Here is a 56,380-nt window from a genome sequence, read left to right on the forward strand (position 1 = left end):
CTAACTACTTCTCAGCCGCCGGCTATGAACCGGAATGATCAGATTCTGCTCTAGCGTGCCCACACAGGCGTTCAGCACACCGATCGACGAGCAGAACGACCATTCCCATCTGATCGCGACGCTGCCCGTGTAAACGCCCCGCGTGACCGCGGTGCTGCTCGACAGCTTCACATATACCGGGACGCTGGTCCTCCCGCTGCCGAGCAGGTTCAGCGCGGCGCCGTTGACATAGTAGGTTGCGGTTCCGGGCACGAGCGGGCTGCTGCCATCGGCGGCGGCGGCAAGCTGATAACTCACCGTTTCGGACGACGTGGCCGAGATCAGCTTGTAGACCGACCCGCTTGCGGCCGTCGCCTTCAGTAATGCCGGCAAGAAGCGTATGAGCGACGCGCTCGAGCAGCTGAACCCGCCAAACTTGGATAGATAGGGCGGTGCCCCCGCCTTCAGCGCATTGGATGAGTAGGCGCCAAGATCATCGCTGACCGTGGTGGCGACGCCGCACGCGGCGAAGGCGGGGCCGGACAGAACCAGCCCCGGGCACAGCATCAGCAATCTGAGGAAATGTCGCATCTTCGCCGCCCGCGTTCCATGGGTGACGCGCATGTTGCTGGCGCAGGCTTAAAGCGATGGTTATGGAACCATAACGGGTTGTTCGGGGAGGATGTTGACGCTCCCGTAATAGCGGGATGCCTCAGCTGTCCTCGGCGATCGTGGCGGGCGGATTGATGGGTCCACGCTGCGCGCCGATCCATTCGCGCCACAACAGCATCATCGCCGCCATGATCGCGGGTCCCATCACCAGTCCGATCAGGCCCCACGCCTCCACCCCGCCCAGGATGCCCAGCAGCACCCACAGGAACGGCAGCCGAATCGCACCCTCGATCAGCACGGGGCGGACGAAATGGTCGGCGACGAAGGTGACGGCGAACCCCAGCACCACGATGACGATCGCCGCCACCGTCTTGCCCGTCGCCAGCAGCGCCAGCGCCGCCGCGCCGAACGCGACCGTCGCGCCAAACGGCACCATCGCCAACAGCGCGGTCAACAGCCCGAACAGCGTCGGGTGCGGAACGCCGGCAACCAGATAGGCGATGCCGAGCAGCACACCCTCGCCCAGCCCGACGAATACCAGTCCGTTGACAGTGCCCTGGACCGTATCGACCAATTGCCGCCCGACGCTTTCCCCTGCCGCGCCAAACGCGCGGCGGCTGCCGATCCGCAGCCCGGCCATCACCGAATCGATGTCGCGCAGGAGAAACAGCAGCGTCAGGAGCATGAACCCGGCCAGCATCACCCGGTGGATCAAATTGCCAGCGATCCGCCCGCCCATTCCCGATCCGTTGGCCGCCGCGGCGCGGTGCGCGATCGCCTGAAGCGCGCCGGGCTGCGCCAGTTGCTGCTGCCACAAGGGCACCAGTCTCTCTCCGTAAGGCAGGGTGCCAAGGAATGCCGGCGCGGGAATGCCGGATTGCGCAGTCTGTTGCACCCATATGCCGGCCGCATGCGCATCCTCGACCAATGGGACGGCGATGATGAGCAGGGGGACAACGAACGCCAGCAACACCGCGCCGACGATCACGGTCGGCACCAGGCCGCGGGCATGCCGCGGCCAATGCGCCGCCATCCGCACATACCAAGGCCATAGCGCAATCGCGAAGATCACCGCCCAGCCAAGCGCAGGCAGGAAATCCTTCAGCGTCGCGACGCCTGCGGCGAACAAGACGGCGGCAGCGACCAGGCTGGCGCGGATCTGCGACCGCGACATCGCCACATCCGAGTCGCGCTGCCAGGTACCGGGCGCTTCGATCTGGTCCTGCTCCGACACCTTACGCCCCTTTTGCCATCTCGCCGATGTCGTGCCCCTCGCCACAAGCCGTGGCAAGCCGATGCGTCGATGCTCGGCCATGCGCTCCTCGATCCCAGGACCACACGATCCGGATCAGTAGCGCCATGTGACTGCAAAAACCGGAAGCGGGGGAGAGGGCCTGGCCACTCGATCCCCCGCGCCATCATGAACCCGGTGCCGGTTAGACCGGCGGCTCCGCTCCTGCGATTTTTTATGCCGGGCCACGGCAGCGCGCGTCCTCTGCCAGCAGCGCAGACATAAAAAAAGGCCGGTCAACGACCGGCCCGAAAGTTTTTAGGAGAGGATGCCTGAAAGGCACGCTTTTTGTGCACCGCAACAGACTCTATCGCAATTGCAAAATGAGCCTCTGCGATTGCAAAAGATGCAATCATTGCGCCTTGGCGGATCGTTGGCGAGAAATCATTGCGATAGTGGAACGCGCGCGCCGCTTGGTCATTCATCGCTTGGCAGAATATCGCCGCTCCCGCCGTCGACTCCGTCGATCGAATTCGCTCCAGCAATCGAACAAAGCATCATGATTCAATCGATTTCCCAGCTCGACGCCGTTCGCCGCGATTGCCGCCGCATGGTCACCAATCGCTCGCTTGCGGCAGCGGGGGCCGCGGTCGTGCCGATCCCCGGCGCGGACCTGATCGCCGACATCGGACTGCTCTCGACGATGCTGCCCGCCATCAGCCAGTCCTTCGAACTGGACCATGACAGCGTCGCGAAACTCGATTCCGACATCGCGCAACGTGTCTTCGTGATCGCCGCGAGCATGGGCAACAATGTCATCGGGCGAATGATCACACGCCGGATTGCGGTTCGCCTGTTGCGGCGGGTCGGCGTTCGCATCGCATCGGCATCCGTCGCGAAATATGTGCCGGTCGTCGGATCGGCGATGGCCGCGACGATCGGGTTCGGGGCGATGAAGCTGGCGGGCAACGCGCATGTCGAGGATTGCTACCGCACCGCCCGCGCATTGCTGACGCCTGATCGGTGACGCCCGCACGGACGATCGGCTGCGACAGCTGCGGAGTGGTGCAGGGGATACCCGTCCTGGACGACGGCAAGTCGGCCCGCTGCGTACGGTGCGGATCTGTCCTGGAGCGCCGGCGCGGAACCAGCATCCGTACCGCCATGGTGCTGTCGATCGCGGCGCTGATGATCGTCGGCTGGCTGGCGCTGCGTGCGCTGACCGATCGCCGGATCGACATCGAACTGCTCGTCCCCTCCGCGCAGGGCGTCCGCACCGGTGACACGCATGTCGACTATAAGGGGCTGGAGATCGGCAGCGTGTCCGACATCCGGCCGGCGATCCGGCCGCACAGTCCCGGGCGCTCGGACAAATGATGGCACAGCTTGCCGAGGCCATCGCAGCCAACGCCGGTGTACGCTAGCACGACAGGCTGACAGGAGGCGATATGACCAAGACGGCACTGGTGACGGGCGCAACCTCGGGGATCGGCGAAGCGACGGTCCGGGCGCTGGCGAACGCGGGCTGGCGTGTGGTGGCGACCGGGCGCCGGGCTGACCGGCTCGCGGCCCTGGCGGCATCCGTCGGCGACGCCGTGTATCCCGCCGCCTTCGACATCCGCGATGCCGCTGCGACCGCCGCCGCGATCGACGCGCTGCCCGCGGCGTTCGCCGTCATCGACCTTCTCGTCAACAATGCCGGCCTGGCGCTCGGCACCGCGCCAGCGCAGACGGCCAATCTCGGCGACTGGCGGACGATGATCGACACCAACGTCACCGCGTTGGTCGGCATCACGCACCGGTTGCTGCCGGGGCTGATCGAACGCACGGGCGCGATCGTGAACCTGTCCTCGGTCGCCGCGACCTACCCCTATACCGGCGGCAATGTTTACGGCGGGACGAAGGCGTTCGTGCACCAGTTCACGCTTGGGCTGCGGTCCGATCTCCACGGCACCGGCGTCCGCGTCAGTTCGATCGAGCCGGGCATGGTGGAGACCGAATTCACGCTGGTCCGCACCGGCGGCGATGCGGCGGCATCGGACAAATTATATGGTGGCGCCAACCCGATGACGGCGGAGGATATTGCCGCGACCATCCTTTGGATCGCCACCCTGCCTCCGCATCTGAACGTCAACACGCTGGAGATCATGCCCGTCAGCCAGTCCTTCGCCGGATTTCAGGTCGCCCGTGGAGGCTGAACCCGCCCCGCCGATTATATGCGGGTCTGCGCGGATATTGTGCTATGACGACGCATCACTCGATCGAACCTGGGCGTCCGGTGACCGAAAGCATTTTGCTTTCGCCCGAACGATCGAGACCATTCCATGCCGACCCATTACCGCGCGAACCAGGAACGCCTGCCGTTCTTGCGGTCAAGCGCGCGCATGGTTCGGCACGAAGGCCGCGATCATAGCGATAGGCAAGGAGCCAGCCGATGTCACGAGCGATGAACGTCACCGCGAACAAGACCGAAGTGACCGCGATGTGCGCGAAGCATTCGGCGAATATCAGCGCGATCGAAACCTTGCTGTCGGGCGGCACGCGTGTCGTCCTGGACAATGGCGACGACGCAGACACCATTCGGCACGCCTTTCGGACCAAGATCATCAGCGGTCCGGTCGTCCGGAGCATGTGGGTCCGCAACGGCTGACCCCATCACCACCCCATCCCGGTCCGATCGTCGATGATATCATCGCCGACGCGACGATCGGTCTGGGTTCTACCAAGCGAAGTCAGGAACTTACCATGATTACCGGCACCGTAAAATTCTTCAATTCCGAAAAGGGCTATGGCTTCATCGCGCCGGAAACCGGCGAGGGCGATGCGTTCGTGCACATCAGCGCCGTCGAGCGTGCAGGCATGACGACGCTGAACAAGGACCAGCGCGTCAGCTACGAGCTGGAAACCGATCGCCGCGGGAAGACCTCGGCCGTCAATCTGCAGTCGGCGTAACCGTCGCCGCCGGTCCGGTCGATAACCGCAAGGCTGTTTCGTCGGATCGTCCGAGCGACGCTGATCGCACGTAAAAGATAAAGAAAGACGGTTCGCGATTGTCCGGCAAACGGGCTTCGCGAACCGTCTTTTCCGTGTCCGCAGAAGGCGGACCTACCTAGGACCCCAGGCCGTTCCCCGCGCCGCACATCTGTCATCGGCAATCGATCGGAATCGACGATCGCCTTTATTTCAGTTGCGTTGCAAATTGAATCCCGGTCTAACCCTTTCATTCGCCGATCCGAACCGCAGCGACGGAAGGTTGCGGGCGATCGCCGGCAATTGGTCGATTCGATCCCTGCCGACTCGAGAGGATGCCCAGGCTTGCCGCGGACGACCGCGTGCAAAGGCACGGGCGGTCGCCGCCCGATCGGGGGGACGGGAATGGTCACGCGACGCGGTTTGTTGACGAACATCGGCTTGATTGCCGGCATCGGCCCGATGATGGGCGCGATGCAGGCGCTTGGCATCACCGGTATCGCGCACGCACAGGACTGGACCCCGCTGCCTGCGAACGTCGGGGCCGGGAAGAGCGTTGTCGTGCTCGGCGCGGGGATCGCCGGGCTGACTGCGGCATATGAACTCGAACAGGCCGGTTTCTTCGTCACGCTGCTGGAGGCGCGCAACCGCGTCGGTGGTCGCGCCTGGACACTACGTGACGGCGACAAGGTCGAGATGGACGGCGAGGAGACGCAGACAGCGCACTTCTCCGACGGCATCTACATGAACGCCGGCCCGGCACGAATTCCCAGCTTCCACCAGGGGCTGCTCGGCTATGCCAGGAAATTCGGCGTCCCGATGGAGGTCGAGGTCAATGCCAGCCGGTCCGCCTATGTCATGGCGGCGGACGGGTCGAAGGTGCGGATGCGCAGCGCGATCAACGACACCCGCGGTTATATCGCCGAATTGCTGGCGAAGGCGATCAACCAGGGCGCGCTCGACCAGCAGCTGACGGCGGCGGAAAAGGCGAAGATGCTGCCGTTCCTGAAAGCATATGGCGACCTGCAGGCCGACGGCACGTTCACCGGCACCGAACGATCGGGCTTCGGCACCGCGCCTGGCGCAGGCGTGACCTTCGCTTCGCCGGGCAGCCCGGTGCCGCTCGACCAGCTCCTCGCCAACCAGCAGCTGCCATTATCGCTGTTCGAGGACAATCTGTACATGCAGGCGACGATGTTCGAGCCCGTCGGGGGCATGGATCGTATCCATGCCGGGTTCGACCGCAACCTGCGCCGGCCAGCGCTGCGCGGTGCGGCGGTCACGCGTATCCGCCACACCGCCAAGGGTGTGGAGACGGTGTACAAGGACACCGCGAGCGGCGTGACCGCGACGATCGTGGCGGATTACATGGTCTGCACGATCCCCTTCCCCGTGCTGGCGAAGATCGACACCGATTTCTCGCCCGCGCTGAAACAGGCGATCGCCGCGGTCGAGTATGATTATTCGAACAAGGTCGGGTTCGAGGCTCCGCGCTTCTGGGAACGCGACCAGATCTATGGCGGCATCTCGTTCGTCGGCGCACCGACCGCGCTGGTCTGGTATCCTTCAGCAGGGATCCATTCGGCGCGCGGGATGATTCTCGGCTGCTACAATTCGGGGCAGATGGCGCAGGCCTTCCAGCAGCGGACCGTCGCCGACCAGATCGCCACAGCGCGGGGGATGATCGACAAGCTGCATCCCGGGCACGGTGCCGATCTGGTCAATCCGGTGGCGATCAACTGGCACAAGGTGCCGTACAGCCTTGGCCCGTGGCCCGCGTGGAACGGCGTCGGGCCGGGTCCCGGTCAGGAGGGTAAGATCGATACGCCCGGCTTCCGGCTGCTGCAGAAACCCGATGGCCGCGTGTATTTCGCGACCGCCGCGCTCAGCCAGACACCGGGCTGGCAGGAGGGGGGCATCCAGTCGGCACGGCTGCAGGTGACCGCGATCGCCGCGCGGGCTGCGGCGCAGGCGTTAGTCGCACCCCGCACGCGGCGCTTCGCAGCGGCATGATGCTCGCGGTAGCCGCGCCCGGACTGACCGTCCGCCCCGCGACGACCGCCGACATTCCTGCGCTCGACTCCCTGATCGCCCGTTCCGCACGGCTGCTCGGGCGCGGCTTCTACACCGACGGACAAACCGAGGCGGCGATCGCACATGTCTTCGGTGTCGACAGCGAACTGGTCGCGGACGGCAGCTATCTCGTTGTCGAGGCGGATGGCAGGGTCGCGGGTTGTGGCGGCTGGAGCCGGCGGCCGACCTTGTTCGGCGGCGATCGCTATTCCGCGCGCAGCACGGGCGCGCTCGACCCCGCGCTCGACCCCGCGCGCGACGCCGCCCGCATCCGCGCCTTCTTCGTCTCGCCCGATCACGCACGCCGCGGGGCGGGAACGATGCTGCTGGCGGCGTGCGAAGATGCAGCGCGCGCGCATGGCTTCCGGCGCGCGGCATTGATGGCGACGTTGCCGGGCATCCCGTTCTACCGTGCCCTTGGTTACGTAGCCGGTGCGCCGGTGACGCTCGATCTCGACGGCACGATGGTAGAGTTCGTGCCGATGGATAAGAACCTTGTTGCCGATATACAACAATGATGAGGATCGAACGTCTCGCCGCTAGTCGCTACTTGCATCGCGGGGCGTGTCATGAAAACATCATAATCAGGCGAATCAAATAATGATCGCTTTCAGCATGGTCTTGACAGTAATATTGTCAACCATCTGAATTGAAACGACAATACTTGGGAGGGGCGTCTGGAAAACTAGTTCTTGGTTCAAGGGGGGTTATCATGTTTTCCACCGCTCGTGTTTCGCGTATTGCCTTGGGCATTGCACTCTGTTCCGGTTTTTCATCGGTTGCCGGTGCGCAACAACTTGCCGTTACCGCGACGACGCCGCCCGGCCCGACACCGAAGGAAGGTGCCGAGATCCCGCAGGTCGGCGACGACATCATCGTGACCGGCACGCGCGCGGGCGGCATCACCGCGGCGGAAAGCGCCGCCCCGATCAAGGTGCTCGGTGCCGAGACGCTGAGCCATGTCGGCCAACCCAACCTCAACCAGATCCTCACCCAGCTCGTCCCCAGCTTCACCGCGCAGGCGTTCGGCGGCGATACCGCCAACCTGACGCTGTCGGCGCGGCTGCGCGGGCTGAGCCCCAACCACACGCTGGTACTCATCAACGGCAAACGCCGCCACGGCACGTCGAACCTCGCGGTCCTCGGCGGGCCTTACCAAGGCGCGGCAACCGCCGATCTCGACCTGATCCCGCCCGCCGCGATCGAGCGTATCGAGGTGCTGGAAGATGGCGCCGCCGCGCAATATGGCTCCGACGCGATCGCCGGCGTCATCAACATCATCCTGAAAAGCGACGCCGAACTCGGTGGCGACGCGTCGTTCACCGGCGGATCGAACTACAATACCGGGGGCCAGACCTTTTCCGGCACCGCGCATCTGTCGACGAAGGTCGGCGCGGCGGGCTTTTTCGATCTCACGGCCTTCTACCGCTTCCACGATTTCACGCAGGTCGGCGGCAAGGATCGCCGGGTCACCGACAGCAGCGGCAACCTGCTCGCCTCGCTTTCCGCCGCACAACGCCCGCTATACGCCAACATCACCGAGTTTCCGGAGGTCAACCGGATCAACGGCGATGCGCAGTCGAACCTGACGACGCTGAGCTACAACACCGGCTATGATTTCGGCGGGATCCAGGCCTACAGCTTCGGTACCTACAGCCGCCGCCTCGCCAGCGCATACGAGAATCTGCGCGTGCCCGACCGGGTCATCGCCTCGCCGGTGCTGGGCGTCGCCGGCAGCCTGACGACGCCCGGCGAAATAATCTTCAATCCCAACGGGTTCAATCCGCGCGAAGGCATTCGTGAAAACGACTATGCCTTCACCGGCGGTGCCAAGGGCATGCTTGGCCAGTTCCATTATGACCTGAGCACGACCTACGGCCAGGACAAGAACGACATCTACACCTATGACAGCGCGAACCGGTCGCTGTTCATCGATACGCACGCCACACCGCGCAACTTCTACGACGGCTTCTTCAAGGCGGCCGAGTTCACCGCGAACGCCGATTTCACGCGCGAATTCGATCTGGGGCTGGCGAAGCCGCTGAACCTGGCGTTCGGTGGCGAATATCGTCGTAATCGGTATGAGATTGGCGCGGGCGATGCTGCGTCGACCTACAAGGAAGGTGGCCAATCCTATCCCGGCTTTCGCCAATCCGACGCTGGCGTTCATAGCCGTGAAGCCGAATCGGCCTATCTGGACATAGCGGCGAACCCGATCGACGCATGGAAGATCGATGGCGCGGTTCGCTACGAACATTATTCGGATTTCGGCAGCAAGGTGATCTTCAAGGGAACCACCCGCTATGACTTCACACCCGCCTTCGCGTTGCGCGGCACCGTCTCCACCGGTTTCCGCGCACCGACGCTGGCTGAGTCCTATTACTCGGCGACCAACGTCTCGCCGACATCGGCCTTCGTTCAGTTGCCCGCCAACTCGGCGGCGGCGAAACTGCTGGGCTTCACCAATCTGAAACCCGAACGATCGACCAATTACAGCGTTGGGACGGTCATCCGTCCGGTCGCACGGCTGACGATCACCGTCGATGCCTATCAGGTGGCGATCAAGGACCGCATTCTTGGCACCGGCACGATCTTCAGTTCTGGCGGTGGCACGAACGCGGCCGGCCAATCGCTCAACTTCCCAGGCGTGCAGGCCGCAATCGTCGCGAATGGCAACGTGCTCGATCCGACCGTAACGCAAACGGGGGTCAACATCTTCACGAACGGCGCGGACACCCGCACCCGTGGTGTGGATCTGGTCCTCAGCTACCTCACCGACTTCGGTGACTATGGTAAAGTGAATTGGACGATATCGGGCAACTACAACGAAACGAAGATCACGAAGCTGCAAAGCGCGCCGCCGCTCGTCAACGACAAGGGCCAGACGGTCAGCCAGCCCGTATTTGACAAGGGCGCACAGAGCTTCGTCCAGACCGCCTCGCCGCGCGCCAAGGCCGTCGTATCGGCGTTTTACACGCTCGAGCACTTCTCGGCGACCGTTCGCGGGACGGTTTATGGGACGACGTCGGCAAGCTATACGCCGAATGGCGGCGACTTCTACACGCAGCGCATCGGCTCGGCATTTATCGGCGACGTCGAACTGAACTACAAGGCGACGCACAACATAGAATTCTCGATCGGTGCAAACAACTTCTTCAACAAGAAGCCGCCGAAATTCCAGTGCGTCGTTAGCCCCACGGTCCAAGCACCGTGCTCAACCCTCTCCGGCGTCAATACAGTCGTGAGCGGGGGCAATGTCTATGACGCGCCGTTGGGGTTCAGCCCGTACGGGATCAATGGCGGCTATTATTACGGTCGCATCAACCTGCACTTCTAGGACTATCGGCCGGGCGCTCAGGTGCCCGGCCTATTTGGAGATTGTTCGATGAATTCACGGACCTTCACGACGATTGCCCTCGCCCTCGCCACCTTGGCCGCCGAACCTGCGATGGCGCAGACCATGGTCGTGCGTCATGGGAACACCCCGCCCGGGCTGATCCTGCAGGGCGTGACCGTCATGCCGGGCGCGACGATGCTGTTTCTCAGCGGCATGCTCGCCTCCCCGGTCGATCCGGCCAAGGCGAAGCTGCCGCCCGCACAGATGGCCACTCTTACCATGGCGGATTTCGGCGATACGAAGACGCAGACGATCAGCGCACTGGCGAAGATCAAGGCGAGCCTTGCCGCGCACGGCTTCGCGATGTCGGACATCATCAAGCTGACGGTTTTCGTCGCGGGCGACCCCAAGCTGGGCGGCAAGATGGACTTTGCCGGCATGAACGATGGGTTCAAGACCGCGTTCGGCACCGCGGAGAACCCGGCCACGGTGGCGCGGTCGACGGTACAGGTCGCAGCGCTCGCCGGGCCGAATTTCCTTGTCGAGATCGAGGCGACCGCCGCGAAGTAAGCGCAGGCGTCAGCCGCCGGCGAAGCCGACCTCCAGCAGATGCGACACGCGCAAGTCGCGTGCCGCCGCAGTGCGTTCGCCCAGGACCACCGCGATCAGTCGCTTGCCGTGCCGTTTCGCCGACGCCGCCAGATTATAGCCGGCATCGACGGTATAGCCCGTCTTGATCCCGTCCACCCCGGGCACGCGGCCGAGCAGGTGATTATGGTTGGCGATCGTCCGGTTCGCCCAATGGAACGACCGCGTCGCGAAATAATCGTAACCGCGCGGATGTTCGCGGAGCATCGCCAGCGACAGCAGCGCGATATCGTGCGCGGTCGTGCGGTTGCCGCGGCTGGTCAGCCCGGTCGCATTCGCGAAACGCGTGTGCCGCATGCCGAGCGATCGCGCCCGCGCGGTCATCGCTTCCGCAAACGCGCGTTCATTGCCGCCGAGCCGTTCGGCCAGCGCAACCGCCACATCGTTCGCCGATTCCACCACGACCGCCTCGATCGCGGCTCGCAGCGACAGCGATCGCCCCGGCGACAGGCCGAGCTTGGACGGCTGTTGACCGGCGGCGTGGCGCGACATCGTGATCCGATCGCTCGTGCGAAGCCGCCCCGCCTCGATCGCATCGAACACCAGGAACAGCGTCATCATCTTCGTCAGCGACGCCGGCGCGCGGACGATATCGGCATCGCTGGCATACAGCGTCTCGCCGTCGTCCGCGTCGATCACGAGCGACGACACGGTGCGTGGCGCTTCGGGTCGTGCCGCCGCGTTACCCGCCAGCGCGCAGGCGAGCGTTGCCGCGACACAGTGAAATCCGAACGACCCCTTCGCAATGGTCACGCGGCAAGCCGTTCCTCGGAGCCGATCGACCGGCCGGCGCGCCACCGGTCGATGGAAAGGTCGCGCCGCCATCCCTCAAGAGGATGGCGGGATGCCGCCCTCCCCGCAGCCTTGATCAGCGTTGCCGCCAAGCCCGTGCGGGGATCGATCGCAACATATTGTCCGGGTTCCATATTTACTCCAACCGTCATGGCACCTGAATGCGGCAGGGATGGTTAACGAAGCATTGACGCCGCTCGCCCTGCGGCGATGGGACGAATCGCTGGGCGATCGACATGGTTGCCGACCCCGCGCACCCGGTACGACGCGATGTTCGCAGGCTTGGGGGTAGAGGTGAAAGCCGCGTCGTCGGACGGCGGCTTGCCGCCGCCGGCCGGGCGTTTGCGTCTTGGCAGCAGCGAGGCTGCCGCCGTGCGCATCATGCCGCAAACTGGTTCATCGTATTGTGTGCGCCACTGGCCTTCAACGCCGCCTCGCCCGCGAAATATTCCTTGTGGTCGTCGCCGATGTCCGACCCGGACATGTTCTGGTGCTTCACGCAGGCGATCCCCTCGCGGATTTCCTTGCGCTGGACGCCCTTCACATAGCCGAGCATCCCAGCCCCGCCGAAATACTCCCTGGCCAGATTGTCCGTCGACAATGCCGCCGTATGATAGGTCGGCAGCGTGATGAGGTGGTGGAAAATACCCGCTCGCGCCGCTGCATCCTTCTGGAAGGTGCGAATGCGTTCGTCCGCCTCGTCGCCAAGCGCGGTGCCATCGTAATCGACCGACATCAACCGCGCGCGGTCATAGGCCGACACATCCCTGCCCTCGCCCGCCCAGGCATCGAACACCTGCTGCCGGAAATTGAGCGTCCAGTTGAACGACGGCGAGTTGTTATAGACCAGCTTCGCGTCGGGGATGACCGCGCGGATACGGTCGACCATGCCGGCGATCTGATCGATATGCGGCTTCTCGGTCTCGATCCAGAGCAGGTCGGCACCGTTCTGCAGGCTGGCGATGCAATCCATCACGCAGCGGTCCTCGCCCGATCCGGCGCGGAACTGGAACAGGTTCGACGCCAGCCGCTTGGGCTTCATCAGCTTGCCGTCGCGATTGATGACGACATCGCCGTTGATCGTCGAAAGGTCGGTGACCTCTTCGCAATCGAGATAGCTGTTATATTGGTCGCCGAGATCGCCGGGCGTCGTGCTGACCGCGATCTGCTTGGTCAGCCCGGCGCCAAGCGAGTCGGTGCGCGTGACGATGATCCCGTCCTCGACGCCAAGTTCGAGGAAAGCGTAGCGGCAGGCGCGGACCTTCGCCAGGAAGTCCTCGTGCGGGACGGTGACCTTGCCGTCCTGGTGGCCGCACTGCTTTTCGTCGCTGACCTGATTCTCGATCTGCAAGGCGCAGGCACCCGCCTCGATCATCTTCTTGGCGAGCAGGTACGTCGCCTCGGCATTGCCGAAACCGGCGTCGATGTCGGCGATGACCGGAACGACATGCGTCTGGTAATTGTCGACCGCCTTCAGCAGCCGCTGTTCCTCGATCGCGTTGCCGGCGTCCCGCGCGGCGTCGATCTCGCGGAACATCATGCCGAGTTCGCGCGCATCCGCCTGGCGAAGGAAGGTGTAGAGTTCCTCGATCAGCGCAGGCACGCTCGTCTTCTCGTGCATCGACTGGTCCGGCAGCGGGCCGAACTCGCTGCGGAGCGCGGCAACCATCCAGCCCGACAGATAGAGATAGCGACGCTCGGTCGATCCGAAATGCTTCTTGATCGATATCATCTTCTGCTGCGCGATGAAGCCGTGCCAGCAGCCGAGCGACTGGGTGTAGTTGGCCGGATCGGCGTCATAGGCCGCCATATCGCGGCGCATGATAGCGGCGGTATAGCGTGCGATGTCGAGCCCGGTCCGGAACCGGTTCTGCAGTCGCATCCGCGCGACCGCTTCCGCATCGATCCCGTCCCAGGGACCGCCATGACGCTTCACCAACTGGCTGATCTGGCTCGTTTCGTCCTGGTAGGTCATTGGGCGTCCTCGTGAAAGTGCAGCAGGGGGAGGAAGACCGCCGACGGATTGCCGCCGGCGGTCCCCTTTCCTCCCCAGGAAAACGGGTGCAATCAGCCTAGTCGGCCGAGCCGGTGATAGAGGCTGGAGAAGCGCGCCGAGCGGGGATCGTCGGCGATCCGGCGGACATAATCGGCCAGCGCCTCCTTCATCAGCACGAAATCGTCGGTCGAAAAAACGGCGCGGCTGGGTCGGGGTTGATCGGTCATGATGCACTCCTCTCTGGCGACGTTGCGCCGGATGAGAGCCAGATAGCTCAGGAAATCGCACGAACGAGGATTTCATGACGAAAATCGTGTCGACCGGTCGCAATATCGGGTATCCCAGATGCTACGGAGGCTGTATTGTAAATATCTTCACAAACGGAGCGGCTGATGGCCAGGGAAAAACTGCTCGCCGGTCACGCCGTCCGCCGCCTGCGCCGCCGCACCGCGCTGACCCAGGCAGCGATGGCGGAGATGCTGGACGTGTCGCCAAGCTATCTGAACCTCATCGAGCGCAATCAGCGGGCGCTGCCTGCCGGACTGCTGGTTCGGATGGCCGATATTTTCGATTTCGATCCGCGCGCGCTCGCCGCGGGCGAGCCCGGTGGCGGCGCGGAAGCGATCCGGCGGCGGCTGGGTGATCCGCTATTCGCCGATCTGGAAGTTGATCGTCATGAGGTCGAGGAATGGCTCGCCGCAGCACCCGGCGGTGCGGAGGCGTTCGCGCGCGCGTTCGACCGCGGCGGCGGCGGTCATACCGCGACCGAGGCGACCGACCCGGTCGCGATGACGCGGCGCGAGATCGACCGGTGGCGGAACCATTTCCCCGATCTCGATGCCGCCGCCGAAACGCTTGCCGACGAACTGCGGCTCGTCGGTGCGGACCTTTACGGCGCGCTGGTCGATCGGCTGCGGGTCAGGCACGGGCTGTCGATCCGCATCCTGCCGATCGACACCCTGCCCGACCGGCTGTACCGCCTCGATCTTCACGCACGCCAGTTGCAGCTGAGTGAAACGCTCGGACCATCCGCGCGTGCCTTCACGCTGGCGGTCCAGCTCGGTCATGTCGAAGCACGCGCGGAGATCGACGCGCTCGCACGCGGTGCGGCCTTTTCCGATCGCGCGGCCGAACGGCTGTTCCGCCGCCATCTCGCCGGCTATTTCGCCGCCGCCGTCATGATGCCCTATGCCCGGTTCCTGCGGGCGTGCGAGGCGAGCGGGTACGAGATGGCGACCTTGCAGAACCGGTTCGGCACCAGCTTCGAACAGGTCGCGCACCGGTTGACCACGCTGCAACGCGTCGGCGCGCGCGGGCTTGCGTTCTTCATGATCCGCATCGACCGGGCCGGGCAGTCATCGAAACGCTATGGCGGGTCGAGCGGCGCGGCGCTCGTCGAGGGTGAAGGACGCTGCCCCTTGTGGCGAGTCCACCATGGCTTCGATCGTCCCGGGACGCCTTTCGTACAGCTGGTCGCGCTGGAAGACGGATCGCGCTGGTTCACGCTGTCCTGCGCGGTGCAGGCGCGCGGCGGCGGGATGGGGGACGGCCCGGCCGCGGTGCCCGCGGAGTTCGCAATCGGGCTTGGGGTCGCGGTCGCGCAAGCGACGGGGCTGGCGGCGGCGCGGGGGATCGATCTCGACGGACCGGCGACGCCGATCGGGCTTGGATGTCGATCCTGTCTTCGCAGCGGGTGTCCCCAGCGCTCTGCGCCCCCGGCCGGCCGCGCGCTCGTGGTCGATGACCGCGAACGGGCGCTGTCGCCCTGGCGCTTCGGGGGCGAGTGAGGTTCGCCGGCGGATTTTCCGTCACCGGGTACGAGACTTCCGCGTCATAATCGGTAAAGAGGGCGTTCTCGCGATCGGGCGATCGCTACATTCCAACGGATAGGCGCATGGCAGGCTTCAAGGTTCCCGATTTCAACGAACGCACCGCGGCGGCGCGGGACGCGAAGCAGCGCGCGCTCGACCAGCTGCGCGCGAAACCCGCGCCGGACCCGGCGATCGTCGCCGAACGCCAGGCCGCCCGCGAGGCGCGCGACGCCGCAGCCGCTGAAAAGCGGATCACCAAGCAGAAGGCCGCCGATGACGCGAAGGCCGCGCGCGCGGAAGCCGCGGAAGCCGCGGCGGCCGAAGCAGAAGCCGCCGCCGCGGCGAAGGCGGCCGCCGCCGTCGAGAAGCCAGCGGATCGCCCCCAGCCGACCGCCGAGGAGCTGAAGGCCGCACGCGACGCGAAATACGCCGCACGCAAAGCAAGGAAGCGCTAAACCCGTCGATTGATGCCGACCGGAGCCGTGACGCGCGAGCCGCGAGGGCGCTTCCACTGAAAATATCACCTGCGCACGATCGTTTCGGGAACCCGATCATATAGCGGCCGTTATGCTGGCGAGCCCGGTGCCCGCCATCCCCCCCTCCTGGGCGAGCGGCGACCGGGTTTCCAGTCTTTGCGTCGCTACAGCAGAAACCATCATGACCGATTCGGACGGCATTGGCGAAACGCTTCGCAAGGCGATGGCGGTGCCCATGGATACGATGATCACCCTGGACCTGCCGCTGTTGATCACCAGGTTATCGCGGATTCCCGACAGCCCTGGCGATCCCGGTTCGGAAAACCGCGACGTCCTGCCGGCGACGTCAGTCGATCGGGCGCAGCATTGAACAGGTAGCAAGCGAGGGGTGTGTTCGGCTAGGCATCGGCGATGAGTGTTGAAACCACGCGAAAAAATTCGCAGATGTCGGTACCCGAAATCGCCATGCCGGCCCTTGAGCCGCCGATCGCGGCGGCACCGGCGCTCCGCCCCGAAAAGCCCTATGGACGAAGCGAAGTGCTGCACGGGCTGTTCGACGAGCGGGCCGCAGCGCATCTCGACTCGGTCGCGCTGCAACTGGTGGGCGTCGACGAGGAATATGACCGTCGGACGCACTGGACCTACCGCGAACTGACCCGCCGCAGCCTGGGACTCGCGCACCGACTATGCACGATGGGCATCGGCCGCGGCGACCGCGTGGTCATCTGCCTGCCGCGCGGGCTCGACCAATATATGGCGATCCTGGGCGTGCTTCGAGCCGGTGCAGCCTATGTCCCCGTCGATTGGTCCTATCCGCAGGACCGGATCGATTTCATCGTCGCCGACAGCGGCGCGAAGCTGATGCTGACCGAAACGACGCGCGTAGCGACCATGCCCGGCAATACGCTGGCGATCGACGAACAGCTTGGCGATCTGGCGGCCGAACCGGCGACCGCGATGGCCGATGCAGGGGCCGAGCCGGGCGATCTCGCCTACATCATCTACACCTCGGGCACGACCGGGCGTCCCAAGGGAGTCATGATCAGCCACGCCAACGCCGGCCATCTCGTCCGGTGCGAAAGCGCGGTGCTGGCGCTGGAGCCGAGCGACATCTGCTTCGGCGGGTTCAGCCTGGCGTTCGACATGTCGGTGGAGACGATGTGGACCGCGTTCTTCGTGGGCGCGCGCTTGATCGTGCCGACCGAAGCGCTGAGCGCCGGCGGCCCGGACATCGCGGTGGCGCTGGCGGCGGCGGGCGTGACGATCTGGCACGTCGTCCCGTCGCTGATCGCACTGGTCGAACACCCCGTGCCGAAAATGAGACTCATCAACATGGGTGGCGAGGCGTGCCCCGCCGACCTGCCGCGCAGGCTCGCGCGCCCGGGGCTGAAGCTCCTGAATACCTACGGACCAACCGAAACGACGGTGACCGCGACCTGGACCGAGGTGATGCCGGGCAAGCGGATCACGATCGGCAAGCCGTTGCCCGGCTATACGATGTGGATCGTCGACGAGGCATTGATGCCCGTTCCCGCAGGCGCGGAAGGCGAGTTGGTGATCGGTGGCCCGGGCGTCGGCGTCGGCTACGTCAATCGCCCCGATCTGACCGCGGAAAAATTCACGATGACGCCGTTCAACGCGTTGTCGGGCCGCCCCGAACGAATCTACCGGTCGGGCGACCTCGTCCGGCTGGACGCCGCGGGCGACATCGATTTCGTCGGGCGGATCGACACACAGGTGAAGATCCGCGGCTTCCGCGTCGAACTGGCCGAGATCGAGACGGTGATCGGCGAATGGCCGGGCGTCGCGCAGGCCGTCGTGCAATTGTTCACCGACGACGACGGTGCGGAATTCCTCGCCGCATTCCTAGTGGCGCGGCCCGGCGAGGAGATCGATCTCGCCGGGCTGAAGGGACGTGTCGCGGAACGCCTGCCCAATTACATGCGTCCCGCCGCCTATGAACGGCTGGCGACGGTGCCGCGCCTGCCTGCGTCGGGAAAGATCGACCGCAAGGCGCTGGTGAGGCCGCAAATCGCCGCGACCCCGGACCGGGTCATCGAACCGCCGGCCACCCCCGTCGAGCGCCAGCTTCATGCAGTGTGGGTCGAGGCGTTCGCGCCGCAACCGATCTCGGTCACCGACGATCTGTTCGAGGATCTGGGCGGCCATTCGCTGAAGGCCGCGCGACTCGTCTCCGCCGCGCGCAAGGTGCCGGGGCTCGCCGGGCTGTCGATCCAGGACCTCTACGCCGCCCCCGCCATCCGCGCGCTTGCGCTGCGGGTCGGCGGCACCGCGCCGGTCGCGGTGGCGGACGAGACCAGTTTCCACCGGACCCCGGCCTGGCAGCGACGCCTGTGCGTCGCGGCGCAGACGATCGCGCTGTTCCCGATCTTCGCGCTCGCCGGGTTGCAATGGTTCTTCCCGTATGTCGCCTATACCTGGCTCGCGGGCTATATGGACCGGCTGCACGCGCTGCTGCTGAGCGGCTTCACCTTCGTTCTGATCCCGATCGCGGCGATGCTGGTCTCGGTCGCGGTCAAATGGATCGTCATCGGGCGCTTCAAGGCCGGCGATTATCCCTTATGGGGCAGCTATTATTTCCGCTGGTGGCTGGTTCGCCGCGTGATCTCGGTCACCGGCACGCCGTATCTGGCGGGAACGCCGATGATCCGCGGCTATTACCGAATGCTGGGCGCGAAGATCGGCAAGCGTTGCCATATCGGCACCGGCGTCATCGACACCGCCGACCTGGTCGCGATGGGCGACGACGCGATCGTCAGCGACATGGCGGTGCTGGCGACCAGCGCGGTCGAGCGCGGGATGTTGCGGCTGGGCACGGTGACGCTGGGTGCCGGGTCGTTCGTCGGATCGATGGCGGTCGTCGGGCGCGATGCGTCGCTGGGCGACGGTGCGGTGCTGGAGGACCTGTCGTCGCTACCGGCCGATCTGCACATCCCGGCGGGCGAGCGCTGGAACGGATCGCCCGCAGCGCGCGATGCCGCCGCCCCTCCCCCGCCGGCGGCAGTACCGGCGAAGGACGGGATCGGATCGTCGATCGGCCTGTTCATCGGTGCGCTGCTGCTGCCGCTCGTCGCGATCCTGCCGATCGCGCCCGGACTGATCGCGCTGATCGAGATCGACTGGGCGACGACCGGCTACGCCTATATCCTGCTCTCGCCGTTGCTGGCGGTGACCTATGTCGTCATGATGTGCGTACTGACCGTCGTCGCGAAGCGCGCGATCCTGGGGCGAGTGTCGCCGGGTACCTATTCGCAGCGAAGCTGGTTCTACGTCCGCTACTGGTTCGTGAAGCAGATCAACGACCTGGCGCTGCGTCTGCTGCACCCGATCTTCGCGACCCTGTACGTCATTCCCTGGTACCGCGCGCTTGGCGTGAAGATCGGCCGCCGCGCGGAGATATCGACCGCGACCGCGATCGTGCCCGACCTGGTCGAGATCGGATCGGAGAGCTTCATCGCGGATTCGGTGATCTTCGGCGCGGCGCGGATCGGGCGGGGTACGATCGAACTGGCGCATACGAAGATCGGGCGGCGCAGCTTCATCGGCAATTCCGCGCTGCTGCCCGGCGGCACGCAGGTCGGCGACGAGGTTCTGGTCGGCGTGCTGTCGAAGCCACCGGTCGATCGGGCGCAGGCGACGCAGGCGGGCAGCACCTGGTTCGGGTCGCCGCCGATCCAGCTGCCCGGGCGGCAGGTCAACACGATGTTCGACGAGGGGGCGCGCTTCAATCCGTCGCGGTCGCTGGTCGTCAAGCGGCTGTCGATCGAGGCGATCCGCACCACCTTGTCGCTGACCGCGTTCCTCGTGTTCTTCAGCCTGTTGCTGTCCACCGTCGGGACGCTCAGCGACATGGATCATGGCGGGCTGATCATCGTCGCGACCTTCCCGTTCCTGTATGTCGGCTTCTGCCTGGCGTGCGGCGCGTTCGTGCTGGTGCTGAAATGGGTGGTGGTCGGGCGGTACAAGGTCACGACCGCGCCTTTGTGGAGCGCGTTCGTCTGGCGAACCGAACTGGTGACGGCGACGTACGAGAATCTGGCGGTGTCCAACCTGCTGGAGCCGCTGCAGGGAACACCCTGGCTGCCAATGTACCTGCGGCTGATGGGCGCGCGGATCGGCAAGCGCTGCTACATCGACACCACCGACCTGACCGAACACGACCTGGTCGATATCGGTGACGACGTCGCGCTGAACGACTTTGCGGGCCTCCAGACGCATCTGTTCGAGGACCGGGTCATGAAGGTCGGTGCAATCCGGATCGGCGACCGTGCAACGGTCGGATCGCTGGCGATCGTGCTGTACGATGCCGAGGTTGGCGCGGACGCCCAGCTCGGCGATCTGTCGGTGGTGATGAAGGGGGAGAGCCTGCCCGCGGGGACGAACTGGGAAGGCAGCCCGGCGCGGATCGTCGTGGGATGATGCGGGCGTATCCGTCCTCGGTTCTCCTGCGAATGCGGGAGTCGAGGGTTACAGGCGATATCGCTCGTGGCCCCTGGGCCCCCGCTTTCGCGGGGGAACGGGTACGGTGGCATGACAGGCCGTTGGATGCGCTGATGCCGGAGGATCGCCCAGTCGCGTGGAGCGTGGCGGCGGATAGTCCGGCTGCGATGTCTGCGCCCGCCGGGACGCCGGCGACGCGCGACGATCTGACGGACGCTGCACAGAGCCACGATGGCGGCGGGCGGTTGGCCCGCCGCCGCCTGGCGCGCGCGCTTCTGGCAAGACTGGCGAATGTGCCGGTCGCGGAGGTGCGGTTGTCGCGCACTGCACTCGGTGCCCTGATCGTGGTGTCACCTCCAGGCTGGTATGTCGGCCAGTCCGGACGCGGCGGCGACTGGCTGATCGGCGCGGCGCGGCGCCCGATCGCGGTGGACCGCGAACCGCTGGACGATGCGCCGCCGCTGCGCGACATGCTTTCACCCTCCGAAATCGAAGCGCTCGACCGCCTCGCGCCCGCGGACCGACCGCTCGACTGGCTGCGGCGCTGGACGATCAAGGAAGCGCACGCGAAGCTGATCGGCGACCCGCTGCGTATCCGTCCCGAAACGATCGAGACCCGGCTCGACACCCCCGTCGAGGCGACCGCGACGTTCGAGGGCGTATCGCGGTGCTGGACGCGGACGACGGCGACCGCGATCGAGACCGTGGCGATGTGGACATGACGATCGCGGTCCGCCCCTATGTCGCGGACGACCGCGCGGCAGTGCTCGCGATCTTCGACACCAACCTGCCCGATTATTTCGCGGCCAGCGACCGGACCTGGCTGGCGGAAACGCTGGACGAACTCGACGGTCCTGCCTTGCTCGTTACCGTCCACGGCCTTCCCGCGGCGTTCGGCGGCTATGAAGTGTGGGACGACTACAACAAGGCGCTGCTGTTCTGGGGCATGGCGGCGCGGCGGTATCACGGGGCGGGGCTGGGCAAGCTGTTGCTGTTCGAACGGCTTCTCCACGTTGCGACTTCCGCCGATCCGCCGACACGGTACGTGACGGTCGATACCTCGCCGATGGTGTCGCCCTTCTTCCAGCATTGCGGGTTCGAACTGACGAGCGTGTGGCCGCAAGGGTATCGATCGGGCGGAACGATGCACGAACTCCGCTACGACCTGGCCGCCACGACGCCGGACGCGCTGCGGGTGGTGCGCGATGCGGCGCTGGCGGAGGCGGTGCGGCGGGCGGCTAAAGCCTGAACGCGGTCCCGACGACGAGCACGATCGCGGCGGGCAGATAGGCCAAGACCAGTCGACGGCGCGGTATATGCCGCCATCCGCCCGCCACGAGCATAGTCGCCAGCAGCGCGGCAAGTTCGGTCCACAGATGATAGCGCAGCTCGACCGCGACGCTGAATACCAGATAGCCGCAGCCATAGAGGATGGCGGACACGGCAAGCGGCACGACGAGCCCGGCCTCCTGCCGCCCCCACCCGGCGACCAGCGCCCCCAGTGCGAGCGCGATCCACAGGATCGGCCAGCCGAGCGGCGTATGCGCCGATGCGACCGTCAGCGCGTCGATCGCGTGCAGCACGCGGTTCGGCGTCACGTGATAGCCCCAGTCGTTGGGCGGCGCCTCGACCTGAACCGGCCGTTCCACGCTATCGGCGAGCGGCAAGAGCCGCGTGTTGATCGCGAAATGCGTCAGGCGATGTTCGGCATAGGCGATCGGATGCGCGACGACCGCGCGCAGCCAGAACGGATAGGGCTTCACCCCAGCCGGCGCGACGCGCGTGTTCCAGGCGGTGTAACCAAGCGGACACACGGGATCGACCCAGTCGGAATAGCTGTCCCATTTGTCGGGGCGGTAGCAGCGGTGGTTGACCCGCACCGGATCGGCCACGCCCAGCTGGCGCGGGAACACGTCGCCGCCGCCATGTTCGGTGATGCCGCCAAGGTCGAAGATCACCAGCGACAGTTCGACGCCGCTCGGCTTCGCGCCGATCAGCCGGTTGGCGATCGGCATCGCCGCCATCAGCGCGGCGGTCGCGACGATGCCCGTCAGGACCAGCCGCGGCCAGGTCCGCCGCCAGGCCCGGGGCAGCAGTGCGATCGTCAGCGGCAGACAGGCGCAGAACGCGTTGAAGCGGAGCGTCGCGGCGAACAGTAATAGCACGATGGCGACCACGCTCGCCCATCCCCCGCCGCCGCGCAGCCGGACCGCGAGCAGCCCCGTCGCAACCAGCAACGCCCCCGCCATCAGGCTGTCCTTCAGGATCGCCCCCGTCAGCGCGAGCGCCAGCGGCAGGAACCCGCAGGCCAGCAGTCCCCAGCCGACCTCGGGCCGCCCCGCTCGCCGAACCTGCACGGCCAGCAGCACGAGGCCGCCCCAATACAAGGCGAGTTGCAGCACCAGCATCGGCGCGGGGCCGGGAACGATCTGCGCCAACCGGCCCCAGACCCATTCGACCACCGGCGGGTGCCAATCGTCGATATCCCCGCTCAACCCCTCGCGATATTCGCGCATCGAGTCCCAGGTCATGAGGCCGGGCCAGTAGGCGGCGGCGGTCAGGGCCGCGCCGAGGAGCGCGACGAGCGTCATCGCGAGCGTGGCGCGGTCGGTCGGATGTCGTTCGATCCGCTTCATGCCCGTTTCCTCTCGCACGAGATCGCCAGAGGATTTGCGATCGTTAGAAATCCACCGTCGCCCAGGCCTCGAGCCGGGGCCCTGGGTCAAGCCCGGGGGGACGAAAAAAGGCCCCCGGCCGGGAGGTCGGAGGCCCATTCAAGCACTTAGGAAATTCAGGCCACCGCGGCTTCCGCCGTCTTGCCCAAGTCGAACCGGTCCAGGTTCATGACCTTCGTCCACGCCGCCACGAACGCGTTCACGAACTTGCCCTTCGCGTCGTCGGTCGCATAGGCCTCCGCCAGCGCACGCAGCTGCGAGTTCGATCCGAAGACCAGATCGACGCGAGTCCCGGTCCACTTCTTCTCGCCCGTCCTGCGGTCCCTGGCGACGAACACGCCATCCGCCTCTTCCCACTTCATCGTGAAGCTGGTCTTCAGCAGATTGGCGAAGAAGTCGTTGGTCAGCGTGCCCGGCGCATCGGTGAACACACCGTGATCGGACCCGCCATGATTGGCACCCAGCACGCGCAGGCCGCCGATCAGGACGGTCATCTCGGGCGCGGTCAGCGTCAGCAGATGCGCACGATCGACCAGCATCTCCTCGTCCGAATAGGTCGAGGTCTCACCGACATAGTTGCGGAACGCGTCGATCCGCGGCTCCAGCGGCGCGAAGGAATGCGCGTCCGTCTGCTCCTCCGTGGCGTCGGTACGACCCGGCGTGAACGGCACGGTCACGTCGTGACCCGCCTTCTTCGCCGCATCCTCGATCGCCGCGACGCCACCCAGTATGATCAGGTCAGCCAGCGAGACATACCCGCCGCCGGCGTTGAAATCGCGCTGGATGCCTTCGAACACCGTCAGGGCCCTTGCAAGCTCGGCCGGCTCGTTGACCGCCCAATCCTTCTGCGGCGCCAGGCGGATACGCGCGCCGTTCGCACCGCCCCGCTTGTCCGTCCCGCGGAAGGTCGAGGCGGATGCCCATGCGGTCGAGACCAGCCGCGCGATCGACAGGCCCGATGCCAGGATCGTCGCCTTCAGCTCGGCGATGTGCGCGTCACCGATCGGGGGATGCTCGGCGGCGGGCACCGGATCCTGCCAGATGCGCGGCTCGGCCGGAACTTCCTTGCCGAGCAGCAGCGAATGCGGACCCATGTCGCGGTGGGTCAGCTTGTACCATGCCTCGGCAAACGCCTTGCCGAACGCCGCCTGGTCGTCCTTGAAGCGCCGCGAGATCGGCGCGTAGACGGGGTCGAACCGAAGCGCGAGATCGGTCGTCAGCATGGTCGGGCGACGCTTCTTCGACGGATCATGCGCGTCGGGCACGTCCTCGGCCGCATCCTTGGCGATCCACTGCTTGGCACCAGCGGGGCTGGTCGTCAGTTCCCACTCATGCTCGAACAGGTTCTTGAAATACAGGTTGGTCCACCTGGTCGGCTCCTGCGTCCAGGTGACCTCGAGTCCGCTGGTGATCGTGTCGCCGGCATTGCCGGTGCCGAAGCTGTTCGCCCAGCCGAGCGCCTGCATCTCGATCCCCGCACCCTCCGGCTCCGCCCCCACATACTGGTCGGGCACCGCCGCACCGTGCGTCTTGCCGAAGGTGTGACCGCCGGCGATCAGTGCCACGGTCTCCTCGTCGTTCATCGCCATGCGGCCGAAGGTCTCGCGAATGTCGTGCGCGGATTTCAACGGGTCCGGATTGCCGTTCGGCCCTTCCGGATTGACGTAGATGAGCCCCATCTGCACCGCGGCCAGGGGGTGTGCGAGGTCGCGGTCGCCGCTGTAGCGATTGTCCGCCAGCCACTCGCGCTCCGCGCCCCAGTTGACGTCGGTCGCCGGTTCCCAGACGTCGACCCGGCCGCCCGCGAAGCCCGCAGTCTCGAAGCCCATCGATTCGAGCGCGCAATTGCCCGTCAGCACCAGCAGATCGGCCCAGCTGAGCTTGCGGCCATACTTCTGCTTGATCGGCCAGACGAGCATCCGCGCCTTGTCGAGGTTCGCATTGTCCGGCCAGGAATTGAGCGGCGCGAACCGCTGCTGCCCCGCACCCGCGCCGCCGCGGCCGTCGCCGATGCGATAGGTACCCGCAGCGTGCCACGCCATGCGGATGAACAGCGGGCCGTAATGGCCGAAATCGGCGGGCCACCAATCCTGCGATTCGGTCATCAGCGCGAAGATGTCGGCCTTCACCGCGTCGAGATCGAGGCTCTTGAACTCTTCGGCATAATCGAAGTCCGGGTCCATCGGATCGCCTGCCGGCGGGTTCTGGTGAAGCACCGAGATGTCGAGCTGGTTGGGCCACCACAAACGGTTCGTCATTTCGAAGAGGACGGCGGCACCATCGAGTTTGCCGCCATTCATCGGGCACTGGCTTTCGGCGTTCATGCGGATTCTCCAAGATATGGCTCGACATATCGGTGCCATGTGAAATGCTGCGACGCAGGAAACCGGCGATCGGCCCCATGTACCGAGGGGGAGTAATGCGGCGATCGGCCGGTTTCCTGCTGGACTCCGCGATGCAACGGCGCGATAAATCAATCCAATGAGTTAACATGATTTCTGTGATTGGAATATCCGATTACAACGCACATGCCCTCACTGCGACAATTGTCCTATCTGATCGCGCTGCACGACCTTCACCATTTTGGGCGCGCCGCGACCGCCTGCTTCGTGACGCAATCGACGTTGTCCGTCGGGATCGCCGAGCTCGAACGGCTGCTGGGCGCGGTGTTGGTCGAACGATCGAAACGCAGCGTCCGCTTCACGAACGTCGGCGAGGAAGTGGTGGCCCGCGCCCGCGGGATCGTCCGGGCGGCGGAGGATCTGTGCACCGCGGCGCAAGGGTCGCGCGCGCCACTGACCGGGGCGGTGCGCCTTGCCGCGATCCCGACCGTCGCACCGTTCCTCCTGCCGCAGATACTTCCTGCGATCGCGGATGCCTGGCCGAACCTGCGATTGTTCGTACGCGAGATGTTGACGGGGCCGGCGTGCGAGGCGCTGCAGGCGGGGACGATCGACTGCGTACTGCTAGCGCTGCCAGTCGAGTGCGGCGATGTCGAAGCCTACGAGATCGGCGTCGACCGGTTGCTACTCGCGGTCTGCGCGACGGAGGATGCGTCGAACGTCGCGATCCCGCTCGACGATATCGACGCGACCCGGCTGCTGCTGCTGGAGGACGGGCACTGCCTGAAGGACCATGCGCTGGCGGCCTGCGCGCTGCAGCCACCCAATACCGAGGCGCGACTGGTGGCATCGACGCTGCACACGCTGGTCCAGCTGGTCGATGCCGGGCTTGGCATCACGCTGCTGCCGGAGATGGCGATTTCGGCCGGCATCCTGTCGGGCACGCGAGTCACCAGCCACGCGGTCGAGGGGCTGAGCGCTGAACGGCGGATCGCGCTGGTCTGGCGCAGGGGCAATGCGCGCGCCGCCGACCTGCGGCTGCTCAGCGATACGATTCGCGATGCGGTGATGGGTGGGGAGCTTCTGTTGCCCGGCGCTCCCCGTGCCGCGTCACTAACCGCTGTTTAGGCGGCGAGTGCCTGTGCCATTACTGGCTCGTTGTCGTTCGCATTTAGCGAGCTTGCCGGCATAACGGGCCGACCTAACGAATCGCGTCCTTCACCTCGTCTGCCCCGTCGAACCCATTTCGGCCCCGTCGGGACCGCCGTCGGACAAGCCATCGGCGGTCATGGTGGAGCCGGCGGGTATTGAACCCGCGTCCGAAACGAACTCAGATCGTCCGAATTACGATCATGCGAGAGTAGATAGGCTCGGGAGCGATAGAGCGCAATCACGTGGAATCGCACCGGCCGGGGTGGCACATGGCCAGGCACAGGCCTAACTGACGGTATCCGAACGAAAGAAAGCGATCGCATGACCGACACTCGCGACCTGCCGCATTCCCCGGGGCCGGCGGGCGGCTGGGGATCGCTCAAGGGGATCGCCAGCGTCTTCGGCGAAACCTGGAACGGACCGGCATCGCTCGCGACGCTCGGCAAGCTCAACAAGCCCAGGGGCGTGATGTGCGTATCCTGCGCCTGGCCCAAGCCCGCCAATTATTCGGCGTTCGAATTCTGCGAAAACGGCGCGAAGGCGACGTTGTGGGAATTGACCGGCACGCGGTGCAAGCCTGAATTCTGGGCGCATCCCGCGCACAGCGTCACCGCGCTTCGCGCCTGGAAAGACCATGACCTGGAGATGACGGGGCGGCTGACGCGCCCGATGCGCTACGACGCGGCGACCGATCGCTATGTCGAGGTCAGCTGGGACGAGGCGTTCGCGGGGATCGCCGCGGCGCTGAAGCCGCTGCATCCGGACGAGGCGGTGTTCTACGCATCGGGTCATGCCGCGCTGGAGGCGTCCTATCTCTATGCGCTGCTCGCACGGGCGTTCGGGACGAACAACCTGCCGCAAAGTTCGAACATGTGCCACGAGACGACCTCGGTCGGGCTGACCAAGGTGATCGGATCGCCGGTCGGCACCATTGTCTGGGCTGATCTGGAACAGGCCGATGCGTTCTTCTTCTTCGGGCAGAACCCGGGCACGAACAGCCCGCGCTTCCTGCATCCGCTGAAGGAGGCGAAGGATCGCGGTGCGAAGATCATCACATTCAACCCGATCCTCGAACAGGGGCTCGTGTCCTTCGTCGATCCGCAGAGCCCGGTCGGGATGCTGACGGGCAAGGAGACCAAGATCTCCGACCAATATCACCAGCTGCAGGCGGGCGGCGACATCGCGGCGATGCTCGGCATGTGCAAATGCGTGGTCGAGGCGGACGACGCGGCGCGCGCGGCGGGCAAGGCCGAGGTCATCGATCACCCGTTCGTGAAGCAGCACACCACCGGGTTCGACGAATTCATCGCTTCCTGCCGCGCCGCCCGCTGGTCCGACATCGAGCGCGAGAGCGGCCTCAGCGAAGCGGCGATCCGCGACGCCGCGGCGGTCTATATCGCCGCGGAGAAGGTGATCGGCGTCTACGGCATGGGGCTGACCCAGCACGCGCACGGATCGGTCAACATCGCGATGCTGGTCAACCTGCTGCTGCTGCGCGGGAATATCGGCAAGCCCGGTGCGGGGTGCTGCCCGGTCCGCGGCCACAGCAACGTGCAGGGACAGCGTACCGTCGGGATCGCCGAGAAGGCGCATCTGGTGCCGCTCGACACGATCGACGAACTGTTCGGGATCACTGCGCCGCGTGACGACGGCTACAACATCGTCGAGGCGACCGAGGCGTTGTTCGCGGGGAAGGTCCGCGCGTTCATCTGCCTGGGCGGCAACCTGCTGCGCGCGATTCCGGATCAGGCGAAGCTGGAGGCGGCGTGGGCGACGCAGGACCTGACGGTGATGGTATCGACCAAGGTCAACCGCAGCCACCTGTTCCCCGGCAAGCAGGCCTATATCCTGCCGTGCACCGGCCGGTACGAGACCGACCAGCAGGCGGGCGGCATCCAGACCGTGACGACCGAGGACAGCTTCTCGATGATCAACGGATCGATCGGCCACCGCAAGCCGGTGTCGCCCGAGGCGAGGAGCGAACTGGCGATCGTGACGGGGATCGCCAAGGCGACGCTCGCGCCCAACCCCAGGCTGAAATGGGACGAATGGATTGCCGATTACGGCCTGGTCCGCGACCTGATCGAGCAGACATACCCCGAGGATTTCCACGACTACAACAAGCGCATGTACCAGGCGGGCGGCTTCCATCGCGGCAACGGCGCGCACCAGCGGATCTGGAAGACGGAGTCCGGCAAGGCGGTCTTCACGACGACCGACGCGCTGAACGCAACCGGGTTTGCGGACGCGCCGGGGCGGTTCCGGCTGATCACGATGCGGTCGAACGATCAGTTCAACACCACGATCTACGGCTATTCGGACCGGTTCCGCGGGATCGAGGGGACGCGCGACGTGCTGCTGATGAACCCCGACGACATCGCGGCGGCGGGGTTCGTGAACGGCCAGACGGTCCGGCTGGTCGGCGATGCGGAGGACGGCGTCGATCGCCAGCTGGGCGGGCTGACGCTGACCGCCTACGCCATCCCCGCGGGCACGGTCGCGGGATATTATCCGGAGTGCAACGTGCTGATCGCGATCGGCCACCATGATGAATTGTCGAAGACGCCGGCGTCGAAATCGGTGCCGGTGCGGGTGGTGGGGGACGATTTGGTGAGCGCTTAGCCTTTTCTGCTCCCCTCCCGTTTACGGGAGGGGTCGGGGGTGGGCACTCGCCCTCCCCCCGCGACGAGGCTCGTTGACAGCGACCGCCCACCCCCCAACCCCCTCCCGCTCGCGGGAGGGGGAGAAGTTACACGAAACCCAGATTCCAGCTCGACGGGTTGTAGTTCCCCATGTTCGGCAGCACCGTCGTCATGTCGCTGGCCGACACCCCGAACCAGCTGGCCAGCGTCGATGCATATTGGTCCACCGAGATCGACGGCAGCAGCCGTCCCTGCCCGACATCGTCGCCGGTCCCGTTGCCGATCGCGGGCGGGGTGCCGTAGATCTTCTGTCCCTTCACCGCGCCGCCCATGACGAAGTGCATCGACCCCCAGCCATGATCCGCACCGCTGGTGTTCGACACCAAAGTCCGCCCGAAATCGCTGGCGGTGAAGGCGGTGACCTTGTCCGCCACGCCAAGATTATTGGTGGTGTCGTAGAACGCCCGCATCGCGTCAGCGACCAGCCCGATCTGCACCGGATGCGCCGCTGCCAGGTTCTCGTGCATGTCGAAGCCGCCAAGCGCGACGAAGAACACCTGCCGCTTGGCGCTCAGCGCCTGTGATACGGAAATCATCTGCGCCACGATCCTGAGCTGTGCCGCCAGCGGATTGGCCGCGGAAAACAACGGGAAGTTCGCCGCCGGCGCGCCCGCCAGCGCACCCGACACCTGCGAATAGAGGTTGAGCGCCCGCGCGCTGACCTTGCCATGTTCGTCGGCAAAGAGGTTGCCGGACGGCGCGGTCATCAGTGATCGCAGCGTCGACGCCGCGGTGGACGAGCCGTACAAGGTCGTCGCGTTGTTGATCAGCGCGGTCGGACCACCGGTGCCGATCGCATATTGGATCGCCTGTTTTCCCGCCAGGTACACCGCGTTGCCGCTGGCATTGATGCACGTCAGCGTCGCGGTGCCATTGCCGCTTTCGAACAGATCGCCGATCCGGCCGCCCCAGCCCGATGTCGCGCCCTCCGGGCTGGACGCCTGGAAATAGCTTTGCTGGTCGTTGTGGCTGAACAGCTTCGGCGGCAGCGGCACCGAATTTGCGCCATATTGCGCCTTGGTGGTCGGCTGGACGAGCGTGCCGACGTTCAGCACCGCGGCCATCTTGCCCGCATTGAAGACCGGCATCAGCGACGCCATCGCCGGGGCCAGCGCATATTGCCGGCCACCCAGGCTGTTCGTGGGGGACAGCGCCGTCGCCGCCAGCGCGTCGCGGCTCAGCGCGATGTTCGATCGCTGCGCCTGGTACAGATTGTAGCTCGCCTGGTCGTAGGGCGGCAGCGTGTTCGCATAGTCGTTGCCGCCGTACAGGAAGATGCAGACCAGCGCCTTGTAGTCGCTCGCGGTGGCCGCCGCGGCTTCGCCGATCGCGCCAAGGCTGGTCACGAACGGTGCGGCGACCCCCGCCAGCCCCAGTTGCGCGGACCGGCGGAGGAAGGCGCGGCGCGACTGGTCGTTGTCGAAGCGGCTCATATCACTTCACCGTCAGATAATCGGGCGACGCGAGCGTCAGGAGGATCGCGACCTGCACCCGCGATGCAGGCCCCGTGGTCGCGGTGGCGGAAATGCTGTCGACCGCGGCCTTGATCGACGCGACGGTCGCCGCGGACAATTGCCCCGCGGCGAGCACGGTATTGACCTCGTCCACCAGCGACGCGCTGTCCGCGGCCTTCGTCAGGATGTCGGTATAGTCGGCCTTCACGTCGCCGATGCCGTTCGCCACCAGTCCTTGCATGAAATTGACATAGGCGACGACGGATTGTTCGTTGGTGATCTGGAATTCGGGTGCGACGAGTCCGGCGGCGGCGATCGCGGTGTCCGGCGGCGTGTAGCCGGGCCTGAACCAGTTGAAGACCGTCTGGCTTCGTCCCATCGACTGCCCGAGCCGGGACGTGGTGCTCGACGTGTCGCCGATCGCCCAGGCGGCGGACGGCGAGGCGACGTTGTAGGCACGCGCCCAGTTGGTCAGCCGCAGGACCGGTTCGCGCAGCTTGCCGGACGAGGTGGCGGCAAGCGATGCGTCGCCGGTCGCCTCGGTATCCAGCAGGATCGCGCGGACCACCGCCTGCATGTCGCCGCGAACGCCCTTGCCGTTATTGGCGAACACTGCCGCCACGCGGCCGATATAGGCTGCGGACGGGTTGCTGGTGACCATCCGCTGGATGAGCTGCTTCGAAACGAAGGGCGGCAGGTCGGCATGCGCAAAGATCGCATCAAGCGCCGAATTGACCGCCGCCATCCCGCCCCCGGTCACCGTCGTGCCGAGAAAGCCGGCGCTGCCCGTCTCGTTGATCGACGCGTTCACGACGAGCGGTGCCCGGTAGACATCGGGTGTCGTCGTACCGCCCGCGGCGAGCGACAGTCCGGTGAACACGCGCGCCAGTCCCGAGACATCCGCCTGCGAATAGGTGGCCACCGGCGTGCCGCCGGACATAACCTGACTGCCGTCCATGTTGAGCTGGTACAGCCCCAGCGTGAACAGCTGCATCAGCTCGCGCGCGTAATTCTCGTCGGGCTGCGATCCGGTCGCGGCATTCGCCTTGCGGTTGTTCAGAAAGGTCAGGAACGACCCCATCGCCGCATTGGTCGTGATCGCGCCCATGATCTGGCGGTAGTTGGTGAACGCATTGTCGAGCAGCACGTCAACATAGGCGGCGGCGGCGAACGCCCGCCAGTTCGTGTTCACCCCATCGATCCCGACGACGAGCATGTCGAGCAGCGCCATCCCGACGCGCTGGCGGAGTTGATCGGGATCCGAGATCATGCCGCGCCACATCGTCGCGTCGAAGCCGGCCTCGCTGTTGACGTTCGCGGCGGCGTTATAGCCGTTCGCGACCAGCCAGTCCCAATGCGTCGTGGTGCGCGCGGTCGCGAACTGCGCCGTGATCCACGCGTCGTAGCCGGTGGAGACGACGCTGTTCACCATCGCGCGGGTGCCGCCCATCGTCGAATGGCCGAGGAAGCGGCCGGCTTGCGCGGGAGTGAGCGCGACCGTGGTCACGACCGTGACGGGCGCGCCCGCCGCCGGCGCGGCATCGCCGCCACCACAGGCAGCCAGTGCCAGCGCGGGCGACAGCGCGCCGATTGTCTTCAGCGCCGCGAGGCCGTCGGGACCGACCGATTCGGGGTCGAATGCCGGTTCTATGTCGAACCCATCATCGCGTGCCGCCATCGTACCGATACGATCAATCATCGCGCGCCCCCCCGTTACGGGTACAATGCCGATAAGGCTGACGGCTGTAAAGCATTCGCGACCAATAGAATATCGTTTGCGCCGAGTGGAATAGCGACAATATGGTTACGCAGGCCTCAAGCTTAGTCTGGCTTGCCACCCGCCCTATTTCCGTTCCGCCAGCCCGCCCCCGTCGCGAACACTGGCTTTCGCAACGCGCGGACATCGACAAGCAGATCGGCATCGACCGCGACGATGTCACCATAGCGGCGGGGCGAAGATCGCCAGCGGATCGGGCCTCACAGGATCCGCAGGCCGGTTCCGGTCCGCCCGATATCGGTGCTGTTGCGCTTGACACCCTATCCCCCGCCGATAGTCTTGCATCAGCGTTCGTCGGGGGCGACCTGCGTATCCGGATCCTCGCCACGGAAAGTTCGTCCGACGTGTCTTCAGTCCCCATCCAAAGGGCGGTTCTCTCGATCGCCGCCATCCTGCTCCTCGCAAACGGCGCGCATGCCGAGCTTGGCGGCCCCGTCTCCAGCGTTAAGGTCGATGGCGGCAGGATGGGGGCCCGAATGGCCTCGCTGTCGATGCGTGGCTATGCGCGGCACGACCTGACGCGCGGTAATGGCGGGCTTGTCCACGAATTCTCCAATGCGTCGGGTCAGGTGTTCGCCGTGACCTGGTCGGGACCAGGCAAGCCCGATCTGCGCACCGTGCTCGGCAAATATTTTGGCCCGTATCAGGCATCCGCCGGTGGCGGGATCGGTCGCGCGCGCCATGCGCTGCGCCGTCCCGCCCAGGTCGATCAGGCCGATCTCCAGATCCAGACCGCGGGTCATATGGGCTGGTTCCACGGCGTCGCCTACATCCCGTCGCTCGCCCCCGCCGGCTTCTCGACCGCCGACCTCCCGGTGCAGCCATGAACTGCCGCCCCCTGGCTGCGTTGCTGGTCGTGCTCGCGCTCGTCGGCTGCGGCGGCGATTCGTCGAGCACGCCTGTCGCCGTCGTCGCGACAACACCGACGCCCACGCCCACGCCCACGCCCACGCCCACTCCCACGCCGACCCCGGTTGCGCCGACCAACATCGCAACGATAGTGTTCGACGCGGGCCCCGCCGCGCTTCAGGTTGGCACCAACGGGTATAGCGCGTTCAACGAACCCTATGTCACGATCACGATCTGCGCGCCGGGATCGACCGCCAATTGCCAGACGATCGACCATATCATCCTCGATACCGGATCCGTCGGCTTGCGGCTGATCCAGCCGGCGCTGAACCCGAGCCTGCTCGCCGCGCTGCCGACCGAGACCGACCCGGCGGCGAACCCGGTTGGCGAATGCTATCAATACGTCAATTCCTACGCGTTCGGGTCGGTCCGCAAGGCCGATTTCTCGATCGCCGGTGAAAATGTCGCCAACATGCCGTTCCAGGCGATCGGCGACGCGGGTACCTTCGCGACCGCCCCGGCCAGTTGCTCGTCGGGCGGCGGTTCCGTGATCTCCTCGGTGCAGGATTTCGGCGCGAACGGGATCATCGGGATCGGCACGACGACCACCGATTGCGGCTCCTTCTGCACGGTCGCAGGAGGATCGTCGGGCGCGATTTATTATGATTGCCCGGCCAGCGGCTGCAGTAGCATCATCGCGCGCGCCGCGCTGGCCGCCGGCGCGTTCGAGCAACTGCCCAATCCGGTCGCCGCGTTCGCGGCAGACAATAACGGGACGATCCTGTCGCTACCCGCGGTCCCGCAAGCCGGGGTCGCGACGCTGACGGGTACGGTGACGTTCGGGATCGGCACGCAGACGAACAACATGCTCGGCGCTGCCAATCTGTTGCCGCTGACGACATCGGCCAGTCGCCTGGGTGCCGGCCTTCTCACCGCGACGTACAACGGGAAGGCGCTGACGCAGAGCTTTCTCGACAGCGGCAGCAACGATTATTATTTCATCGACACGACGCTCAATCCCTGCACGCGCACCGACCTGATCGCCTATTATTGTCCGCCTTCCCCGATGCTGTTGTCGCCGGTGCTGACCGCGACCAGCGGCGCGACGGCGAGCGGTGCGTTCACGCTGTACACGCCGCTGACCCTGCTCGCATCGGTCAACGTCGCGCCCGGGCTCGGCGTCAACCCGACGCTCGTGAAACCGCCATTGCCCTTTGCCAACAGTTTTGATTTCGGGGTGCCGTTCTTCTTCGGCAAGACCGTCTATACCGCGATCGAGGGGCGAACCACCGGCACCACCGTGGGGCCGTACGTCGCGTTCTAGCCGGACGTTACGCCCCGGATTTTGCCGGATCCCGATCGCTGTCCGGCGGTCGGTCGGCCTCCGGCGTCGTCGCTTCGCGGACCTGACGCCCGGAGAGGATCGTCTCCGCCGAAAACGCCGTCAATGCCAGCATCGCGCAGCCGAGCGCCGCGCCGAAAAACGCGAACAGCCACGCCCCCGTTGCGGAATCCCGGAGCGCACCGAAGAACAGTGTCAGCGCCGCCGCGCACGTTAGCCCGCCGGACAACGCGGCGAACAGCACCGCCCCGTCCAGGATGCGCGAGCGAAGCCGGAGCCGATCCAGTTGCCGACGGTCCGATCCCGCCGCTTCGTTCAAACGGTCTACCCGATCCGCCACGCGCCCGAGCCGCGTCGTGAAGACGTTCAGCAGCGAGGCGAGTCCCGTCAGCAGAAAGATCGGGGTCAGCGCCAGTTGCACGACATGCGCGGCGCTGCCCAGATCGGTGACGGGCGGCATCAGCGACCGGCCCCGGTCATCTGGGCGGGGCCGGTCGCCCGGATCAATGCCCCGCCTGCCGCTGCTCCGCAGCCCGCTGCCGCGCCGCGACCTTCGCGCGGTGATGACCGATCGCACAGCCCGCCGCCGCACCAAGCACGGCGTGGTGATGCGCATAATGACCGGCGACTCCGCCGATGGCCGCACCCTTCAGACACCCCTTCGCGTCGGCTTGCGCACCCATCAGCATCGCCGCGGCAACGCCCGCCGTCATCACATATCCGCGCATCAAGATCTCCTGTTCGCCGGCTCATTCGCTCGGTGAGGTGTCATATATCGCTAACACGCCATTACGCCAGTCCTGATCACGGGATAACAACGATTTCATTCGGTGGCGTCGGCACCGCCGGGCAGCATCCGCTTGAGCTCACGATCGCCGTCGATCCACTCGTGCTTGACCACCGCGCCGACATGTAGCGCAAACAGCGCGCAGATCACCCAGGCCAGATAGCTGTGCGCGGCGCCGAACCCGTCATGCACGCGGTCGCGCGTCGCCGGGTCGAGATGCATCACCGCAGCGATCCGCGGCCATTGGAACAGCCCGAACCAGTACATCGGATGGCTCGCCGCATCCTTGTACGCCGAATCCATGATCCACCCGGTCAGTGGCATCGCGAAGATCAGGACGTAGAACGCCCAATGCACCCCGTGCGCCGCCTTGCGCTCGACGGGCGTATAGTTGGCGGGAAGGGGCGGCGGCCGGTGCGTCGAGCGCCAGATAAGCCGCATGACCGCAAGCCCGAGGATGGTGACCCCGATCGACTTGTGCGTATCGATCGCCGGTCGCACCGACGTGTCGCCCAGATACGGCCAGGTGCAGGCAAGCGCGACGTTGGCGACGATACCGACGGCGATCAGCCAGTGGAACAGCATAGCCGTTCGGGTATACCGCGTCACCATCATAGCCGATCTCCCTTGAATCCGGCACCGCGTTACGCGATTTGCTTGCCCTAACCTAGATCGGCAATTTCACGCATGACATCCCTGAACGCGGTCCTGATCACAGCATCGCCGCGCTATTCGCCGCGGCCGATCCCGATGGCCAGCCGTCTCATCGGCCTCGCTGCACCGCTCACGTTCATCCTGTTGTTCGCACAGGCGTTCAATCGCCAAGGCGTCGCGATCTGGTCGATCGGGATCGCCTATATCCTCTACGATACCGTCCTGCTGGTCTTCACCGCGCTTCAGATTCGTGACCTGGAACACGCCCCCGCCCGCCCCCTGGCTGCCGACGCGACACCGGCCACGTTGGGCGTCATCGTCGCCGCCTTCAACGAGGCGGAGGTATTGGAGATGACGATCGATCGGCTCCAGTCGCAGCAGACCCCGCCCGACACGATCCTGATCGCCGACGACGGATCGACCGATGGCACCGCGAACCTGATGCTCGGCCGTTATGGCCTGGCCTTGCCCGCGGACGGGGCCGTCAGCGCACCCGCGCCTGGCCATCCGACGCTTCGCTGGCTGCGGCTGGCGCACCGGGGCAAGGCGCATGCGCTGAACGATGCGTTGCTGGCGATGGATGACGAGGTTGTGCTGACGGTCGATGCCGACACGTTGCTGAGACCCGATGCGATCGCCGCGATGCGCGCGGCGTTCGCGGCGGAACCCGAACTGGTGGCGGCCACCGGCGTTCTCGCGCCCGTCTGCGGCCCGAGCCTGTCGGCGCGGTTGTTCGAATGGTTCCAGAGCTACGAATATGTCCGCAATTTCCTGTCGCGCCATGCCTGGGAACAGGCGCACAGCCTGCTCCTGGTTTCCGGCGCGTTCGCCGCATTCCGGCGCGACGCGGTGACCGCGGTCGGCGGCTTCGACGCGGATTGCATGGTCGAGGATTACGAGCTGATCCACCGTCTCCACCGCCACGCCGCGGACCAAGGGCTCGATTGGCGCGTGCGTGTCGTCGGCGGTGCGCTGGCCTATACCGATGCCCCCGCCAGCCCGCTGGCATTCCTGCGCCAGCGGCGGCGCTGGTTCGGCGGGTTTCTGCAGACGCAACACTGGAACCGCGACATGGTCGGCAACCGCCGCTACGGGCGGCTCGGCACCGCGATGCTGCCGGTCAAGGCGCTCGATACGTTCCAGCCGATCTACGGGCTTGGCGCATTCGCCATACTGATTGCGCTGGTGGCAACGGGGCGTTTCAGGCTGGCGTTGCCGATCCTGCTCATCATGCTCGCGAAGATCGCGATCGACCTCGGTTTCCATCTATGGTCGCTCCACATCTACAAACGCTGGACGGGGCAGGAAAAGGGGCTGCGCATCGGCCCCGCGATCATCGCCGCGATCGCCGAACCGTTCACCTTCCAGTTGCTGCGCCACGCGGGTGCGATCTGGGGCTGGATCGCGTTCCTGCGCGGCAGCGAGACATGGACTCCGCAATCGCGCACCGCCTTCACTGGCAATTCGGCCGATACCGGATCATGAACCAGCGAAATCCAAAGACATGACGGAGATCGGTCGATGAAGCGTTTTACCCTGCTGGTGGCGACCGCACTCGCCGCCCCCGCCACGCCGGCGCTGGCGGCGGACAACCCGTTCGCCATGCGCAGCACATTGCCGTTCGAAGCCCCGCCGTTCGACCGGATCACGGACGCGGATTACCAGCCCGGGTTCGAGCAGGGCATGGCGCAGCAGATCACCGAAATCCGCGGCATCGCCGACAATCCCGCGCCGCCGACCTTCGACAACACCATCGCAGCGATGGAACGATCCGGTGCGATGCTGCGGCGCGTGTCGGCGGCGTTCGGTGCGGTCAATCAGGCGGACACCAACCCCGCCCGCCAGGCGGTGCAGAAGGCGGAAGCGCGTGCGCTCGCCGCGCATGGCGACGCGATCTATCTCGACCCGGCGCTCTTCGCGCGCGTCGAGAAGCTTTGGGATACGCGCGCAACGCTCGGGCTGAACCCGGACCAGACGCAGTTGCTGACCATCGTCCACCAGCGTTTCATCCGCGCCGGTGCCAAGCTGTCCGACACCGACAAGGCGGCGCTGCGCGACCTCAATGCGCAGCTGTCGACGCTGCAGACCGCGTTCGTCCAGAAGCTGCTCGCGGGCACCAGGGCGGGCGGGCTGGTGGTGGACGATCCGGCCGCACTCGCCGGGCTTGGTGAGGGCGGGATCGCCGCGGCGGCGGAAGCGGCCAAGACGCGCGGGCTGACCGGCAAATGGGTCGTACCGCTTCAGAACACGACGCAGCAGCCCGCGCTGCAGTCGATGACCGACCGGGCGACGCGCGCGAAACTGTTCGACGCGAGCTGGACGCGAAGCGAAAAGGGCGATGCCAACGACACCCGCGACATCGCCGCATCGATCGCGCAGCTTCGCGCGAAAAAGGCGGCGCTGCTCGGCTTCCCGAGCTGGGCCGACTATGTCCTGGTCGATCAGATGGCGAAGACCCCCGGAACCGCAGAGGCTTTCATGGCGAAACTGATCCCCGCCACCGCGGCGGAGGAACGGCGCGAGGCGGGGGAGATCGACGCGCTGATCAAGGCGCAGGGCGGCGGCTTCGCGGTAAGGCCATCGGACTGGGACCTGTATGCCGAACAGGTCCGCAAGGCGCGCTTCGACCTCGATCCCGCAGAAGTAAAACCATATTTCGAACTGAACACCGTGCTGCAAAAGGGCGTCTTCTTCGCCGCCAGCCAGCTTTACGGCATCAGCTTCAAGGAACGCCACGACATCCCTGTCTACAACCCGGACGTACGCGTATTCGAAGTGTTCGACCGTGACGGCAAGCATCTGGCCTTGTGGTATTGCGATTATTTCAAGCGCGACAACAAGCAGGGCGGTGCCTGGAACAGCAGCTTCCTCGGCCAGTCCGCGCTGCTCGGCACGTCGCCCGTCATCTACAACGTCGCCAATCTGCCGAAGCCCGCGCCCGGCCAGCCCGCGCTCATCAGCTTCGACGACGTGACGACGATGTTCCATGAATTCGGCCATGCGCTGCACGGCTTCTTCTCGCAGATCGCCTATCCGTCGCTTGGTGCATCGGCGCGCGATTTCGTCGAATTCCCGTCGCAGTTCAATGAACATTGGGCGCTCGATCCGAAGGTGCTGGCGAATTACGCGGTCCATTACAAGACCGGCGCGCCGATGCCGCAGGCGCTGGTCGACAAGATCCGGAAGGCGCAGAAATTCAACCAGGGCTATGCGCTGGGCGAATTGATCGCAGCGGCGGAACTGGACATGCAATGGCACGCTTTGCCAGCCAGCGCACCGAAGCGGGATGTCGATGCGTTCGAGACCGCGGCGCTGGCGAAGACCGGACTCGACGTCGCGCATGTCCCGCCGCGCTACCGGTCGAGCTATTTCCAGCACATCTGGTCGGGCGGCTACGCGGCGGGCTATTACGGCTATCTGTGGACGCAGATGCTGGAGAACGACGCCTTTGCGTGGTTCGAGGCGCATGGCGGGCTGACCCGCGCGAACGGCGACCGGTTCCGGGACCTCGTCCTGTCGCGAGGGCATAGCCAGGATTACGACACGATATTCCGGTCGTTCTACGGCAAGGACCCGGAGATCGAACCGATGCTGAAGGACCGGGGGTTGGCGGCGGCCGGAGGGTAGACGCGGCCGTCGATGACCCCGCTCTTAGCCGTCACACCCTGTGATGCGCTGCGACCAGGTAATGTTCTGAATCTTCCAAACACCGCCTGTCCGGACCAGATCGAAATGATCGACGCCGCAGTGATGGACCTTGCCGTCGATCAGGAACACATAGGGACTCCACAGCACCGCGATATCGCCGTCGATCTCGATCGCGGGGTCTGCCAGCCGTTCCTGATAGCGCTCCGGACCGGGTTTGATCCCCGCGGCAAATTGCGTCCAGCTTAGATGGTGGACGCTGCGCGACCCATCGGGCTTCTCCTGCGCCACGGTCGCGCCACCGTCAGGGCTGACCTGCGCGAGGATTGCCTGTGCGTCCCGGGCCGCAAGCCCGGCGAACAGCGCGTCGATCGGGACCATGACCGCCGTCTGCTCGGTCGTTGCGGGCGGCAGGCCGGTGCCCTTCACGATCGGCTGAACGGGCGTGATCTGCGCGAGCAGCATCGCGAGAATCATCACTGCACCACGCGTTCGGGCGCGCCGATCAGTTCGCGGCCGATCAGCATCCGGCGGATCTCGTTCGTCCCGGCGCCGATATCGAGCAGCTTGGCATCGCGCATATACCGTTCCACCGGCCAGTCCTTCGTGTAACCGGCTCCGCCCAGCGCCTGCACCGCCTCGTTAGCCACCCGCACCGCGTTCTCGCTCGCCAGCAGGATCGCACCCGCCGCATCGAACCGCGTCGTCTTGCCCGCGTCGCAACTCCGCGCGACCGCATAGACATAGGCGCGCGCGGAATTCAACGCGACGTACATGTCCGCGATCTTCGCCTGCATGAGCTGGAACGACCCGATCGGCTGACCGAACTGAGTCCGTTCGCGGACATAGGGAATGACGACGTCGAGGCACGCCTGCATGATGCCCAGCTGGATTCCCGCCAGCACCGCGCGCTCGTAATCGAGCCCGCTCATCAGCACGCCGACACCGCCGTGCAACGCGCCCATGACGTTCGCCGCCGGCACGAAGCAATCGTCGAACACCAGCTCCGCGGTCGGTGACCCGCGCATCCCGACCTTGTCGATCTTCTGTCCTATCGCAAAACCGGGCATGTCGCGCCCGATCAGGAACGCCGTGATGCCGCGGCTGCCCTCGCCCGTCTTGGCATAGACGACCAGCGTGTGCGCATAGGTTGCGTTGGTGATCCAGAATTTGGTCCCGTTCAGCCGGAACCCGCCATCCGCGGCATCCGCGCGCAGCTTCATCGACACCACGTCCGACCCGGCCCCGGCTTCCGACATGGCGAGGCTGCCGACATGCTCGCCCGATATCAGTTTCGGCAGATACTTCGCCTTCTGCTGGGGGCTGCCCCAGCGGCTGATCTGGTTGACGCAAAGATTGGAATGCGCGCCGTAGCTGAGGCCCACCGAAGCCGACGCGCGGCTGACCTCCTCCACAGCGAGCACATGCTCGAGATAGCCCAGGCCAAGCCCGCCGTCCGCCTCACCCACGGTGATACCGTGCAGGCCGAGCGCGCCCATTTCGGGCCACAGATCGCGCGGGAACCAGTCTTCCGAGTCGATCCGAACCGCGAGCGGCGCGATCCGATCCGCGGCGAAGCGCCGCGTCGTATCGCGGATCATCTCCGCATCCTCGCCGAGCGCGAAGTCGAAATCCGGGGTCATGCTCTCTCCGATTTGTTCTTCGCGCTCCCATAGCAGTACACGCACAAACGAAAAGGGAGGCCGGCTTTCGCCGACCTCCCCTTGTCGCATCCGACGGACAGGTAAGGCTAGTTGCCCGAACCCGGTCCGTAGGTGACTTCCACGCGACGGTTCTGGACCTCGCGCACACCGTCCGCCGTCTGAACGCGCAGATGGGCGGGGTCTTCGCCGTAAGCCTGAGTCGTCACGACACCTTCGGGGATCGCATGCGACGTCAGATACGCCTTCACCGCATTCGCGCGACGCTGCGAGAGGCCGATATTGTACTTCGGCGTACCCGACGTGTCGGTGAAGCCGGCCAGCATGACCTGCGCGGTACCGCAGCTCTGATACTGGGTGACGGCGTTGTCGAGGATCGACCCGGCCTCCGGCGTGATGTCCGACTTGTTCCATTCGAAGAACACGATGAACGGCCCAGGCGAACACACCGGCGGCGGGGGCGGCGGCGGGGGCGGAGGAGGTGGCGGGGGCGGAGGTGGCGGCGGCGGCGGGGGCGGCGGGGCCGCGGGCTCGCCGAAGTTGTACGTCACGCCGCCCAGGATGCTGTGCGAACGATAACGGAACTTCTCGGTGTTGTTGGCGACATCGACCAGGCGGACGTTGTCGACGTCGAAGAAGCGATACTTCAGCGTCGCGTCGATATGGCTGGTCAGCGGAGCGCGGACACCGGCCAGACCCTGATAGGCGAAACGCGTGTCCGAGTCGTTCAGGAAGTTACCCGAACGGCTGAGGCCGAGTGTTTCCTTAACGCGAGCGACACCGACGCCGCCGCCGACGAAGCCCTGGATGCCATCATCCGGACCGAAGTCCAGCAGGCCGTTCAGCATGAAGCTGAGCGCCGAGGTCTTGCCACCAGCATTGGGGTAGTAGCCGGCCGGTGCGTTGAAGCGAGCGCCCGCGGTGGTGAAGGCCGGGGTCGTCGTCGTGTTCGTGTAGGCATCGATCGTGGCCGAGCGATACCCGACCTCGGTCTCGACGCGGAACGCGCCGAAATCATAACCGACCGTACCGTCGACGTCATATCCATAGTTATGATCGGTCTTGGCCGCGCTCTTCAGCGCGCCGATGTCATAATGGATGTCTTCGACGATCATCGCACCACCTTCGACACCGACGTACCACGACTTGTCGCGGGCGAAGGCGGGCGAAGCGAGTGCGGTGGAGGCCAGTGCCAGAATTACGGCAAGCTTCCGCATAATATTCCCCTTTCCATGAGTGTCACTACGGACAGCGCAAACTCACTATCCGACCCATGGTTGCCGCGCAAGCGAACAAAAGGCGGAGTGTTGCTTAAAGGCCTCACCTTTTTCTAGGATGCGGCGATCAGGCCATGTCCGGCCATTGCAGCGAGGATCGCGGCGATCGCGTCGCGTGCCTCGTTGTCGATGACGGAGCCGCCGGACGGCCCGGCGATGGCGGCACGCCGCGCGCCGATCACGGGAAGTCCGGCGACCATCACGCGTGCCGCGGCAACGTCGCCAACCACCCAGTTGCCGCGGGAAAAGCGTACGGGCAACGCGTCGGCGACGCTCCAGGCAAGCATCCCCTCGACGGCGGCAACGAAGCGCCAGCCGCCGCTCGTCCACGCCGCGATCGCGTTACCCTGACCGGCCCAATCGCCCGATGGCGACGGGCCGACGATCCACTGGTCACCCGCCGCGGGCGCGGCCGGCGGGATGGCCGTCCCAACCGCACGAACGCTTGGCTGCAGCGCAGCATCCATGAGGGCAAGTGACTCGTTATGGGTCATTTCCTTTTGCGATTGACCGGGATCGATCAACGGCAGCGCGAAACGCGCGGTCTGGTCGGTCATGCATGGGCTCCTTATCATTCGACGACGATGCAACGATGCGACGGCGAGCGTGTCATGCCAGGACGATGGTCGCGGCGTCCGATGCGCCGAAATCGCCGCGCTGGCAGACCGTCACGCGAACGGGCCGTGGCCCGATATCCGCCGCCGCGACGACGATCATCGACCGGTCGGTATCGATCGTGCGGACCGCACCGGCGGCATCGGTCAGCGTCGACCGATACGCCTCGGCTTCCTCCCCGACCGGAGCGTCGACGCCATCGATCCAACGCCAGCCGGCGCGACTCCGCCGGACCCAGGCGATCGTCGTGGTGCCATCCGCGCCGATCGTCGTGGTCAGATGGACCGGGGCGGGCGGCAGGATCGATCGGCCGGTCAGGATCGTCGTCGCGACGACGCCGTCGCCGTCCCCGACCCCGGTCGCCATCACCCGCACCGCGCCGCCGATCCGGGCGAGCGGCAGGTCGATCGTCCGAATGCCGCTCGCGGTCAGCAGGACGAACGGATCGCCCACGACCTGCGTACCGATCGCCGCCTCGGTGCCCCGCCGACCGCGCGACAGCCGCGACAGTCGCCAGCGATCGTCGCCCAGCGGCTCGGCCGTGCCGAACTGAAGCAGTTCCACGCCCGCCAGCGCCAGATTGGCCCCACGATCGAGGGCCGGACCGTCCGCATCCGCCAACACCGCGCCGTCGCTGGCCAGCCGGACGATCAGGCTGCCCCAACGATCGAACAGCGTCGCCGGCGCGGCAGCGGGTACGGTTTCCAGCGTCCCGATGATCGCCGGGGCCGCGGTCGATCCGGCGTCGATCCAGCTGGTCCCGTCATCGATGCTGTAGGCGATCGGCGCGCCCCGCCAGCCGGTCCCGGCCCCTGCTGCAGCGATGCTGATCCGCGGTTGCGTCAGGATCGCATCGTCGAGCGCCGGCGTCTCGAACACCGCCAGCGTCGTCCGGCCGACCATCCTGTCGGCGGCGGCGCTTGCCCGCCCGCTCGACGCGGCCGACGAACGCGGGGCGATAGCGACCGGCACCAGGTCCAGCTTCGTCACCATCGCCTCGACCGTGGAGGTCGCGATCCGCCAGATGCCGTCCTCGCCGGCGATCGTCACCGGATCGCCGGGGCCGAGGACCATCGCATCGTGCCGGGCGGTGACGGTACGCTTCGTACGCGCCGTCTCCGCCCGCGCCAGGATCGCCGTCGCCATCGCCTTCGCGTCCGCCGCGGCCAGCACCGCAGGCATCTCGACCCGGTCGTCGCGCGCGCCCGCCCCGGGCCGCGCCGCGCGCTGTACCCCGGTCTGGTAATCGCGCGCGGGGTCGTAATGCGACAGGGTCACGGTCCGCGGCACCGTCTCGATCGCGGCGACCTGCCGCGCGCGCCGTTCTCCCCTCGCGGTCGCGGCATAGCCCGCATCGGCGACGGGGACCGGATCGGCGGCCGCGTCGCGCATCGTCAGCCGCGCGCCATCGGCGGCGAACCATGCGCCGCCCGCGGTGCCGAGCGTCTCCAGCACCGCGCGGACGCTGCCGCCCGACGCCGCGAAACCGACCAACGGCAGCCCCGCCCCGCCCACGATCTCCGGCGCGATGGCGGCGGCGATCGTCCCGGTACCAACGGGTACTGCGTCCGCCACGATCTCGAACGTCAGCGACGGAATGCGGTTGCCGTAATCGCCGAGCGCCAACCCCTCGAACACCGCATAGGCATAACCTCTGTAAGCCGGAGTCAGGCCGTCCTCCGCCGACGCGATCAGCGGGTCCGCCGCCTGGTCCTCGCCGCCCGGATGCAGGCGGAACCCCGTCGCGACCTTGAAATCGCCCGCGGCCCCGCGCAGCAGATTGCCATCCGCCCAGATCCGCCCGACCGACAGGATCGGCCGCGCCGACAGCAGCACCGCGAACGACGCCGAATAGCTGTAGGTCGTGACGCTCGGCTGCCCCTTGGCATGGCTGGTGGCGCTGCTTTCGATCAGGTCGGTGGACCAGATGACGGTGCCGGCGACCCGCATCGTCCCGAACAGCTTGGGGATCTGCGTGCCGTAGGACGATGTCTGCAACGCCAGTTCGGTCAGCCGCGGCCCCTGCCGCGACGGCTGGCGGAAGATCAGCGCGTTGTCCGCATATTGTCCCGCCAGCGCACCGATCGCCGCGCCGAACGGCCCGGCGATCGCGCCGCCGACTGCGGTGAGTAGCAACGTCGCCATGTCAATCCTCCCCCAATCGCCATGCGCCGATGACCGGCCAGGCGGGCGGTCCCGGCCGAAGCACCACCCGGCGGAGTCCGGCGTCCGCATGGACCATGCCGCCGGCGACGATCACCCCCAGATGCAGCTGTGCGGGTCCGCTTCGCATCAGCACGATATCGCCCGGACGCGCCCCGTCCGCCGCCGCCAACACCGTGTCGAACCGCGCGGCGAGGGCGGCGGGATCGCCGCCGCGAATCGCGTATCCGCTCGGTACCGATCCGCGAAATCCGCCCGCCCGCACGGCGAGCGCGGCGACCCCGACGCAATCCAGACCGCTCGCGGGATCGCGCCCGTGCAGCCGGAACCGCGCGCCCACCGCCGCCAGCGCCGCCGCCGCGCCCGCCGCGCCGCTCATCCGCCCGGATATCGCGTCAACAGATCGACGCCGGGCAGATACGGCTCCCCGCGGAAATTGGCGACGTTGGCGAAGCGTGCGTCACAGGTCGCGAGACTCTTGTCGCATCCCTCGATCACTTCGACGAGCACCCCCGCCGCCGCCGCAAAGCGTGGCGGCAAGCGCAACGTCACGGTCGCGCCGTCGGACACCGCGATCGCATCCTCCAGCCCGGCATTCGCCCCGCCGAACCAGCGCAACAGACCCTGCCCGTACGCGCCCGCCACCGGCTCGACCGAGTCCAGCGTCAGCACCTGTCCCGCCACGCAAACCACCCGCGCGAACCGCCGCCGCCCCGCCATCGCCACCCGGCACCGCGCATCGCCGAGCGAGGCACGGCATTCGGCGGACGTCTCCTCCGCCACCGGCCGGTCGAGCGCCGCCGTCGCCCCCGCCAGTTCCGCGGTGAACGCGCCGTCCTTCGTCTCGACCGCACCGATCGTTCCCTCGCCGAGCGCCGCGATCAGCGTGCCGTCGCTCCAGTCGACGGCGGACAGTGCCACCCGCGCGCCGTCCCAGCGACCGGCGATCAGATCGTCCTCGCCGATCGCATCCGACGTGAACGCGCCCTCGACCGCCATCGTGTCGGCATCCAGCCCGTCCGACCGGACGATCGCCGACGGTGTCATGCCGGGCGCGGCGCGGTGGATCAGGCCGTCCAGCACGATATCGCGGTCGTGGCCGGTCAGCCCGATCGCCACCCCGTCGCGCCGCTCGATCCGCCAGCAGAACGCGATCGTCGCCAGCGTGTCGGTCATGATTCGTGCACTTCGATCAACGGCACGCTGGTTGCGGCGCCGGCCAGGAAGGTCGACCGGCTGACGCTCAACCTGTCCTCGGCGAAGCGCACCGGCACGTCGAAGGTGAAGCTTGCCCTCACGACCACACCCACCGCCGGCGCGATGTCGAGCACGATTTGCCCGCCCGCCTGCAACGCGAACCCTTGCGTCGGCGCCCCGTCCAGCGCCACCGTCACGCTCCCCGGAACCGGTCGGGTGATCGGGCGGACCGCGTCGCCGTATCGCCGCACCAGCGCAAACGCCCGGTTCGCGCCGTCGCCGGTCCCGAGCACCTCGCCCAGCCCCTGCGCGTCGAACGGATCGCGCAACCGGAACGCGCGCGCCGGGCCGAGCCGCGCGCGGAAGAACGCCAGCAGCGCGGCGACATCCGCCTCCGACCGGATACCGGGGCCGACATCATACGAGGTCCGCGCCGCTGCCCAGGCCGCGCTGCGCGCCTCCGCCCCGCTCGCGCTCGTCACGATCGCGGTCGAGAATTCGGGGGCCACTTCCGCCTCGCGGCCAAGCGCCAGCGGGAACACGACATCGTCATACGCCTGCATCTCATCCTCCGGGGTGTCGAAATGGATAAAGCCGTCGCGCATCACCTGCGGCAGCGCCCACAGGAACGTCGCCCCGATACCGCGCGCCCGCGCCGTCTCCGCCGCGGCATCGATCTGCGTCCATTCCGCCGCCTGTTCGGGACGAAGCACGAAACCCGACAGATAATGCTGCCGCGCGGGCGGATAGCCGAGCCGCGCCTGCGCGGTCGCGATCCCGGCGGCGGTCGCGGCGGTGTCGCCCGCCGCTGCCCAGTCGTAATCCTCGATCTGGAGGATATCGAACGCCGGACTGGCCCAACCCACCGGCAAATTCGCGCGCCGGATTTCGGGCGCGGCTGGATCGAGCACGCTCGGCAGATAGCTCAGCAGATGCACCACGCATCCCGCAGCCGCGTCCCTCGCCGCATTGGCCAGCAGATGCGTCGAGGCGGCGAGGCACGCCCCCGCGCGGTCCAGCGTCGCACGCTGGTCCGTTGTCATAGCGCCCTTCACCGTTGCGATCGGCACCGGCGCGAACGCCGCGACGGCGTTCGCGTCGTACAGGCACGGCCGCCCGTCGGGCATGACCCACCACCACGGCTCGCCGATCTGGAATTTCGGCGGCAGTCCCGCCGCGACGGCGATACCCATGAACGCCTGCGCCACGACGCGCAGATAATACATCGCGCCGTCATGCGCGGGCGACAACAGGGTCGATGGCGGCACCCAGCCGGTCTGCGCCGGCGAGCCGTCCGCGGCGCGCTGCTTCCAGTCGTTCCAGCAATGCGCGTCGAGGATTTCGTAGCTCAGAGACCAGATGATTCCAGTTCCCGACGCCTTCGCGCGGGCCGCGAAATCACGGTGCCAAGCCACGCACGCAGCGTTCAGCGTGCCGCCGGTCAGCCCCGGATAATAGCCGCCATAGAGCGCATCGAGCCGGAAATAATGGCTCATCCCGACATAATGGACGATGTCGCCCCGGTATCCGAGCTGCAGCATGTTGCGCAGCAATCGCGCCGGCGTGACATTGTAGCTGTCGTCATAGCCGCTTGCGATCTGCAAGCCGTGCGCCGGCACCACGACGTCGCCGACCGCCAGCACCGATCCCGGACCGTCGCAGGTCATGGCGGTCAGTTCGATCCACCCCTCTATCGCGGTGGGGAACGGCGTATCGCTGCCGTCATAGCCCGGCGGCACCAGCGACACGAACATCCGGTCGATATCCCCGGCCCACACCGGGTCCGCCTCGCCGGGCAAGAGGAACCCGCCGTCCAGCGCGGCGAAGTCGATCGATATCGCGGCATCCTCGGGCGTACCGGCCGCGTAATTCCACAACCGGACATACCAGGCGCGCGCCGCGCCGCCCGCATCGCGCCCCTCGATCGTCAGCGTCGGCCCGTTGACCGCATCGAGCGGCATTACCCCCGACGATCGCCAGCGGAACGCCAGCCGGCAGTCCCGGAAATCGCGGTCCGTCTCGTACCGCAACAGCACATGGTCGATCGTGTCCGCGGCGTCCCAGATCAGCCCGGCAAGGTCGCCCTTGCGATAGAAGACGGTGTCGATGCGAAGCGCGTCGGGTGCGGTCGTCGTGACCGCCGCCATCATCGGCCGCGGGAAATTGACCGTCCAGAACCGCGGATCGAACCGGGTAACGACGCCAGCATGCTGCACCGTCCGGGTAGGGCAAAGCCAATGGGGCATGAGATTTCTCCTAATTCCCTCCCCCTCTGGGAGAGGGATTAATTCCCCAACGCCGCCTTCACCGCCCGCGCGACCTGCCGGCTCGACTGCTGCAGCGCCGCCGGTGCTTCCCCCGCGCGCGCATTGACCGCGATCGAGACGTTGACGGAACGCGCACCACCACCACCACCACCGGCATTCACTTGCCCAGCCGCGGTCGGCACGAACAGTTCGGGCCCGCGCTCGCCGACCATATAGGCCCGACCCGGCGATACCGGGCCGCCCGTCGCGCGCCCCGGTTGCCCGCCGACCAGACCCGATAGCCCCGACAGCAACCCGCCCGCCGATCCGCCCGACCCGGATCCGGTGCCGACGATCGCGGCCAGCCCGCTCTTCAGTGCGCTCGACGCGATCGAATCCAGCGCGGACAGTGCCGTCTTCTCCAGATCTGCGAAACCGAGCTTGCCGGTCTGCACCGCGCGCAGCAGATTGGCCCCGATCGCGCGGCTCGCCTTGTCCGCCCCCGCCGTCAGTGGTCCTTCCAGCTGCGCGCGCATCGCCGCGACATCGCGCGCGAAGCCGGCGGTGTCGGCGCGGACGCCGACGACCATGTCCTGCACGTCATCCATCGGGATGCACCTCCTTCAGCCTGGCGATCGTCGCGGGATCGGGCGGCGTCGCTTCGCCGGTCGCCGGCTGCAACGCCGCAACCACCGCCGCCAGGTCGGCCGGCGTCGCCCGCCAGAACGCATCGGGCGACCAGCCGAGCCGAAGCCCGGCAAGCCCGGCCAGCCGCACCGCTACCGCGGCGAAGCGCGCCGCGTTCATCGCCCGGCCACGATCTGGCCGAGCAATGTCCGGAGCACCGGCATCGCCGCGGACAATCCCGCCTCGACGATCGCCTCGGCGAAGGCCGCACGCGTCAGCCCCTCGGGCGGGACGCGAAGGCAATGCCAGAACAGCCCGACGATCTCGGCCAGCGCGACCCCGCCGTCCGCCGCGCGTTCGACCAGCCCGAACAACGGCCCAAGCTCGCCCTCCGCGGCGACCAGCGCCTGGAAGGTCGGACGGAGCGCGATATCGACCCCGCCGATCCGCACGCTCGCTTCGCCCCTTGCCGCATTGACGGTCGCCGGGCCGGCGGGGATCGCGGCGGCTACCGCATCGGTCGCCGCGCTCATGCCGCCACCACCGGGCCGGAGCTTTCCAGGCTCATGGTGTAGGACCGTTCGCCGTTGAAATCGCCGGCATAATCCAGCCGCGACACCAGGAACCGCCCGGTCATCGTCTCGCCGCTTTCGAAGCTCAGCCGGTAATCGTCGATCGTCCCCGACAGCGCATTGCCCTTGATCCGGACCTCCGCGACGGAGCCGGTGAAGACCCCCGCCCCCGCTACCGTCACGCTGCGCACCCCCGCGCCCGACAGCAGGTCGCGCCAGCCGCCCGAATCCTTGCTGGTCACGACCACGGTCTCGCCGTTCACCGTCAACTGCGTGGTGCGCAGCCCCGCGACCGTCGCGAAAGCAGGCGGCGTATCGCCGTCGCCGACCTTAAGCAGGAACGCACTTCCCCGTTCGACACTCATGATGTTTCTCCGTTGTTTAGGTGTTTGAATTGGTAAGGAAAACACTTCCGTCACCCCGGCCTCGGGCCGGGGTCCATCGTGCAGCAGAGCGAGGTGCTTGAGACTCGAAACGCATCGTGCGCGGCACCATGGACCCCGGCGCCAGGCCGGGGTGACGCTTGGAATGGTCGGCTCTCTTAAGAATCCTCCCGCACCACCCGCACCTGGAACTCCACCGTGCCGGTCCACCGGTCGGTCGCGATGCAGGCCATTCGGCTGCGCACGAAGCTCAGCCGCACGATCCGCCAGCCCTCGGCGAGCGGCGGCGGGTCGGCGAGCGCCGCCTCCACCGCGTCGCACACACCGCGAAGCCGCACCGGCCGCTCGCCGCCATCATACAGCAGCACGATCAGTCGCCCCTCGCGCCCCGCCCAGGTCTTGGTGCTCCAGTCGGTCAGCACCGGCTCGTCGACCACCGCGAACGGGCCGCCGATCCGTCCCGGCGGTGCGTCGAGCACGCGGACGCCGGTCAGGGTGGCGGACAGCCGCGCGGCGATCGCCGCCTGCAACAGCGTACGCACGCCGCTCATCGCATCACCGCCGCGCCGATCCCCATCCGCCGGAACGGCCGCCACAATGCCGCTACCGCGGCTGGCGGTTGCGCATCGCTCGCCCGCGCCTCGAACAGATGCGCGGCGAGTGCGGCGACGCCTTGCGCTACCGCTGCCGGCACGTCCGCCCATGTCGTCGCCAGCCCGGCGACATAGGCGACCGCCACTCGCTCCACGCCGATCGTGACGGGAAACCGGATCCATCCGTCGCCATCACCGTCGATGTCGATTGCATAGGCATCGACCGGCAGCACATGGGGTGCCGCGCCCGCCGGCAGCGCCGTGACGCCGGTGACCGCCTGCACCGGTTTTGCGTCCAGCAACCGCCAGTCCGGGCCGGGACGGATGACATCCCCGAATCCCCGCGTCACGATTGCGGTGCCCAGATACGCCTCGCCGAGCGCAAGCGCGGTGGCGGTCGCGCGCGTCAGCACGTCGTCCGCCTCCCCTTGCGTCAGGCGCAGATATGCTCCCGCCGCCGCGACCGCATCCGCGATCACGGCCGCCGGGATTGCCGATGCGGTCATGATGTTCTCCCCGATGGTTCGAGATGGCGGGGCGGCCGACAAACGGCCGCCCCGTCCGCGCGTCGGTTACGAAGCCGCGAACTTCAGCAGCTTGATCGCCTCCGAATTCGACACGCAGCCGCCGACGCGCTTGGTCGCGTAGAAATTGACGTACGGCTTGTTCGAATAGGGATCGCGCAGGATCTGCGTTTCGGTCCGTTCGGCGATCAGATAGCCCGCACGGAAATTGCCGAACGCGACCGAGACGCTGTTCGCCTCGATATCGGGCATGTCCGCGGCCTCGACGACGGGATAGCCTAGCAACGTTGCCGGCGTGCTCGCATCCAGGCTCGGTGCCCAGAGGAACGCCCCGTTCGCGGTCTTCAGCTTGCGGATCCGCGCCAGCGTGCCGGCGTTCATCACGAAGCTCGCGCCCTGGCGGTAGGGCGAACGCAGGCTCTGGACCAGGTCGATCAGCCGCTCGTCGGGATGATCGCCGAAATCGCCCGTGGTCCCCGTCGCCAGATATTGCAGCGTACCGAACGCCCGCGCCCCGTCCAGCGCGGCGGCGACCGGCGATTGCAGGAACCCGCGCGGGCGATTGACCCCGGAACCGGCGACGAACGCCGCCCCTTCCGCCCGCGCGAATTCGGTCGCGATCTCGTCGGCCAGCCACGCCTCGACATCGAACGCCGCATCGTCGAGCATCGTCTGGCTCGCCGCGGGATTGGCATAGAGTTCGCCCATCGGCGGCGCGATCTCGGCGAAGACCGGGGTCGCGGTCTGCCCCGGCGCATCGGTTTCCGCCGCCCAGCCCGATGGCGTACCGCCCGTCGTCACCAGCTTGCGATACCCCGCCGAGCCGACCTTCACGACGTTCGCGATCCCGCGGATCGGCGAGATCGAGGCGAGCGTGCGGTCGATCACCGCATCGATCTCGGTCGGCACCGCGAAGCCGCCCGAGTCCCCGGTCACGCCGGTGAACGCCTTCATCTCCATCGTCGCGCCGTTCCGCACGAAGCCCTCGAACGCCGCCCCATGCGCCCTTGCCGAATCCTGGCGCGCGCCTTCCAGCACCGGCCGCACGACCGCGCCGCCCGTCATCTCGTTTTCCGTTTCCATGACTTTCTCCTCAGGTGAAAAACTGCGCGACCCGCGCCAGCGACTGCATCGGGATCGCAACCAGGCTGACCTCGACCAGATCGACCGCGGTCAGTTCGCGGTTCGCGCCCTGGCGGACCGCGCGCGGGCGGTAACCGACCGACAATCCTGCGACCGCGCCGCCGCGCACCGCTGCGGCCAGCGCCGGATCGTCGATGATCCCGTCGACCGCCAATCCTCGCCTATCCTCGTGCACCGAAGCGCGGCCGACGGGTTCGCCGCGATGCTGCCACAGCAAAGGCACCGTCCGCGGTTCGCCGAAGGCCCCGGCACGGATCACGTCGCCCGCCCGGTCGACCCGGTCGAACAAGGCGGCGTACCCGGTGAACCGCCCGCTCACTTGACGCCCGCTCACTTGACCAGCGCCCCGAACCCCAGCTTCAGCGCCAGCGCGGCGAGCACCGCCGCGCACGCCCAGCCAATGATCGCCTTCCACGCCGACCGCTTCGCATCGCGCCACGCCCCCAGCAGCTCGCGAAGTTCCGCGACGTCGCGTTCCGCCCGCTCGTCGGCGAGGCCGAGCCGGGTCAGCGCTCGCGTCGCGCCAAGCTCGCCCGCTTCCTCCGCGATGGCGCGCAGCGTCACCAGGTCAGCGCCGCGCTCCGCCCCCTGCTTCATCAGCTGCGCCAGCACATGCCCTGTAAAAAGGGGGGCGGTCACGACAGCCCGACCTTCGCGCGCTTCTCTTCTTCGGTGAGGAAATCCGCCTTGCCGACCATGTCCCACAGGCTGGCGCGGTCCTCGGCGATCGCCGCGACCCGGTCGAGATCGACCGACAGCGCGGCGTCGGGGAACCACCCCCGCAGCCCCTGCGCCAGCGCGTCGAGGATGGTCCCCGCCATCGGCAGAACCGACAGCCGGAAGAACGCGCGGTTCGCCTCGCGGTAATTGGCGTAGGTGCTGTCGCCGGGCAGCCCGAGCATCATCGGCGGCACCCCAAAGGCCAACGCGATCTCGCGCGCCGCCGCCGCCCTGGTGCCGACGAAGTCCAGCTCGGCGGGCGTCAGGCTGATCGCCTGCCAGCGCAAGCCACCCTCCAGCAGCATCGGCCGGCCGGCATTCGCCGCGCCGGAAAACCCCTCCTCCATCTCGCGGCGCAGCCGGTCGAACTGGTCGCGCGACAGCACCGATCCGTCCGCCGCCTCGTGCACCAGCGCGCCGGACGGCCGCGCGGCATTGTCGAGCAGCGCCTTGTTCCAGCGCGCGGCCGCATTGTGCACCGCGACCGCGCCCGACGCCGCGCCCAGGCAGCCAAGCCCGTAATGGTCGTCGAGCGGGTTATACGCCTTGATATGCACCACCTGCGGCCGCACCGGGTCCGCGGACAGCCGCGTGACGTTGCCGCCGACCCGGTAGGCATAGGCCGCGGGCCAGCCGCCCGCATCGGGTTCGACGGTCACCCGCTCGGGCCGAAGCGCATAGAGTTCGGCGATCCTGCCATCCGCATCGCGCAGCAGCTGGACATAGGCGTTGCCGTGCAACAGCAATTGCGCCGCGACATCGCCGAGCAGGGTCTGACCGCCCGACCGCATGGTGACCAGCGCGACGAGCGCCGGGTCCGAAGCGGTCAGGGGTGCGTCGCCCACGCTTTCCGCCATCAGCCGCACCGCACGCTGCCCGACCGCGTTGTCGCGGTAGCCGCTGCGCACCTGCGCCTCATACCCTTGCGGCCAGTCGCCCGAAAACGCGGTGACGCCCGCACGCGACAATGCCGGCCGCGCGCCGTCGCGCGGGGCCTTCCACCCGAAGAGTTTCATGTGGTTTTCCTTTGAACGTGGGCGAGGGATCGACATCCGTCACCGCCGCGAAACGTCGTCATGCCGGGCTTGTCCCGGCATCCGGCATCACGAACACGGTCGCTTGTGGCTCTGGATGCCGGGACGAGCCCGGCATGGCGGAAATGATGCTACCCCAGCCCCCGCACCCGCGCCGGCCCGCCCGTCCCCAGCATCAGCGCGGTCACCGCCCATACCAGTGCATCCGCACGGTCCGGCGATCGCCCCGGTCCTTCATACCCACCGCCGGCGACCAGCCCGCACAGCTCGTCCTCCAGCGCGGGGAACGCGCCGACATGCCGCACCTTCCCCCGCTCGTAGAGGGCGGCCACCGGCTCGGCGCGCAGCACCTTGCCGCGCGTCGCATGGACCGTCTTGATCGGCAGGTCGGCCGCCGCCCCGCGCAGGACGCTCGTCACCATCGCGCCCCCCTGGTTGACCTCGGCGATCACCCGGTCCGCGCCATGCCGTTCGACGCAGGCCGCGACCGCGCGCGCCCAGCCTTCGGGCGACGCACCCACGACGCTCGCATCCTCCAGCACATAGCCGGTGCCACCGGCATCCAGCCCGACCGCGACGATCCCGCACGCGTCGCCGCCGATCCCGGCGGGCGGATCGACCCCCACGACCACGCGCACCGGATCGGGCGACGAACCGGTCCGGCACGCCTCGATCATCGCCCGCGTCCAAAGCGCGCCGACCACATCCTCGATCATCTCGCCCCCCAGTTCCTGCCGACCGAGCCTGGTCGCACCATATTGCGCCGCCATCGCCGCCACGAACGACACCGGCAGATGCGGGTTGTCGATCGTCCGCCCGACCGTCTCGACCAGCCCCGGCATCGCCAGCAACCGCCGCATCAGCGGCACCGGCCGCGGCGTCGTCGTCACCACCACGCGCCCCTCGCCCAGCCGCAGCCCCATCATGAGGTTGTCCCATGCCACGTCGCCGCAGCGCCATTTCGCCAGCTCGTCGCACCATGCCGCATGATGCTCCGGCCCGCGCAAGGCCTCGGGCGCTTCGGCCGAATAGACGAACGCACGCGCGCCGGAGGGAAAGACGAACTCGCCCTTCCCCATCCGCCAGACCACCTGCTCCTCCGCCCAGGCGACCGAGCGCAAACCGCTGGCCCCCTCGATCATGACGCGCTGTGCGTCGGCGATCGTCGCGCCGACCAGCGCGATCCGCGCGTTCGGGTTGGCGCGTGCCACCGCGCTCACCCATTCGGCGCCTGCGCGCGTCTTCCCGAACCCGCGACCGGAACGGATCAGCCAGACCCGCCAGTCGCCCTCCGGGGGCAGCTGCCCGTGATGCGCCCACCCTTCCCAACGCGTGAGCAGTTCGCGCTTGTGCGGCCCGGATAGGGACGCCACGATTTCCGACTGCTCGTCTGGGTTCAGCAGCCGCATCCGTTCGAACGGCGGAACCGCGCCCCGTGCCCCGCTCAAGCCCCGGTCTTCCGCGCCGCGATCACCGCCAGCTTGGCAAGGATCAACGCATCGGTTTCGGCCGCCGTCGCGCGTCGCGGCCGTGCGCCACTCCGCAACCGGGCGCCGGTTCGTCTGGTGTCGCGCTCCTTCAGCAATCGCAGCGCCTGATCGACGTCGATCGCTACCGCCTCGCCGAGCGCTTCCACCGGATCGCCTCGCCCCGACCCGGCCAAGGCATGTCCGATCAGCCGCATCTCGATCGTCGCATATCCGGCCTCGATCGCGGCTTCCCATGCGTCGGCGAATTCGGCGTCGCGCGCGCGCATGCGATGCACCGAACACGGGGCCATGCCGACCGCCGCGGCGGCCTGGGAAATGTTGCCGGCGATCGACAGATGGTCGAAGAACGCCGCCTTCTTCGCCGGCGTCC

Annotated in this window: 53 protein-coding genes, 1 other RNA gene and 1 pseudogene (1 of these 55 cut by a window edge); 21 read left to right on the forward strand and 34 right to left on the reverse strand. The window is 67.0% G+C overall.

Annotated features, from left to right (window positions below; all coding sequences use genetic code 11):
* From ACFE7D_RS01395 to ACFE7D_RS01405, 3 genes are all read right to left on the reverse strand, one after another.
* The gene (locus tag ACFE7D_RS01395) at window positions 1-570 is read right to left on the reverse strand and encodes a spore coat protein U domain-containing protein (protein ID WP_375393639.1); all 570 of its coding nucleotides are present in this window, start codon (window positions 568-570) and stop codon (window positions 1-3) included.
* Between the two features lie 121 nt (window positions 571-691).
* Window positions 692-1,825 carry an AI-2E family transporter gene (locus tag ACFE7D_RS01400; RefSeq protein WP_375393640.1) on the reverse strand — a complete coding sequence of 378 codons (1,134 nt, stop codon included), beginning with the start codon at window positions 1,823-1,825 and terminating at the stop codon, window positions 692-694.
* A 293-nt stretch (window positions 1,826-2,118) separates the two neighbouring features.
* Window positions 2,119-2,307: a hypothetical protein gene (locus ACFE7D_RS01405; protein ID WP_375393641.1), complete on the reverse strand. Its 189-nt coding sequence runs from the start codon at window positions 2,305-2,307 to the stop codon at window positions 2,119-2,121.
* 125 nt (window positions 2,308-2,432) lie between these two features.
* On the opposite strand from ACFE7D_RS01405, the gene ACFE7D_RS01410 reads away from it, so the two are divergent.
* From ACFE7D_RS01410 to ACFE7D_RS01450, 9 genes are all read left to right on the forward strand, one after another.
* Complete coding sequence (locus ACFE7D_RS01410; protein ID WP_375393642.1) at window positions 2,433-2,849, forward strand: hypothetical protein; 417 nt, start codon at window positions 2,433-2,435, stop codon at window positions 2,847-2,849.
* The gene (locus tag ACFE7D_RS01415) at window positions 2,846-3,199 is read left to right on the forward strand and encodes a hypothetical protein (RefSeq protein WP_375393643.1); all 354 of its coding nucleotides are present in this window, start codon (window positions 2,846-2,848) and stop codon (window positions 3,197-3,199) included. Before ACFE7D_RS01410 ends, ACFE7D_RS01415 begins: the two co-directional genes overlap by 4 nt.
* A gap of 71 nt (window positions 3,200-3,270) precedes the next feature.
* The gene (locus ACFE7D_RS01420; protein ID WP_375393644.1) at window positions 3,271-4,020 is read left to right on the forward strand and encodes an SDR family NAD(P)-dependent oxidoreductase; all 750 of its coding nucleotides are present in this window, start codon (window positions 3,271-3,273) and stop codon (window positions 4,018-4,020) included.
* 236 nt (window positions 4,021-4,256) lie between these two features.
* Window positions 4,257-4,472 (forward strand): hypothetical protein, encoded by a 216-nt coding sequence (locus ACFE7D_RS01425; protein WP_375393645.1) that lies wholly within the window; start codon window positions 4,257-4,259, stop codon window positions 4,470-4,472.
* A 95-nt stretch (window positions 4,473-4,567) separates the two neighbouring features.
* On the forward strand, window positions 4,568-4,774 hold the full coding sequence (locus ACFE7D_RS01430; protein WP_174286430.1) for a cold-shock protein: 207 nt from the start codon (window positions 4,568-4,570) through the stop codon (window positions 4,772-4,774).
* Between the two features lie 444 nt (window positions 4,775-5,218).
* Window positions 5,219-6,805: a flavin monoamine oxidase family protein gene (locus ACFE7D_RS01435; protein WP_375393646.1), complete on the forward strand. Its 1,587-nt coding sequence runs from the start codon at window positions 5,219-5,221 to the stop codon at window positions 6,803-6,805.
* Entirely contained in the window at window positions 6,802-7,383 is a 582-nt protein-coding gene (locus ACFE7D_RS01440; protein ID WP_375393647.1) for a GNAT family N-acetyltransferase, read from the forward strand. Before ACFE7D_RS01435 ends, ACFE7D_RS01440 begins: the two co-directional genes overlap by 4 nt.
* A gap of 227 nt (window positions 7,384-7,610) precedes the next feature.
* Entirely contained in the window at window positions 7,611-10,202 is a 2,592-nt protein-coding gene (locus ACFE7D_RS01445; RefSeq protein ID WP_375393648.1) for a TonB-dependent receptor plug domain-containing protein, read from the forward strand.
* Window positions 10,203-10,250: 48 nt separating this feature from the next.
* Entirely contained in the window at window positions 10,251-10,772 is a 522-nt protein-coding gene (locus ACFE7D_RS01450) for a Rid family hydrolase (protein ID WP_375393649.1), read from the forward strand.
* 9 nt (window positions 10,773-10,781) lie between these two features.
* Here ACFE7D_RS01450 and ACFE7D_RS01455 read toward each other — a convergent pair whose 3' ends face one another.
* From ACFE7D_RS01455 to ACFE7D_RS01465, 3 genes are all read right to left on the reverse strand, one after another.
* Complete coding sequence (locus tag ACFE7D_RS01455) at window positions 10,782-11,603, reverse strand: D-alanyl-D-alanine carboxypeptidase family protein (RefSeq protein WP_375393650.1); 822 nt, start codon at window positions 11,601-11,603, stop codon at window positions 10,782-10,784.
* Between the two features lie 418 nt (window positions 11,604-12,021).
* A complete protein-coding gene (locus ACFE7D_RS01460; protein WP_375393651.1) occupies window positions 12,022-13,617 on the reverse strand; it encodes an isocitrate lyase in 1,596 nt (531 codons plus the stop codon).
* Window positions 13,618-13,709: 92 nt separating this feature from the next.
* The gene (locus ACFE7D_RS01465) at window positions 13,710-13,865 is read right to left on the reverse strand and encodes a hypothetical protein (RefSeq protein WP_375393652.1); all 156 of its coding nucleotides are present in this window, start codon (window positions 13,863-13,865) and stop codon (window positions 13,710-13,712) included.
* A gap of 165 nt (window positions 13,866-14,030) precedes the next feature.
* On the opposite strand from ACFE7D_RS01465, the gene ACFE7D_RS01470 reads away from it, so the two are divergent.
* The 6 genes from ACFE7D_RS01470 to ACFE7D_RS01495 all read left to right on the forward strand — a co-directional run bounded on the left by ACFE7D_RS01470 (window position 14,031) and on the right by ACFE7D_RS01495 (window position 21,635).
* Window positions 14,031-15,425 carry a short-chain fatty acyl-CoA regulator family protein gene (locus ACFE7D_RS01470; RefSeq protein ID WP_375393653.1) on the forward strand — a complete coding sequence of 465 codons (1,395 nt, stop codon included), beginning with the start codon at window positions 14,031-14,033 and terminating at the stop codon, window positions 15,423-15,425.
* A 107-nt stretch (window positions 15,426-15,532) separates the two neighbouring features.
* Window positions 15,533-15,904, forward strand: a complete 372-nt coding sequence (locus ACFE7D_RS01475) for a DUF6481 family protein (RefSeq protein ID WP_375393654.1) — start codon at window positions 15,533-15,535, stop codon at window positions 15,902-15,904.
* 202 nt (window positions 15,905-16,106) lie between these two features.
* Complete coding sequence (locus ACFE7D_RS01480) at window positions 16,107-16,295, forward strand: hypothetical protein (RefSeq protein ID WP_375393655.1); 189 nt, start codon at window positions 16,107-16,109, stop codon at window positions 16,293-16,295.
* 95 nt (window positions 16,296-16,390) lie between these two features.
* Window positions 16,391-20,365: a Pls/PosA family non-ribosomal peptide synthetase gene (locus ACFE7D_RS01485; protein ID WP_375393656.1), complete on the forward strand. Its 3,975-nt coding sequence runs from the start codon at window positions 16,391-16,393 to the stop codon at window positions 20,363-20,365.
* Between the two features lie 134 nt (window positions 20,366-20,499).
* On the forward strand, window positions 20,500-21,108 hold the full coding sequence (locus ACFE7D_RS01490) for a 4'-phosphopantetheinyl transferase superfamily protein (RefSeq protein ID WP_375393657.1): 609 nt from the start codon (window positions 20,500-20,502) through the stop codon (window positions 21,106-21,108).
* Complete coding sequence (locus ACFE7D_RS01495) at window positions 21,105-21,635, forward strand: GNAT family N-acetyltransferase (protein ID WP_375393658.1); 531 nt, start codon at window positions 21,105-21,107, stop codon at window positions 21,633-21,635. The genes ACFE7D_RS01490 and ACFE7D_RS01495 overlap by 4 nt, the downstream gene beginning before the upstream one ends.
* Here ACFE7D_RS01495 and ACFE7D_RS01500 read toward each other — a convergent pair.
* Both ACFE7D_RS01500 and katG read right to left on the reverse strand, forming a co-directional pair.
* On the reverse strand, window positions 21,625-23,022 hold the full coding sequence (locus tag ACFE7D_RS01500; protein ID WP_375393659.1) for a hypothetical protein: 1,398 nt from the start codon (window positions 23,020-23,022) through the stop codon (window positions 21,625-21,627). The two genes, ACFE7D_RS01495 and ACFE7D_RS01500, sit on opposite strands and share 11 nt — an antisense overlap.
* 155 nt (window positions 23,023-23,177) lie before the next feature.
* Window positions 23,178-25,385: a catalase/peroxidase HPI gene (katG, locus tag ACFE7D_RS01505; RefSeq protein WP_375393660.1), complete on the reverse strand. Its 2,208-nt coding sequence runs from the start codon at window positions 25,383-25,385 to the stop codon at window positions 23,178-23,180.
* A gap of 204 nt (window positions 25,386-25,589) precedes the next feature.
* Between katG and ACFE7D_RS01510 the strand changes: the two are divergent.
* Window positions 25,590-26,408 (forward strand): annotated as a pseudogene (locus tag ACFE7D_RS01510) (LysR substrate-binding domain-containing protein); the annotation flags it as partial.
* 66 nt (window positions 26,409-26,474) lie between these two features.
* Here the strand turns inward: ACFE7D_RS01510 and ssrA are convergent.
* Window positions 26,475-26,797: a transfer-messenger RNA gene (gene ssrA / locus ACFE7D_RS01515) on the reverse strand.
* Between the two features lie 79 nt (window positions 26,798-26,876).
* Between ssrA and ACFE7D_RS01520 the strand changes: the two genes are divergently transcribed.
* Entirely contained in the window at window positions 26,877-29,177 is a 2,301-nt protein-coding gene (locus ACFE7D_RS01520; protein WP_375393661.1) for an FdhF/YdeP family oxidoreductase, read from the forward strand.
* Window positions 29,178-29,304: 127 nt separating this feature from the next.
* On the opposite strand, the gene ACFE7D_RS01525 is transcribed toward ACFE7D_RS01520, so the two are convergent.
* Together ACFE7D_RS01525 and ACFE7D_RS01530 are read right to left on the reverse strand one after the other, a co-directional pair.
* Window positions 29,305-30,690 (reverse strand): DUF1501 domain-containing protein, encoded by a 1,386-nt coding sequence (locus tag ACFE7D_RS01525; RefSeq protein WP_375393662.1) that lies wholly within the window; start codon window positions 30,688-30,690, stop codon window positions 29,305-29,307.
* A 1-nt stretch (window position 30,691) separates the two neighbouring features.
* On the reverse strand, window positions 30,692-32,410 hold the full coding sequence (locus ACFE7D_RS01530) for a DUF1800 family protein (protein WP_375393663.1): 1,719 nt from the start codon (window positions 32,408-32,410) through the stop codon (window positions 30,692-30,694).
* Window positions 32,411-32,832: 422 nt separating this feature from the next.
* Here ACFE7D_RS01530 and ACFE7D_RS01535 point away from each other — a divergent pair, with 422 nt between their 5' ends.
* Complete coding sequence (locus ACFE7D_RS01535) at window positions 32,833-33,315, forward strand: DUF2844 domain-containing protein (RefSeq protein ID WP_375393664.1); 483 nt, start codon at window positions 32,833-32,835, stop codon at window positions 33,313-33,315.
* The gene (locus ACFE7D_RS01540) at window positions 33,312-34,661 is read left to right on the forward strand and encodes a DUF3443 family protein (protein WP_375393665.1); all 1,350 of its coding nucleotides are present in this window, start codon (window positions 33,312-33,314) and stop codon (window positions 34,659-34,661) included. The genes ACFE7D_RS01535 and ACFE7D_RS01540 overlap by 4 nt, the downstream gene beginning before the upstream one ends.
* 7 nt (window positions 34,662-34,668) lie before the next feature.
* Here the strand turns inward: ACFE7D_RS01540 and ACFE7D_RS01545 are convergent, their stop codons facing one another.
* From ACFE7D_RS01545 to ACFE7D_RS01555, 3 genes are all read right to left on the reverse strand, one after another.
* On the reverse strand, window positions 34,669-35,139 hold the full coding sequence (locus tag ACFE7D_RS01545) for a DUF2721 domain-containing protein (protein ID WP_375393666.1): 471 nt from the start codon (window positions 35,137-35,139) through the stop codon (window positions 34,669-34,671).
* Between the two features lie 43 nt (window positions 35,140-35,182).
* Entirely contained in the window at window positions 35,183-35,407 is a 225-nt protein-coding gene (locus ACFE7D_RS01550; protein ID WP_375393667.1) for a hypothetical protein, read from the reverse strand.
* Between the two features lie 95 nt (window positions 35,408-35,502).
* Window positions 35,503-36,081 carry a cytochrome b gene (locus ACFE7D_RS01555; RefSeq protein WP_375393668.1) on the reverse strand — a complete coding sequence of 193 codons (579 nt, stop codon included), beginning with the start codon at window positions 36,079-36,081 and terminating at the stop codon, window positions 35,503-35,505.
* 72 nt (window positions 36,082-36,153) lie between these two features.
* Between ACFE7D_RS01555 and ACFE7D_RS01560 the strand changes: the two genes are divergently transcribed.
* A complete protein-coding gene (locus ACFE7D_RS01560; protein WP_375393669.1) occupies window positions 36,154-37,605 on the forward strand; it encodes a glycosyltransferase in 1,452 nt (483 codons plus the stop codon).
* Between the two features lie 36 nt (window positions 37,606-37,641).
* Window positions 37,642-39,747: a M3 family metallopeptidase gene (locus ACFE7D_RS01565; protein ID WP_375393670.1), complete on the forward strand. Its 2,106-nt coding sequence runs from the start codon at window positions 37,642-37,644 to the stop codon at window positions 39,745-39,747.
* A gap of 24 nt (window positions 39,748-39,771) precedes the next feature.
* Here ACFE7D_RS01565 and ACFE7D_RS01570 read toward each other — a convergent pair whose 3' ends face one another.
* The 20 genes from ACFE7D_RS01570 to ACFE7D_RS01665 all read right to left on the reverse strand — a co-directional run.
* The gene (locus tag ACFE7D_RS01570; RefSeq protein WP_375393671.1) at window positions 39,772-40,242 is read right to left on the reverse strand and encodes a hypothetical protein; all 471 of its coding nucleotides are present in this window, start codon (window positions 40,240-40,242) and stop codon (window positions 39,772-39,774) included.
* Window positions 40,242-41,408, reverse strand: coding sequence for an acyl-CoA dehydrogenase family protein (locus ACFE7D_RS01575; RefSeq protein WP_375393672.1), 1,167 nt, complete (start codon window positions 41,406-41,408; stop codon window positions 40,242-40,244). The genes ACFE7D_RS01570 and ACFE7D_RS01575 overlap by 1 nt, the downstream gene beginning before the upstream one ends.
* Window positions 41,409-41,515: 107 nt before the next feature.
* On the reverse strand, window positions 41,516-42,643 hold the full coding sequence (locus ACFE7D_RS01580) for an OmpA family protein (protein WP_375393673.1): 1,128 nt from the start codon (window positions 42,641-42,643) through the stop codon (window positions 41,516-41,518).
* A gap of 113 nt (window positions 42,644-42,756) precedes the next feature.
* Complete coding sequence (locus ACFE7D_RS01585; protein ID WP_375393674.1) at window positions 42,757-43,260, reverse strand: DUF2793 domain-containing protein; 504 nt, start codon at window positions 43,258-43,260, stop codon at window positions 42,757-42,759.
* Between the two features lie 52 nt (window positions 43,261-43,312).
* Window positions 43,313-45,463, reverse strand: a complete 2,151-nt coding sequence (locus tag ACFE7D_RS01590) for a phage tail protein (protein ID WP_375393675.1) — start codon at window positions 45,461-45,463, stop codon at window positions 43,313-43,315.
* A gap of 1 nt (window position 45,464) precedes the next feature.
* Entirely contained in the window at window positions 45,465-45,860 is a 396-nt protein-coding gene (locus tag ACFE7D_RS01595) for a peptidoglycan endopeptidase (protein ID WP_375393676.1), read from the reverse strand.
* Window positions 45,857-46,657 (reverse strand): DUF2163 domain-containing protein, encoded by an 801-nt coding sequence (locus tag ACFE7D_RS01600; protein WP_375393677.1) that lies wholly within the window; start codon window positions 46,655-46,657, stop codon window positions 45,857-45,859. The genes ACFE7D_RS01595 and ACFE7D_RS01600 overlap by 4 nt, the downstream gene beginning before the upstream one ends.
* A complete protein-coding gene (locus ACFE7D_RS01605; protein WP_375393678.1) occupies window positions 46,654-48,924 on the reverse strand; it encodes a TIGR02217 family protein in 2,271 nt (756 codons plus the stop codon). The genes ACFE7D_RS01600 and ACFE7D_RS01605 overlap by 4 nt, the downstream gene beginning before the upstream one ends.
* 38 nt (window positions 48,925-48,962) lie before the next feature.
* Complete coding sequence (locus tag ACFE7D_RS01610) at window positions 48,963-49,532, reverse strand: tail tape measure protein (RefSeq protein ID WP_375393679.1); 570 nt, start codon at window positions 49,530-49,532, stop codon at window positions 48,963-48,965.
* On the reverse strand, window positions 49,525-49,731 hold the full coding sequence (locus ACFE7D_RS01615; protein ID WP_375393680.1) for a phage tail assembly chaperone: 207 nt from the start codon (window positions 49,729-49,731) through the stop codon (window positions 49,525-49,527). The genes ACFE7D_RS01610 and ACFE7D_RS01615 overlap by 8 nt, the downstream gene beginning before the upstream one ends.
* A complete protein-coding gene (locus ACFE7D_RS01620; RefSeq protein WP_375393681.1) occupies window positions 49,728-50,084 on the reverse strand; it encodes a gene transfer agent family protein in 357 nt (118 codons plus the stop codon). Before ACFE7D_RS01620 ends, ACFE7D_RS01615 begins: the two co-directional genes overlap by 4 nt.
* Entirely contained in the window at window positions 50,081-50,488 is a 408-nt protein-coding gene (locus tag ACFE7D_RS01625) for a phage major tail protein, TP901-1 family (protein ID WP_375393682.1), read from the reverse strand. The genes ACFE7D_RS01620 and ACFE7D_RS01625 overlap by 4 nt, the downstream gene beginning before the upstream one ends.
* A gap of 176 nt (window positions 50,489-50,664) precedes the next feature.
* Complete coding sequence (locus ACFE7D_RS01630; RefSeq protein ID WP_375393683.1) at window positions 50,665-51,057, reverse strand: DUF3168 domain-containing protein; 393 nt, start codon at window positions 51,055-51,057, stop codon at window positions 50,665-50,667.
* A complete protein-coding gene (locus tag ACFE7D_RS01635; protein WP_375393684.1) occupies window positions 51,054-51,605 on the reverse strand; it encodes a hypothetical protein in 552 nt (183 codons plus the stop codon). The genes ACFE7D_RS01630 and ACFE7D_RS01635 overlap by 4 nt, the downstream gene beginning before the upstream one ends.
* A gap of 66 nt (window positions 51,606-51,671) precedes the next feature.
* Window positions 51,672-52,706: a phage major capsid protein gene (locus ACFE7D_RS01640; protein WP_375393685.1), complete on the reverse strand. Its 1,035-nt coding sequence runs from the start codon at window positions 52,704-52,706 to the stop codon at window positions 51,672-51,674.
* A 10-nt stretch (window positions 52,707-52,716) separates the two neighbouring features.
* Window positions 52,717-53,100: an HK97 family phage prohead protease gene (locus tag ACFE7D_RS01645; protein ID WP_375393686.1), complete on the reverse strand. Its 384-nt coding sequence runs from the start codon at window positions 53,098-53,100 to the stop codon at window positions 52,717-52,719.
* Window positions 53,097-53,363 carry a DUF6127 family protein gene (locus ACFE7D_RS01650; RefSeq protein WP_174286399.1) on the reverse strand — a complete coding sequence of 89 codons (267 nt, stop codon included), beginning with the start codon at window positions 53,361-53,363 and terminating at the stop codon, window positions 53,097-53,099. Before ACFE7D_RS01650 ends, ACFE7D_RS01645 begins: the two co-directional genes overlap by 4 nt.
* 38 nt (window positions 53,364-53,401) lie before the next feature.
* Complete coding sequence (locus tag ACFE7D_RS01655) at window positions 53,402-54,502, reverse strand: phage portal protein (RefSeq protein ID WP_375393687.1); 1,101 nt, start codon at window positions 54,500-54,502, stop codon at window positions 53,402-53,404.
* Between the two features lie 149 nt (window positions 54,503-54,651).
* The gene (locus tag ACFE7D_RS01660; RefSeq protein ID WP_375393712.1) at window positions 54,652-55,929 is read right to left on the reverse strand and encodes a DNA-packaging protein; all 1,278 of its coding nucleotides are present in this window, start codon (window positions 55,927-55,929) and stop codon (window positions 54,652-54,654) included.
* A gap of 35 nt (window positions 55,930-55,964) precedes the next feature.
* A protein-coding gene (locus ACFE7D_RS01665) for a hypothetical protein (protein ID WP_375393688.1) crosses the window boundary here: on the reverse strand, window positions 55,965-56,380 show its 3' portion. Its footprint extends 61 nt past the window's final position; 416 of the gene's 477 nt are visible here — the last part of the coding sequence; its start codon lies off the right edge, out of view; the stop codon is at window positions 55,965-55,967.

Origin of the sequence: uncultured Sphingomonas sp. (assembly GCF_964244235.1) — a bacterium.
GTDB lineage: Bacteria > Pseudomonadota > Alphaproteobacteria > Sphingomonadales > Sphingomonadaceae > Sphingomonas.

Excerpts from the sequence above, each read along its gene's own strand:
- ACFE7D_RS01395 (WP_375393639.1), bottom strand. The coding sequence starts at position 570 with ATGCGACATTTCCTCAGATTGCTGATGCTGTGCCCGGGGCTGGTTCTG.
- ACFE7D_RS01405 (WP_375393641.1), bottom strand. The coding sequence starts at position 2,307 with ATGAATGACCAAGCGGCGCGCGCGTTCCACTATCGCAATGATTTCTCG.
- ACFE7D_RS01410 (WP_375393642.1), top strand. The coding sequence starts at position 2,433 with ATGGTCACCAATCGCTCGCTTGCGGCAGCGGGGGCCGCGGTCGTGCCG.
- ACFE7D_RS01420 (WP_375393644.1), top strand. The coding sequence starts at position 3,271 with ATGACCAAGACGGCACTGGTGACGGGCGCAACCTCGGGGATCGGCGAA.
- ACFE7D_RS01425 (WP_375393645.1), top strand. The coding sequence starts at position 4,257 with ATGTCACGAGCGATGAACGTCACCGCGAACAAGACCGAAGTGACCGCG.
- ACFE7D_RS01430 (WP_174286430.1), top strand. The coding sequence starts at position 4,568 with ATGATTACCGGCACCGTAAAATTCTTCAATTCCGAAAAGGGCTATGGC.
- ACFE7D_RS01440 (WP_375393647.1), top strand. The coding sequence starts at position 6,802 with ATGATGCTCGCGGTAGCCGCGCCCGGACTGACCGTCCGCCCCGCGACG.
- ACFE7D_RS01450 (WP_375393649.1), top strand. The coding sequence starts at position 10,251 with ATGAATTCACGGACCTTCACGACGATTGCCCTCGCCCTCGCCACCTTG.
- ACFE7D_RS01460 (WP_375393651.1), bottom strand. The coding sequence starts at position 13,617 with ATGACCTACCAGGACGAAACGAGCCAGATCAGCCAGTTGGTGAAGCGT.
- ACFE7D_RS01465 (WP_375393652.1), bottom strand. The coding sequence starts at position 13,865 with ATGACCGATCAACCCCGACCCAGCCGCGCCGTTTTTTCGACCGACGAT.
- ACFE7D_RS01470 (WP_375393653.1), top strand. The coding sequence starts at position 14,031 with ATGGCCAGGGAAAAACTGCTCGCCGGTCACGCCGTCCGCCGCCTGCGC.
- ACFE7D_RS01475 (WP_375393654.1), top strand. The coding sequence starts at position 15,533 with ATGGCAGGCTTCAAGGTTCCCGATTTCAACGAACGCACCGCGGCGGCG.
- ACFE7D_RS01480 (WP_375393655.1), top strand. The coding sequence starts at position 16,107 with ATGACCGATTCGGACGGCATTGGCGAAACGCTTCGCAAGGCGATGGCG.
- ACFE7D_RS01485 (WP_375393656.1), top strand. The coding sequence starts at position 16,391 with ATGCCGGCCCTTGAGCCGCCGATCGCGGCGGCACCGGCGCTCCGCCCC.
- ACFE7D_RS01490 (WP_375393657.1), top strand. The coding sequence starts at position 20,500 with ATGCCGGAGGATCGCCCAGTCGCGTGGAGCGTGGCGGCGGATAGTCCG.
- ACFE7D_RS01495 (WP_375393658.1), top strand. The coding sequence starts at position 21,105 with ATGACGATCGCGGTCCGCCCCTATGTCGCGGACGACCGCGCGGCAGTG.
- ACFE7D_RS01500 (WP_375393659.1), bottom strand. The coding sequence starts at position 23,022 with ATGAAGCGGATCGAACGACATCCGACCGACCGCGCCACGCTCGCGATG.
- katG (WP_375393660.1), bottom strand. The coding sequence starts at position 25,385 with ATGAACGCCGAAAGCCAGTGCCCGATGAATGGCGGCAAACTCGATGGT.
- ACFE7D_RS01520 (WP_375393661.1), top strand. The coding sequence starts at position 26,877 with ATGACCGACACTCGCGACCTGCCGCATTCCCCGGGGCCGGCGGGCGGC.
- ACFE7D_RS01525 (WP_375393662.1), bottom strand. The coding sequence starts at position 30,690 with ATGAGCCGCTTCGACAACGACCAGTCGCGCCGCGCCTTCCTCCGCCGG.
- ACFE7D_RS01530 (WP_375393663.1), bottom strand. The coding sequence starts at position 32,410 with ATGATTGATCGTATCGGTACGATGGCGGCACGCGATGATGGGTTCGAC.
- ACFE7D_RS01540 (WP_375393665.1), top strand. The coding sequence starts at position 33,312 with ATGAACTGCCGCCCCCTGGCTGCGTTGCTGGTCGTGCTCGCGCTCGTC.
- ACFE7D_RS01545 (WP_375393666.1), bottom strand. The coding sequence starts at position 35,139 with ATGCCGCCCGTCACCGATCTGGGCAGCGCCGCGCATGTCGTGCAACTG.
- ACFE7D_RS01550 (WP_375393667.1), bottom strand. The coding sequence starts at position 35,407 with ATGCGCGGATATGTGATGACGGCGGGCGTTGCCGCGGCGATGCTGATG.
- ACFE7D_RS01555 (WP_375393668.1), bottom strand. The coding sequence starts at position 36,081 with ATGATGGTGACGCGGTATACCCGAACGGCTATGCTGTTCCACTGGCTG.
- ACFE7D_RS01560 (WP_375393669.1), top strand. The coding sequence starts at position 36,154 with ATGACATCCCTGAACGCGGTCCTGATCACAGCATCGCCGCGCTATTCG.
- ACFE7D_RS01565 (WP_375393670.1), top strand. The coding sequence starts at position 37,642 with ATGAAGCGTTTTACCCTGCTGGTGGCGACCGCACTCGCCGCCCCCGCC.
- ACFE7D_RS01570 (WP_375393671.1), bottom strand. The coding sequence starts at position 40,242 with ATGATTCTCGCGATGCTGCTCGCGCAGATCACGCCCGTTCAGCCGATC.
- ACFE7D_RS01575 (WP_375393672.1), bottom strand. The coding sequence starts at position 41,408 with ATGACCCCGGATTTCGACTTCGCGCTCGGCGAGGATGCGGAGATGATC.
- ACFE7D_RS01580 (WP_375393673.1), bottom strand. The coding sequence starts at position 42,643 with ATGCGGAAGCTTGCCGTAATTCTGGCACTGGCCTCCACCGCACTCGCT.
- ACFE7D_RS01585 (WP_375393674.1), bottom strand. The coding sequence starts at position 43,260 with ATGACCGACCAGACCGCGCGTTTCGCGCTGCCGTTGATCGATCCCGGT.
- ACFE7D_RS01590 (WP_375393675.1), bottom strand. The coding sequence starts at position 45,463 with ATGGCGACGTTGCTACTCACCGCAGTCGGCGGCGCGATCGCCGGGCCG.
- ACFE7D_RS01595 (WP_375393676.1), bottom strand. The coding sequence starts at position 45,860 with ATGAGCGGCGCGGCGGGCGCGGCGGCGGCGCTGGCGGCGGTGGGCGCG.
- ACFE7D_RS01600 (WP_375393677.1), bottom strand. The coding sequence starts at position 46,657 with ATGACCGACACGCTGGCGACGATCGCGTTCTGCTGGCGGATCGAGCGG.
- ACFE7D_RS01605 (WP_375393678.1), bottom strand. The coding sequence starts at position 48,924 with ATGCCCCATTGGCTTTGCCCTACCCGGACGGTGCAGCATGCTGGCGTC.
- ACFE7D_RS01610 (WP_375393679.1), bottom strand. The coding sequence starts at position 49,532 with ATGGATGACGTGCAGGACATGGTCGTCGGCGTCCGCGCCGACACCGCC.
- ACFE7D_RS01615 (WP_375393680.1), bottom strand. The coding sequence starts at position 49,731 with ATGAACGCGGCGCGCTTCGCCGCGGTAGCGGTGCGGCTGGCCGGGCTT.
- ACFE7D_RS01620 (WP_375393681.1), bottom strand. The coding sequence starts at position 50,084 with ATGAGCGCGGCGACCGATGCGGTAGCCGCCGCGATCCCCGCCGGCCCG.
- ACFE7D_RS01625 (WP_375393682.1), bottom strand. The coding sequence starts at position 50,488 with ATGAGTGTCGAACGGGGAAGTGCGTTCCTGCTTAAGGTCGGCGACGGC.
- ACFE7D_RS01630 (WP_375393683.1), bottom strand. The coding sequence starts at position 51,057 with ATGAGCGGCGTGCGTACGCTGTTGCAGGCGGCGATCGCCGCGCGGCTG.
- ACFE7D_RS01635 (WP_375393684.1), bottom strand. The coding sequence starts at position 51,605 with ATGACCGCATCGGCAATCCCGGCGGCCGTGATCGCGGATGCGGTCGCG.
- ACFE7D_RS01640 (WP_375393685.1), bottom strand. The coding sequence starts at position 52,706 with ATGGAAACGGAAAACGAGATGACGGGCGGCGCGGTCGTGCGGCCGGTG.
- ACFE7D_RS01650 (WP_174286399.1), bottom strand. The coding sequence starts at position 53,363 with ATGAAGCAGGGGGCGGAGCGCGGCGCTGACCTGGTGACGCTGCGCGCC.
- ACFE7D_RS01655 (WP_375393687.1), bottom strand. The coding sequence starts at position 54,502 with ATGAAACTCTTCGGGTGGAAGGCCCCGCGCGACGGCGCGCGGCCGGCA.
- ACFE7D_RS01660 (WP_375393712.1), bottom strand. The coding sequence starts at position 55,929 with ATGCGGCTGCTGAACCCAGACGAGCAGTCGGAAATCGTGGCGTCCCTA.